Below are 57671 nucleotides of genomic sequence, written 5' to 3' on the forward strand. Positions count from 1 at the left end.
GTATCAGCAAGGGCGCCGGCATGATCCGTCCGAACATGGCGACCATCCTCGGCTACATCGCCACCGCCGCCACGCTGCTCGGCATGCTCGGGCTCGCCGGTTGCCAGATGGGTGTGCAACAGGACAGCGTCCCCCCCACCACCGGGGTACAACCGCTCAAGGGCCTGGCGCAGAACGTGTCGGTGCGCCGCAATGCCATGGGCGCGCCGTTGATCGAGAGCAGCAGCTTCCACGACGCCCTGTTCAGCCTCGGCTACGTGCACGCCGGCGACCGCCTGGAGCAGATGCTGGCCATGCGCTTGCTGGCCCAGGGCCGCCTGGCCGAGCTGGCCGGCCCCGACGCGCTGGACATCGACCGCCTGATGCGCGCGGCCAACCTCAAGCAGAGCGCGGCGCGGCAATATGCCGATGCCTCGCCACGGCTCAAGCGCTTCTTCGAAGTGTACGCCCGGGGCGTCAACGCCTACCTGTTCCGCTATCGCGACAAGCTCCCAGGCGAGTTGGCCAACAGTGGCTACCGCCCCGAGTACTGGAAGCCGGAAGACTGCGCCCTGGTGTTCAGCCTGTATGCCTTCAGCCAGTCGGTGAACCTGCAGGAAGAGCTTGGCGCCCTGGCGCTGGCGCAACAGGTCGGCCTCGACAAGCTGGCCTGGTTGCTGCCCGGTGCCCCTGACGAACCGCTGGCCGAAGCGGAGCTGGACAAGCTCAAGGGCCTGTCCCTGGCCGGCCAGTTGCCAGGCCTGCCGGCCCTGGCCGCTGCCAGCCAGAAGCTCGCCGACCTCGACCTGCTCGGCAGCCCTGGCTCGGCCAACCTGGCCCTGGCGCCGCAGCGCAGCCGCAGCGGCAAGAGCCTGCTGGCCAGCGAGACCCGTGCCGCCTGGGCCCTCAGCCCGGTGCAGATCAACACCCGCAAGTACCAGGTGGCCGGCCTGTCGCTGCCTGGCCTGCCGATCGTGCTGGCCGGTTACAATGGCAAGCTGGCCTGGAGCAGCAGCGCGGTGATGGCCGACAACCAGGACCTGTACTTGGAGCAGTTGCGCCACCAGGGCAGCCAGATCAGCTACCTGGCCGACGGCAAGTGGCTGCCGGCTCGCTCGCGCAGCGAGACCTTCTTCGTGCGCGGCCAACGCCCGCTGCGCGAGGTGATGTACGACACCCGCCACGGCACGCTGCTGGCCCAGCCTGGCAATGCCGGCCTGGGCCTGGCCTTGAACCTGCCACAGTTGCAGGGTGATCGTAGCCTCGATGCACTGTTCGACCTCACCCGCGCGCAAAACGTCGAGCGCGCCTTCGACAGTACCCGCGAAGTGGCCAGCGCCGCCCTGAACTTTGTCTTTGCCGAGCCCGAACACATCGGCTGGCAGGTCAGTGGCCGCTACCCCAACCGCCGCGAAGGCCAGGGCCTGCTGCCCTCGCCGGGCTGGGACGGGCGCTATGACTGGGATGGCTACGCCGACCCGATGCTCCACCCCTACGACCAGGACCCGCCGGCCGGCTGGATCGCCCACGCCAACCAGCGCAGTCTGCCGCGTGGCTACGGCATGCAGCTGTCGAGCACCTGGTATTACCCCGAGCGTGCCGAGCGCCTGGCCCAGCTGGCCGGCAACGGCCGGCATGACAGCCGCAGCCTGATGGCGCTGCAGAACGACCAGACCACGTTGATGGCAGGCAAGCTCAAGCAGATGTTCGAGGCCCCAGGCATGGCCCAGCCATTGGAGCAGGCCATCGCCAAGCTGCCTGCGGTCGAACGCGACCGGGCGCGCAGTGCCCTGGCACGGCTCAAGGCATTCGATGGCCGCCTGAGCCCGGTCTCGGCCGATGCCGCGTTGTATGAGCTGTTCCTCCAGGAGGTGGCCAGGCAGACCTTCCTCGACGAACTCGGCCCGGAATCCAGCCCGGTCTGGCAGGCCTTCGCCAGCAATGCGCGGTTGTCCTACTCGGCCCAGGCCGACCATCTGCTCGGCCGCGACGACAGCCCGTTCTGGGATGACCGCGGCACTGCGCAGAAAGAAGACAAGCCGACCATCCTCGCCCGCAGCCTGGCCGCAGCGGTGGATACCGGCATGTCCCGCCTGGGCAGCGACATGCGCACTTGGCAGTGGGGCAAGCTGCATCAATACCGCTGGCCTGCACCGGCCTACCATGGCCTGGGCGACGCCATTGGCCACGCACCGCTGGCCGCCGGCGGCGATTTCAGCACCCTGGCACTGACGCCATACGCCTGGGGCCGCGACTTCGACACTTACCTGCCGGCCTCGGCGCGGATGATCGTCGACTTCGGCCAGGTCGAGCCATTGCAGGTGATGACCAGCAGCGGCCAGTCCGGCAACCCGGCCAGCAAACACTATGCCGACGGCCTGGGGGCGTGGTTCCAGGGGCGCTTCAGTAGCCTGCCGTTGCAGCCGCAGAACTTCGACCGGGCGTATGGCAGCCAGCGGTTGACGTTGGTGCCGGGGCGCTGACCCGAGATACGAAAGCCGCTATCGGTAGCGGCTCTTGTTTATCTCACGCGGCAACTACTGCAAGCTCTATGCGTTGGCCGAGCAAGTGAAGCGCGTGCTCGACCTGCTCGATCTTGGAGCGGTGCAAGAGATCGACGAGACGATCGACCTGGGGCCTGTTGGCCCCGAGGCGACGCGCCATCTCGGTCTTGCTGATCCTTTGCTCGATCATGGTATTCCAGAGCGCCGCCTTCGCCGCTGTCAGCGCAGGCAAACGCACGACAGTTTGCCCGGCCACGGTTCGAGTGGGCAGCGGGATAGCGACCTTGCGGTCCACATACAAGGACAACGCCGACTCCATTGCATCCACGGCATCGAACAAAGCCTCCTCCAGCGTATCGCCGGCACTGGCCATTTCCGGCACGTCCGGACAACTGATCCAGACGCTTCCCTGCTCTGGATGAATGATCACCGGATAGTCGAAAATCATTGAGTACCCTCCTATTATGGTCAGTGCTTGAGCCCCAAGTCCTTCAGAATCTTCATCCGCAGCCCTTCGCCGATTTCTTTAGCGCCATGGTCTGGAAAAATGGTTTGGCGGTTTCCGAGATAGACCTTGAAGTGACTTCCCCTGGCTGGGACAAACGTAGCGCCCTGGGCACGCAACCAACGGCGAAACTCACTGTATTTCATACAAGCCTTTAATCATCACAATGTGCAGCATGCGCAAGAAAAACGCAACAAAATTGTTGCACTCTACGATCCTGCCATCAGTTAACCGCGAAGCTCGCTTCTAGTTTTCTGAATCGCTTGTAGCTTGTTTCGCTTAATGCATCGACTCGAACTTCCCCGCGATCCCACCGCTCCTAACTGGTAACTCCCCCACCCGCAGGCAGCGCTATGGACCTCGTCATCGCCCGCCCCGAAGGCTTGTACTGCCCGCCCGGTGATTTCTACATCGACCCCTGGCGGCCGGTGGACCGCGCAGTGATCACCCATGGCCATGGCGACCATGCCCGCACCGGCAATGGCCACTACCTCACCGCCGCCCCCGGCGCCGGCATCCTGCGCAGCCGCCTGGGCCAGGACATCGACCTGCAGACCCTGCCCTATGGCGAGCGCATCGTGCACCACGGCGTTACCCTCAGCCTGCATCCGGCCGGCCACGTCCTGGGCTCGGCCCAGGTGCGCCTGGAATACCAGGGCGAGGTCTGGGTCGCCTCCGGCGACTACAAGGTCGAGCCGGACGCCACCTGCACGCCGTTCGAGCCAGTGCGCTGCCACACCTTCATCACCGAATCCACCTTCGGCCTGCCGATCTACCGCTGGCCGGCGCAGGCGGAGATCTTCGCCGACATCAACGCCTGGTGGCGTGCCAACCGCGAGCAGGGCAAGGCCTCGGTGCTGTTTTGCTACGCCTTCGGCAAGGCCCAGCGCATCCTCCATGCGCTGGACCCAAGCATCGGCCCGATCCTGGTCCACGGTGCAGTCGAGCCGCTGAACCGGGTCTACCGCGAAGCCGGGGTTCACTTGCCGGACACTCGCCATGCCAGCGACCTACCACGCAACGACCCGCTGATGCGTCAGGCGCTGGTCCTGGCCCCGCCCTCCGCCGGTGGCAGCAGCTGGATGCGCCGTTTCGGCGACTACAGCGATGCCTTCGCCAGTGGCTGGATGCGCCTGCGGGGCACCCGGCGGCGGCGCGGCGTCGACCGCGGCTTCGTGCTGTCCGACCATGCCGACTGGCCCGGCCTGCTGTGGGCCATCGGCCAGACCGGCGCCGAGCGGGTGATGGTCACCCACGGCTCGGTCAACGTGCTGGTGCGTTACCTCAAGGAGCAGGGCCTCGATGCCCGAGGCTTCGTCACCGAATACGGCGAGGAAGACGACGCCACTGCCACGCAGGCCCCGGCATGAAGGCGTTCGCCGACCTTTACCTGCGCCTGGACGCGACCACCTCCAGCAACGCCAAGCTCGAGGCGCTGCGCGACTACTTCGCCAGCGCCCCCGCCGAAGACGCGGCCTGGGCAGTGTACTTCCTGGCTGGCGGGCGCCCACGGCAATTGGTGCCCACGCGCCTGCTACGCGAGTTGGCCATCGGCCTGGCCGGGCTACCGGACTGGCTGTTCGAGGAGAGCTACCAGGCAGTGGGCGACCTTGCCGAAACCATCTCACTGCTGCTGCCGGAACACCCCCAGGCCAGCGGCGAGGGGCTGGCCCATTGGGTGGAGGTCCACCTGCTGCCATTGCGCGGCCTGCCCGCCGAGCAGATCCAGGAGCGCCTGCCGGCACTCTGGGCACAACTGGATCGGCCCAGCCTGATGCTCTGCCTAAAGCTGGTCACCGGCAGTTTCCGCGTGGGCGTGTCGAAGTTGCTGGTCACCCGCGCCCTTGCCCAACTGGCAGGCCTGGACGCCAAGCGGGTGGCCCAGCGTCTGGTGGGCTACACCGACATCAGCCACCGCCCGAGCGCCGCAAGCTACCTGAAACTGGTCGCCGCCGAGAGCGCCGACGAACACAGCCAGCGCGGCGGCCAGCCCTATCCGTTTTTCCTCGCTCACGCGCTGCAAGCGTCTACCGAACAGTTCGACACCCTGCTCGGCCCGCCCAGCGACTGGCAGATCGAGTGGAAGTGGGACGGTATCCGCGCCCAGGTGGTCAAGCGCGATGGCCAGGTGTGGATCTGGTCGCGTGGCGAGGAACTGGTCACCGAGCGCTTTCCCGAGCTGCACGCCCTGGCCCAGGCATTGCCGGACGGTGTCGTGCTCGATGGCGAGATCCTGGTGTGGAAGGTCGGTAGCGGCGCCCAGGTGCCCGCCGTGCAGCCATTCGCTTTGCTGCAACAACGCCTGGGCCGCAAGACCCTGGGCAAGAAACTGCTGGCGGACGCGCCGGTGGTGCTGCAGGCCTATGACCTGCTCGAGTGGCAAGGCGAAGACTGGCGCAACCGCGCGCAGCACGAGCGACGCGCGCAACTGGAGCGTCTGGTCGAAGCCTATCCGCTGGCGCCCTTGTTGTTGTCGCCATTGCTCACCGGCCCGGACTGGGCCGACCTCGCCCGGCAACGCGAGCAGTCACGCAGCCTGGGCGTGGAGGGGCTGATGCTGAAGCAGCGCGATGCCTTGTATGGCGTGGGCCGGACCAAGGACATGGGCCTGTGGTGGAAGTGGAAGATCGATCCGTTCAGCGTCGATGCCGTGCTGATCTACGCACAACGCGGCCATGGCCGCCGCGCCAGCCTCTACAGCGACTACACCTTTGCCGTGTGGGACGCGCCGCCCGGAACCCCAGGCCGCAGCCTGGTACCCTTCGCCAAGGCCTATTCCGGGCTCAGCGACGAAGAAATGCGCAAGGTCGACGCGATCATCCGCAAGACCACGGTGGACACCTTCGGCCCGGTGCGCAGCGTCACCCCGACCCTGGTGTTCGAACTCGGCTTCGAGGGCATCGCCCTGTCCAAGCGCCACAAGAGTGGAATTGCCGTGCGCTTTCCACGCATGCTGCGCTGGCGCCTGGACAAGCCGGTGGACCAAGCCGACGACCTGGCGACCCTGCAGGCTCTGTTGGCCTGAAGACGACGCGGTGCAGCACAATCGCCGAAACTATGCTTCTATCTCTGTGCCGACCCGTGTCGCAGACCGTTTTCGCCACGCAGCCAGGACCACCATGCACCATTCGACCCACGACCTGCTCTCCCCCGTACCCGGCGTAACGCGCCAGCTCCACAGCTTCCACTTCGGCCCCCGGGGTGGCGGCAAGGTGTACATCCAGGCCTCGCTGCACGCCGATGAACTGCCCGGCATGCTGGTGGCCTGGCACCTCAAGCGCAGCCTGGTCGAACTGGAACGCCAGGGCCGCCTGCGCCAGGAAATCGTGCTGGTGCCGGTGGCCAACCCGGTGGGTCTGGAGCAGGTGTTGCTGGACGCGCCACTGGGGCGTTTCGAACTGCAGAGCGGCGAGAATTTCAATCGCAACTTCGTCGACCTGTCCGATAGCATCGGCGACCAGATCGACGGCCATCTGACCCAGGACCCCGCGCACAACGTGGCGCTGATTCGCGAGTACCTGCGCCGCGGCCTGGACGCCCACCCGGCGCACACACCGCTGCAGTCCCAGCGCCTGACCCTGCAGCGGCTGGCCTGCGACGCCGACATGGTGCTCGACCTGCACTGCGACTTCGAGGCCGTCGAACACCTCTACACCACCCCCGAGGCATGGCCGCAGGTCGAGCCGCTGGCCCGCTATCTCGGTGCCCAGGCCAGCCTGCTGGCCACCGATTCGGGCGGGCAGTCGTTCGACGAATGCTTCAGCCTGGTCTGGTGGCAGTTGCAGCAACGCTTCGGTAAACGCCATCCGATCCCCCTAGGCAGTTTCTCGGTGACTGTCGAGCTGCGCGGCCAGGCCGACGTCAGCCACGAACTGGCGGGCAAGGACTGCCAGGCCATCGTCGACTTCCTCACCCATGCCGGCGTGATCGAGGGCCCAGTTGCCCCCCTGCCAGCCCTGTTACGCCCGGCCACGCCGTTAGCGGCGGTCGAGCCGGTGGTGGCGCCGCTCGGCGGCTTGCTGGTGTATCACGCCCGTCCCGGCCAGTGGCTCGAAGCAGGCCAACTGATCGCCGAAGTCATCGACCCGCTCAACGACCGGGTCACTACGGTCCGCAACGGCCAGGCCGGGCTGCTGTACGCCCGCAGTGTAAGGCGCATGGCCACGACCGGCATGGTCATCGCCCATGTCGCCGGTGCAGAGGTGTGCCGCAGCGGCTACCTGCTGGCCAACTGATCCGGTAAAACCAAAGCGCCCGGAGTGCGGTCACTAGAAGCACACCCTGCCAAGGACGCCGTGTTCGATGCCCGCCTCCACCGACCTCGCCAACGCCTGGTTCGCTTCCCGTGGCTGGACGCCCTTCGCCTTCCAGCGCCGGGTCTGGGCGGCGGTCGAACGTGGCGAATCGGGGCTGCTGCATGCCAGCACCGGCGCCGGCAAGACCTACGCGGTGTGGCTCGCCGCGCTGCGTGCCTTCGCCAACCGGGCGCAAGGACGCCAGCCAGCGCCCCTGCAGGTGCTGTGGATCACCCCCATGCGCGCCCTGGCCGCCGACACCGCCCGTGCGCTGCAGGCCCCGCTGGATGAACTCGGCCTGAACTGGAGCGTGGGCGTGCGCAGCGGCGATACGGGCAGCGCCGAGCGCGCGCGCCAGGCACGGCGCCTGCCCAGCGCGCTGATCACCACCCCAGAAAGCCTGACCCTGCTGCTGACCCGCGCCCAGGCCCGCGAAGACTTCGCCGGCCTGCGCCTGGTGGTGGTGGACGAATGGCACGAACTGCTCGGCAACAAGCGCGGCGTACAACTGCAGCTGGCCCTGGCGCGTCTGCGCCGCTGGCAACCTGGGTTGGTGGTGTGGGGGCTGTCGGCGACCCTGGGCAACCTGGAACATGCGCTCGAGGTGCTGGTGCCGACTGCCGGGCTGCTGGTGCAAGGCCGCCAGGACAAGCGCCTGCTGGTCGATACCCTGCTGCCAGGCGCCATCGAACGCTTCCCCTGGGCCGGGCACATGGGGCTGAAGATGCTCGCCCAGGTCGCGAGCGAAATCGATGGCAGCACCAGCACACTGGTGTTCACCAATACCCGTGCCCAGGCCGAACTCTGGTACCAGGCGCTGCTCGATGCCCGGCCCGACTGGGCGGGTCTGATCGCCCTGCACCACGCCTCGTTGGCCCGCGAGACCCGCGACTGGGTCGAACGCAGCCTCAAGCAGGGGACGTTGAAGGCGGTGGTGTGCACCTCCAGCCTCGACCTGGGAGTGGATTTCCTGCCGGTCGAACGCGTGCTGCAAATCGGCTCGGCCAAGGGCATCGCCCGCCTCATGCAACGTGCCGGCCGCTCTGGGCATGCGCCTGGGCGGCCATCGCGGATCACCCTGGTGCCCACCCACAGCCTGGAGTTGGTCGAGGCTGCCGCTGCGCGCAGTGCCCTGGCCGCCGGCCATATCGAGGCGCGCCGCTCGCCCAGGCTAAGCATGGATGTACTGGTCCAGCATCTGGTCAGCATGGCCCTGGGCAGCGGCTTTCGCCCCTCCGAACTACTGCAGGAAGTGCGCAGCACCTGGGCCTTCCGCGAGTTGCGCGACAGCCAGTGGCAATGGGCTCTGGACTTCGTCCGCCATGGCGGCGACTCGCTCACCGCCTACCCCGATTACCAGCGCGTCGAGGCTCACCCGGACGGCGTCTGGCGGGTCGCCAGCGAGCGCCTGGCACGGCGCCACCGGATGGGCATCGGCACCATCGTCAGCGACGCCAGCCTGCAGCTCAAGTACTGGAGCAAGGGCGGTGGCGGCAAGCACCTGGGCAGCGTCGAAGAGGCTTTCATCGCCCGCTTGCGCCCTGGTGATACCCTGTTGTTCGCCGGGCGCGTGCTGGAGTTGGTGCGGGTGGAGAACATGACCGCCTACGTGCGCCGCAGTACCTCGCGCAAGGCCGCCGTGGCGCGCTGGAACGGCGGGCGCATGCCACTTTCCAGCGAACTGGCCGATGCCCTGGTGGCGCAACTCGACGGCGCGGCCCACGGCCGCTTCGACAGCCCGGAGATGCGCGCCGTACGACCACTGCTGGCGCTGCAGGCGCAATGGTCGGCGCTGCCCACCCAGGACACCCTGCTGGCCGAGACCCTGGCCACGCGCCAGGGCTCGCACCTGTTCCTCTACCCATTCGCCGGGCGCATGGCCAACCTCGGCCTGGCCAACCTGATCGCCTGGCGGGTCAGCCGGGTGCAGCCGCTGTCGGTCTCGATTGCCGTGAGCGACTACGGCTTCGAATTGCTCAGCCCCAGCGACATCGATTGGGCTCGCTATCTGCCGGATGCCCTGGCGACCGAAAACCTCCTGGAGGATGTGTTGGCCAGCCTCAATGCTGGCGAAATGGCCTTGCGGCGCTTTCGCGAGATCGCGCAGATTTCCGGCCTGGTGTTCGGTGGCTATCCCGCCGCACAGAAGAGCACCCGGCAGATACAGGCTTCGAGCGGGTTGTTCTACGAGGTGTTCCGCAAGCACGATGCCGATAACCTGCTGCTCGGCCAGGCCCGTGACGAAGTGCTGCGCGAGGAGCTGGAGATCGAGCGACTGCAGCGCCACCTGCTGCAAATGAGTGCGTTGCGCCTGGACCTGCGCCCCTTGTCGCGCCCTGGGCCACTGGCCTTCGCCTTGCTGGTCGAGGGCATGCGCGAAACCTTGAGCACCGAGAAGCTGGCAGACCGCATTGCGCGCATGGTCGCGGACCTGGAGAAAGTTGCGGGATGAGTCATCTGACGATCGACCACTGCGGCGAGACCCTCTGGCTGTTGCCGGACAAGGCCATCTACTGGCCGGCCCGCAGGGCCTTGCTGGTGGCCGACGTGCACATCGGCAAGGCCGCCAGCTACCGCGCCTTGCATCAACCCGTGCCGCGAGGCACTACCAGCGCCACGCTTGCGCGCCTGGATGCACTGCTGACCGCGTTCGACTGCGAGCAATTGTTCATACTGGGTGATTTCCTGCACGCCCGCCATGCCCACGCCCCGGCGACGCTGGCGCGGCTACGGGCTTGGCGGGCGCAGCACAGCGCCTTGCACATCGTGCTGGTGCGCGGCAACCATGACCGCCATGCCGGAGATCCACCTTCCGACCTGGGTATCGAATTGGCCAATGAACCTTGCCTGGTCGGGCCGTTCGCCCTCTGCCACGAGCCTGAACCGCACCCCTCTCACGCGGTGCTGGCCGGGCATGTGCACCCGGTCTTCGTCTTGCGCGGGCGCGCCAGGCAGCGGCTGCGGTTGCCGTGCTTCGTGATCGACGCACGGGTCAGCCTGCTGCCCGCGTTTGGTGAGTTCACCGGAGGGTGGACGGTCGAGCCACTACCGGGCAACCGCGTGTTCCTGGCAGGCGCCGATCAGGTATGGCCCCTGCAGGGCTGATCACACGTCAGGCGACCGGCGCGGGTGGTGGCTCGTCGGGCAAGGTCGGCTCGCCAGGCTCCTGGGGGGGCGATTCGCCAGGCGGCGAGGTGGGCGCTGGGTCGGGATCGGGTTGTCCCGGGATACCGCCCAACTGCATTGGCATCGGATGTGCCAGCAGGGTCCAGGCCAACAAGCCGACCTGGTTGGGCTGCAACACAGCCAGCTTTGCACTGATTGCGGGATCTAGTTTCATTGGCGACTCCTCACAGGGGCCGATGCGCGTCATGCGCATTCGGCACTGTTCAACTTCTTGGAGTGCCTGCGCGGTAACTAATTCCCCGCGCTCGTCGGCTCAGGTGCGTGGCAGGGTGACGCCGCGCTGGCCCTGGTACTTGCCGCCGCGATCCTTATAGGACACTTCGCACTCTTCGTCGGATTCGAGGAAGAGCATCTGCGCCACGCCTTCGTTGGCGTAGATTTTCGCCGGCAACGTGGTGGTGTTGGAGAACTCCAGGGTCACATGGCCTTCCCACTCGGGCTCGAGCGGGGTGACGTTGACGATGATGCCACAACGCGCGTAGGTGCTCTTGCCCAGGCAGATGGTCAGCACGTTGCGCGGGATGCGGAAGTACTCGACGGTGCGCGCCAGGGCGAAGGAGTTGGGCGGGATGATGCAGACGTCGCTCTTGACGTCGACGAAGCTGCCGGCATCGAAGTTCTTCGGGTCGACGGTGGCCGAGTTGATGTTGGTGAACACCTTGAATTCGTCGGCGCAGCGCACATCGTAGCCGTAGCTGGAAACGCCGAAGGAGATGACCCGGCTGTCGTGCTCGCCGCGCACCTGGCGCTCGACGAACGGTTCGATCATGCCGTGTTCCTGCGCCATGCGGCGAATCCACTTGTCCGATTTGATGCTCATGGCGGGGGAGTCCTGAAGAGTTGCGAGGGAAAAACAAAGGCGCATCTTACCGGTCCCGGCGCCTGGGTTAAAGTTCCATGCCGCATCCCGCGCCGGACGGGGGCTGCGACGGCCGCCGATCCGAATTTCGGTAAAGCGCCTTCTGGCCATTGGCAGGTCGCGGAAAGTGGGTTAAGGTGGCGCCACTGTGCTGCACGTGACACCGAGAATCTCTAGTTTGATGCACGATCCTGATCGGCCCATCGCTGAATTTTCTGCTCTCTTTGCGCTCAGTCCCGGGCAGGGTTTTTCCTGACCGTTATCAACTTTGTCCAAGGAGACAGAAACATGTCCAACCGTCAATCCGGTACCGTCAAGTGGTTCAACGATGAGAAGGGCTACGGCTTCATCACCCCTCAGTCGGGCGACGACCTGTTCGTGCACTTCAAAGCCATCCAAGCTGACGGCTTCAAGACCCTGAAAGAAGGCCAGGCTGTTACTTTCGTCGCTACCCGCGGCCAGAAAGGCATGCAGGCTGAAGAAGTTCAGATCGCCTAAGTCGATCTCGCTTCCTCGCTTTCAAAAAAACCCGCCTTCTGGCGGGTTTTTTCATGCCCTGTGGGAGCGCTTCAGTCCTCGCTGATGGTGATGCTCGGCATCGCTGGCGCTGCGGCTTCCTGCAGCACGATCCGCGCCCCGACCTGGCGCGCCAGCTCCTGGTAGACCATGGCGATCTGGCTCTCCGGCTCGGCGATGGCCGTGGGCTTGCCGCTGTCGGCCTGTTCGCGGATCAGCATCGACAGCGGCAGCGAAGCCAACAGCTCGACGCCATACTGGGCCGCCAGCTTCTCGCCGCCGCCCTCGCCGAACAGGTGCTCGGCATGGCCGCAGTTCGAGCAGATGTGCACGGCCATATTCTCGACCACGCCCAGCACCGGGATGTTGACCTTGCGGAACATCTCCACGCCCTTCTTGGCGTCCAGCAATGCCAGGTCCTGCGGGGTGGTGACGATCACCGAACCGGCCACCGGTACCTTCTGCGCCAGGGTCAGCTGGATATCGCCGGTACCCGGTGGCATGTCGATGACCAGGTAGTCGAGGTCGTCCCAGGCGGTCTGGGTCACCAGTTGCAGCAGCGCTCCGGAAACCATAGGGCCACGCCAGACCATCGGCGTGTTGTCATCGGTGAGAAATGCCATCGACATGACTTCGACACCGTGGGCCTTGATCGGCACGAACCATTTCTGTTCGCGCACCTGGGGCCGCGTGCCCTCGGCGATACCGAACATCACGCCCTGGCTGGGGCCGTAGATATCGGCATCGAGAATGCCCACGCGAGCGCCCTCGCGGGCCAGCGCCAGGGCCAGGTTGGCCGCTGTGGTCGACTTGCCCACCCCGCCCTTGCCCGAGGCGACCGCGACGATGTTCTTCACGTTGGCCAGCGCCGGCACCTGGGCCTGGGCCTTGTGCGCGGCGATCACGCAGTCGATCGATACCTCGGCGCTGGCGACGCCGTCGAGGTTCTCGAGGGCGGTACGCAGTACCTGCGCCCAACCCGCCTTGAACAGGCCGGCGGCGTAGCCCAGTTGCAACTGGACCGCGACCTGCCCGCCCTGGATCTCGATGGCGCGCACGCACCCGGCGCTGACCGGGTCCTGGTTCAGGTAGGGGTCGGTGTACTGGCGAAGCACACCTTCGACGGCGGCACGGGTGACGGCACTCATGGAGACTCCCATTGGCAAACGATTGAGTGAAACAGGCGCCTATCCTAACCCGTCAATCGTCAGCAGATGCGTCCTTGGGGTGAAATATCTTCGCCAGCCCTTTATAGTGGCCGATCAACCTCATTTTTACCCCGTCGCCAGATAAGTAGCCGAGCCACCATGTCCGAGCCACGTCAGATTCTCGTCACCAGCGCCCTGCCCTATGCCAATGGATCCATCCACCTTGGCCATATGCTCGAGTACATCCAGACGGACATGTGGGTGCGCTTCCAGAAGCTGCGCGGCAACCAGTGCATCTATGTCTGCGCCGACGACGCCCACGGCTCGGCCATCATGCTGCGTGCGGAAAAGGAAGGCATCACCCCCGAGCAGCTGATCGCCAACGTCCAGGCCGAGCACAGCGGTGACTTCGCCGATTTCCTGGTCGACTTCGACAACTTCCACTCGACCCACTGCGAAGAAAACCGCGAGCTGTCCAACCTCATCTACACCCGCCTGAAGGATGCCGGGTACATCGCCACCCGTTCGGTCACCCAGTACTACGACCCGGAAAAAGGCATGTTCCTGGCCGACCGTTTCATCAAGGGCACCTGCCCCAAGTGCGCGGCCGAGGACCAGTACGGCGACAACTGCGAGAAGTGCGGCGCCACCTATGCCCCGACCGAGCTGAAGAACCCTAAGTCGGCGATCTCCGGGGCTACCCCGGTGTTGCGCGACTCCCAGCACTTCTTCTTCAAGCTGCCCGAGTTCCAGAGCATGCTGCAGCAGTGGACTCGCAGCGGCACCCTGCAGGATGCGGTGGCCAACAAGCTGGCCGAATGGCTCGACTCGGGCCTGCAGGAATGGGACATCTCGCGCGACGCGCCTTACTTCGGCTTCGAGATCCCAGGCGAGCCTGGCAAGTTCTTCTACGTCTGGCTGGACGCGCCGATCGGCTACATGGCCAGCTTCAAGAACCTCTGCGCACGCCGTCCGGAGCTGGACTTCGATGCGTTCTGGAATGCCGACTCCAAGGCCGAGCTGTACCACTTCATCGGCAAGGACATCGTCAACTTCCATGCCCTGTTCTGGCCAGCCATGCTCGAAGGCGCAGGCTACCGCAAGCCGACCGGCATCAACGTGCACGGCTACCTGACCGTCAACGGCGCGAAGATGTCCAAGTCGCGCGGCACCTTCATCAAGGCGCGCACCTATCTCGACCACCTGCAGCCCGAATACCTGCGCTACTACTACGCCGCCAAGCTGGGCCGTGGTGTCGACGACCTCGACCTGAACCTCGAGGACTTCGTGCAGAAGGTCAACTCCGACCTGGTCGGCAAGGTCGTCAACATCGCCAGCCGCTGCGCCGGCTTCGTGCACAAGGGGAATGACGGCGTGCTGGTGGCCGGTGATGCCGCGCCTGAACTGACCGACGCCTTCCTGGCCGCCGCTCCATCCATTGCCGAAGCCTACGAAGGCCGCGACTTCGCCCGTGCCATGCGCGAGATCATGGCCCTGGCCGACCGCGCCAACGCCTGGATCGCCGACAAGGCCCCGTGGTCGCTGGCCAAGCAGGAAGGCAAGCAGGCCGAGGTGCAGGCGATCTGCGCCCAGGGCATCAACCTGTTCCGTCAGCTGGTGATCTTCCTCAAGCCGGTACTGCCATTGCTGGCTGCAGACGCCGAGGCCTTCCTCAATGTCGCGCCATTGACCTGGAACGACCACGTGTCGCGCCTGGAAAACCACACGCTGAACGCCTTCAAGCCGTTGATGAACCGCATCGAGCCTGCCAAGGTCGAGGCCATGGTCACCGCCAGCAAGGAAGACCTGGCCGCCACCCAGACCGCCGCCCCCGCGGGCAACGGCGAACTGGCCAAGGATCCGCTGTCGGCCGAGATCGAGTTCGACACCTTCGCCGCCGTCGACCTGCGCGTGGCGCTGATCGTCAAGGCCGAGGCGGTAGCCGGTGCCGACAAGCTGCTGCAACTGACCCTGGACATCGGTGACGAGCGTCGCAACGTGTTCTCCGGCATCAAGTCGGCGTACCCGGACCCATCCAAGCTCGAAGGCCGCCTGACCATGATGGTGGCCAACCTCAAGCCGCGCAAAATGCGCTTTGGCATCTCCGAGGGCATGGTCATGGCGGCCGGCCCTGGCGGCGAAGAGATCTACCTGCTCAGCCCTGACAGCGGCGCCAAGCCCGGCCAGCGCATCAAGTAAGCCCCCAAGCCCCGGCCTCAGCGCCGGGGCTTTCGTTTTCCGCCATCGACCCAGGCGAGACGCCGCCCGGATGACAGTGGATAGCACGGGCTTCGCCCACTCTCATAGAAAAAACGTTAACCTATTGATTTTTCTGTGAATCTGTGGGAGCGGGCTTGCCCCGCGAAGCAAGCGACGCGGTGTATGGCCCCGGCTTTGCCGGTGTTCGCAGGGCAAGTCGCAGCGGCGAACCGCCACTCCCACAAGCCCCTTGTTCTCTGGGCGACAGCGTATTGATACTGCTCGGATCACTGCTGGCCTTGTACAATCGATCGAAAGCGAGCAGCGCTCGACCAAGCCGTGAAGGAAAGCCCTGATTCCATGAATGCCGCCAAACGCCTCGAGATCTTTCGCAGGCTGCACGAAGACAACCCGGACCCAAAGACCGAACTGGCCTACACCACTCCTTTCGAATTGCTGGTTGCCGTGACCTTGTCGGCGCAATCCACCGACGTTGGGGTCAACAAGGCGACGGCGCGGTTGTTTCCAGTCGCCAATACCCCCGAGGCCATCTATGCCCTGGGTGTCGAGGGGCTGAGCCAATACATCAAGACCATCGGCCTGTACAACAGCAAGGCCAAGAATGTGATCGAGGCCTGCCGCCTGCTCATCGAGCGCCACGGCAGCCAGGTCCCGCAAACCCGCGAGGCTCTGGAGGCCCTGCCAGGGGTGGGCCGCAAGACCGCCAACGTGGTGCTCAACACGGCCTTCCGGCAGCCGGCCATGGCCGTGGACACGCATATTTTCAGAGTCAGCAACCGCACCGGTATCGCACCCGGCAAGACGGTATTGGAAGTCGAACGCAAGCTGCTCAAGTTCGTCCCCAAGGACTACCTGCTGGACGCGCACCACTGGTTGATCCTTCACGGACGCTATGTCTGCCAGGCACGCAAGCCGCGCTGCGGAAGCTGCCGGATAGAGGATCTGTGCGAATTCAAGCATAAGACCTCGGACGATTGAGCCGATAGTCAAAAAGCAGCAACAGCGATTGAAAAAATCTTTTTTACCAGGCTTCGCTTTCTCGCTATAAGGACGGCCAATGGCCCCTGGCTTGGAGCGACTCATGAGTACCGACAAAGACGACCTGTCGATCGAAGATGACATTGACACCGTGGATGACGATGTAGAGCCTCAGGTGGAAACCGCAAAGACCAACCTGAGCAAGCGCCGCACCATCGACAACCTGTTGGAGGAGCGTCGCCTGCAGAAGCAGCTGGCCGACTTCGACTATGACCTTTAGCTCTGACCTGTAGCTCTGCGGGAGAGCCGCCGGGTGGTGGCTCTCCGCTGCGTGACCGTCAGACCAGGCTGTGGCGCTGGGCCAGCTCGATCAGGTCGACCAGCGAGCGCGCATTGAGCTTCAGCAGCAGGCGTGTCTTGTAGGTACTGACCGTCTTGTTGCTGAGGAACATGCTTTCGGCGATTTCCTTGTTGGACCTGCCCCTGGCCAATTGCTGCAATACGGTCATCTCGCGAGCCGAGAGGCGGTCGACCATTTCCGTTTCGCTCCCGCTTCCCAGCCGGCCTCGCGACTTGTGCAGGGCCTGGTTGGGGAAATAGCTGTAGCCTGACAACACCGCCTTGATCGCACTGAGCAGTTCGGTGAGTTCCTGCTGCTTGCAGACATACCCCGCCGCACCCGCCTGCATGCAGCGCATGGAAAAGTGCCCGGGCGCCTGCGACGTCAGCACCAGCACCCGGCTGCGGGGGCTGATGCCAGTCACCCGGGTGATGACCTCGAGGCCATCGAGCTTGGGGATGCCGATGTCGAGCACGACAATATCCGGCAGATAGTCCCGAACCAGTTGCAACGCGGCTACACCGTTGTCGGTCTCGCCGACGATATCGTACCCATGCCGCTCCATCAGCATGCGTACGGCCAGTCGTATGACTGGATGATCATCCACAATAAGGACTTTGTTCATGCGATATCCATTCAACAATTTTTCTAATCTTGGCGCGCCACAATAACCGAGCAGAACACCTCACAGCACAACCATTCCCTGCTTGAACACACGAATAGATAAAACCTACATTGTTAAGCGAAAATTCCTACGCGCAGTGGTTGGGAAGCGGCCTAATTCGCACTTCGTTCATAAACAACCGAAACGCTAGCAATGAATCCCAACGTTCGAAAAGTTGCCATTGGAGTTGCGGGCCGAGGGATTTTTCGCTTTTTCCTCGAGGGTCGGATTTACCAGGAAAAGATTCAGCAACGGGAAAGCCTTGGCACTTCCGCGCGGCGGGCATAACAGCTATCGATAGCGAAAAGAACTGACCGAGGCTGAACCCGTGGCCCGCTTGCAACCTGTCGCCCCACTGACCATCATTGCCATATTCGCCGGCATCGCCGAGGCTTCGGCGCTGGCCACGCTGCCTTTCCTGAGCGAACACAGCCAAGCGTTGTATACCTGGTTCCTAGTGGGTTTCCCGTTCTTTCTGACGGCGTTGTTCTTCATCACCCTCAACTTCAACTACAAGTCGTTCTACAAGCCCGACCCGCGCCAGGCAGCCGCTCGGCGCGCCAAGGCGACCCGCGAAGCATTAGCCGAACGACCGGTCGACGCCAACGAATCGCCAGGGCTCGACGCAGCGCTCACCGTCACGCTTTCCGGCCCGGCGGCGCAGCAGATGATCGAGAGCCAGATCCTCCACCTCCTGACACAACCCGCATCGCGCGAGAGTCATTGGCTGTTCTGCAACCTCGACAAACGCCAGTGCATACGTTTGTCGCTCAGTGAACTGGCCGACGGAGCAAGCGCGGACCTGCCCTGACAGGTCTGCGAGTAAAAAAAACCCCGGCCTGGGCCGGGGTCGATACAGCGGAGGTGCCTCAGAGCAGCGAACGGCCCTTGTTGGCGGCAATGCGCATGCGCAGTGCGTTGAGCTTGATGAAGCCAGCAGCGTCCGCCTGGTTGTAGGCGCCGCCATCTTCCTCGAAGGTCGCGATGTTGGCGTCGAACAGCGAGTCGTCAGACTTGCGACCAACCACGGTGACGTTGCCCTTGTACAGTTTCAGACGCACGACGCCGTTCACGTTGACCTGCGAAGCGTCGATCATCTGCTGCAGCATGACGCGCTCCGGGCTCCACCAGTAGCCGGTATAGATCAGGCTGGCGTACTTCGGCATCAGCTCGTCTTTCAGGTGAGCGACTTCGCGGTCCAGGGTGATCGACTCGATCGCACGGTGGGCCTTGAGCATGATGGTGCCGCCTGGGGTCTCGTAGCAGCCACGGGACTTCATGCCGACATAGCGGTTCTCGACGATGTCGAGGCGGCCGATGCCGTTGGCGCCGCCGATGCGGTTGAGGTCCGCCAGTACGGTCGCCGGGGTCTTCTCGACGCCATCGATGGCGACGATGTCACCATTGCGGTAGGTCAGCTCGAGGTAGGTCGCCTGGTCGGGGGCGTTCTCTGGGGAGACGCTCCAACGCCACATGTCTTCCTCGTGCTCGGTCCAGGTATCTTCCAGGACACCGCCTTCGTAGGAGATGTGCAGCAGGTTGGCGTCCATCGAGTACGGCGACTTCTTCTTGCCGTGGCGCTCGATCGGGATGCCGTGCTTCTCGGCGTAGTCCATCAGCTTCTCGCGGGACAGCAGGTCCCACTCACGCCAGGGTGCGATGACCTTGACACCTGGCTTGAGCGCGTAGGCACCCAGTTCGAAACGCACCTGGTCGTTGCCTTTGCCGGTGGCGCCATGGGAAATGGCGTCGGCGCCGGTTTCGTTGGCGATTTCGATCAGGCGCTTGGCGATCAGCGGACGGGCGATGGAGGTACCCAGCAGGTACTCGCCTTCGTATACGGTGTTGGCGCGGAACATCGGGAACACGAAGTCACGCACGAATTCTTCGCGCAGGTCATCGATGTAGATCTCTTTGACGCCCATCGCCTGGGCCTTGGCGCGGGCTGGCTCGACCTCTTCGCCCTGCCCCAGGTCAGCGGTGAAGGTCACCACTTCGCAGTCGTAGGTATCTTGCAGCCACTTGAGAATCACCGAAGTATCAAGGCCGCCGGAATACGCCAGTACGACCTTTTTTACGTCCGCCATGCCATCACTCCACGGGGTTGTACGGAAAGGGATCGATTCTACCGGCCTTGCCGACAAATTTACAGTGGGGCGACAGCTTCTGACGACAAAGCGACAGTATCTGTCGACGGCGCGACGTAAAGGTGGTTGCTGGAACATCTTCGGCGCCTGCGGGTGTTCAACACAACATCTCATAGGCGCTGAAAATGTTGTGGCAGGCACCTGGTGGCCCTGATGCAATCCAAAGAACCACCCCAGGCATCCACCTTGAATCAGGGCGCCTTCGCTCCAGGCGCAGCCGCAGCCGGCGCTGCGGTCGCTGCCGGAGCCGTTTTCTGCACCGGCTCCACCACAGGCTTCTCCGCCATTGCCACGCGGTCCAGCTCGATGTTCACCCGGCGGTTGCGCGCGCGGTTGGCGGCGCTGTTGTTCTTCACCAGCGGGTAGCGCTCGCCGTGGAAGCGCACGGTGATCTGCTCTTCCGGTACGCCATGGGCCTTGAGGTACTCGGCCACAGCCAGCGCGCGCCGACGCGAAGTGTCGCGGTTGGTCAGCCGGTTGCCGCTGTAGTCGGAGTGGCCGTTGAGCTCGATGTGGTTCACCGAAGGGTCGGCCTTGAGATAGTCGAGGATCACGTCCAGGCGGCTGCGCGCCGAGGCATCCAGCTCGATGCCACCACCAGGGAAGCCTACCTGGGTCTGGCGGATCTGGTCGAAGTTCATGGGCAGCATCTTGCTGGCACAGGCCTGGTAGTCGCTGTAGGCCTTGGCGAAGCTCACCGGCAGGACGCGAACCTCCATGGCCCGGCCGCCTTCACCGGCAAAGTTGCGCACCACCGTGCTGCGGCCATCGAGCAGGCCGTTGATCAGGCGGCTGGCCTGGCCCTGGGACGAGGTGAACAGCACGCCGGTGCGGGCCATGCGCACCGCGCCCAGGTTGACGTCGCCACGCCCAGGCTGCCAGGGCGCGGCGGCGGCCAGCAAGGTGGCGGAGCCTGCGCCCAGCACGTTGCTGGCCGAACGCAGCTGGAACACCGGCTGTTCGCCCGCCCGCCGTACGAACTCGCCACTGCCGAAGCCGTCGATCGGCTGGATCAGGCGGCATTCGAACTGGTCGCCTTCGACTTTCCAGGCGACATTCTCCATGCGGGTCTGGAAGGTCAGCGCGCCCGCCGGCAGGCTGGCGAACAAGGTGAACAGGGCTAGGTAACGCTGGCGCACGGGCGGCTCCACATAGTTTGACGGCTTACCTGGAGGCTATCGGGCGCTTGCCGGAAAACTTGAAGCCCGTGCTCGGCCCAGGGTTTTCCGGTAGCATTGGGCCTTGAGTTCGACCCGCCTGGAATCCCCAATGTCCGATCGCCTGACCCTTCTGCGTCCCGACGACTGGCACATCCATCTGCGTGATGGTGCCGTCCTGCCTCATACCGTTGGCGATGTGGCGCGTACCTTCGCCCGTGCCATCATCATGCCCAACCTGGTTCCGCCGGTCCGCAATGCCGTCGAGGCCACTGCCTATCGCGAGCGCATCCTCGCCGTCCGCCCGGCCGGCAGCCGCTTCGAGCCGCTGATGGTGCTGTACCTCACCGACCGCACCAGCCCGGACGACGTCCGCGCAGCCAAGGCCAGCGGCATCGTGTACGCGGCCAAGCTGTATCCGGCCGGCGCCACCACCAACTCCGATTCCGGCGTGACCAGCATCGACAACATCTTCCCCGCACTCGAGGCACTGGCCGAAACCGGCATGCCGCTGCTGGTGCATGGCGAAGTGACCCGCAGCGAGATCGACGTGTTCGACCGCGAGAAGCGCTTCATCGACGAACACCTGCGTCGTGTGGTCGAGCGCTTCCCCACGCTGAAAGTGGTATTCGAGCACATCACCACGTCCGATGCTGCCCAGTTCGTCAGCGAGGCCCCGGCCAACGTCGGCGCCACCATCACCGCCCAGCACCTGCTGTACAACCGCAACCACATGCTGGTCGGCGGCATCCGCCCGCACTTCTATTGCCTGCCGATCCTCAAGCGCAACACTCACCAGGTGGCGCTGCTGGACGCGGCCACCAGCGGTAACCCGAAGTTCTTCCTCGGCACCGACTCGGCGCCACACGCGCGTCACGCCAAGGAAAACGCCTGCGGTTGCGCGGGCTGCTACACCGCCTATGCGGCGATCGAGCTGTACGCCGAAGCCTTCGACCAACGCAACGCGCTGGACAAACTGGAAGGCTTCGCCAGCCTTCACGGCCCGGCCTTCTATGGCCTGCCGACGAACACCGACACCATTACCCTGGTCCGCGAGGAGTGGACTGCCCCGGACAGCCTGCCGTTTGGCGAGCAAACGGTCGTGCCGCTGCGCGCAGGTGAAAAACTGCGCTGGCGCCTGCTGGAGGACAACGCGTGAGCGAGGACCTCTACGAAGACGACCAGGACGTCCAATCGGGCAGCGGTTCGCGCCACCCAATGGCCGAACGCTTCCGCGGTTACCTGCCCGTGGTGGTGGACGTCGAGACCGGCGGCTTCAACAGTGCCACCGACGCCCTGCTGGAAATTGCCGCCGTGACCATCGGCATGGACGAAAAAGGCTTCCTGTTCCCGGAACATACCTACTTCTTCCGGGTCGAGCCGTTCGAAGGTGCCAATATCGAGCCGGCAGCGCTGGAGTTCACCGGCATCAAGCTGGACCACCCGCTGCGCATGGCGGTGAGCGAGGAAAGCGCCCTTACCGACATCTTCCGGGGCGTGCGCAAGGCGCTCAAGGCCAACGGCTGCAAGCGGGCGATCCTGGTCGGACACAACAGCAGCTTCGACCTTGGCTTCCTCAATGCCGCCGTGGCGCGCAACGACCTCAAGCGCAACCCGTTCCACCCCTTCTCCAGCTTCGACACGGCCACCCTGGCTGGCCTGGCCTATGGCCAGACCGTACTGGCCCGTGCCTGCCAGAGCGCCGACATCGACTTCGATGGGCGTGAGGCGCACTCGGCACGCTACGACACCGAGAAGACTGCAGAGCTGTTCTGCGGCATCGTCAACCGCTGGAAAGAAATGGGCGGCTGGCGCGACTTCAACGATTGAGCCCTGACGGCAATCGTGAGGCACAAAAAAACCGGCTACCAGAGCCGGTTTTTTTGTGCCTGACAATTACAGCTTGCCAGCGTTCTCGCTCAGGTAGGCAGCGACGCCTTCTGGCGAAGCGGTCATGCCCTGGTCGCCTTTCTTCCAGTTGGCCGGGCAGACTTCGCCGTGCTCTTCGTGGAATTGCAGGGCGTCGACCAGACGCAGCAGCTCGTCCATGTTACGGCCCAGTGGCAGGTCGTTGACGATCTGCGAACGGACAACGCCGTTCTTGTCGATCAGGAAGGCGCCACGGAAGGCTACGCCGCCTTCGGACTCGACGTCGTAGGCCTTGCAGATTTCGTGGGAGATGTCGGCAGCCAGGGTGTACTTGACCTGACCGATGCCGCCATTGTTCACCGGGGTGTTACGCCAGGCGTTGTGGGTGAAGTGCGAGTCGATCGAGACGCCGATCACTTCCACGCCACGGGCAGCGAAGTCAGGGATGCGGTTGTCCAGGGCGATCAGCTCGGACGGGCAGACGAAGGTGAAGTCCAGTGGGTAGAAGAACACCAGGCCGTACTTGCCCTTGATGGCCGAGGCCAGGTTGAAGCTGTCGACGATCTCGCCGTTGCCCAGGACGGCTGGGACGGTGAAGTCGGGGGCTTGTTTGCCAACGAGTACGCTCATTGTAATCTCCTGATGAGGGTGAAGAACCGTTTGCCGGGCCGTGTGTAAGGCCCGACATCCAACAAAGGCCGACCATCATACACGGCTTCTCATGACAGGCCGAATCCAACCGCCGGTCGCTCAAGCACGGTGCCTTGCGAAAGCATTTTGACAAGCATTCTCATTACCATTAAGCTCCACCCCATCGACTCAACCAGCGATGGTCCGACTTTATGTATGTGTGTCTTTGTGTCGGCGTAACCGACAAACAGATCCGCAATGCGATCTATGAAGGATGCTGCAGCTACAAGGAAGTTCGAGCCGCGACCAACGTCGCAAGCCAGTGTGGCAAATGTGCCTGCGTGGCCAAGCAGGTGGTCCGCGAAACCCTGACCGAGCTGCAGGTGAGTCAACAGGCCGCCTTGCCCTACCCCGTGGAATTTACTGCCGCCTGAGCCAATCGTTTTCAAAGAACCGGACCCTGCGTCCGGTTTTTTTATGCCTGTAATTCAATAAGTTAGCGCTCCAACGCGGTTCACAAACATTCTTATTCCTATTAATTTTCACTTATTATTCAAGAACTTAGGTTTGACAGGTGTACATATCGGGATCAAACTTCCCTGTATCGGCATACTTCTACAGGGCAGGAACCCGCAATGAAAGGCGACGTAAGCGTCATCCAGCATCTCAACAAGATCCTCGGAAACGAGCTGGTCGCAATCAACCAGTACTTCCTGCACGCCCGCATGTACGAAGACTGGGGCCTGAACAAACTCGGCAAGCACGAGTACAAGGAATCCATCGACGAGATGAAGCACGCTGACAAACTGATCAAGCGTATTCTGTTCCTCGAAGGCATCCCCAACGTTCAGGACCTGGGCAAGCTGCTGATCGGCGAGCACACCAAGGAAATGCTCGAGTGCGACCTGAAGATCGAGCAAAAAGGCCTGGTCGACCTCAAGGCCGCCATCGCCCACTGCGAGACCCAGGGCGACTTCGGCTCGCGTGACATGCTCGAAGATATTCTCGAGTCCGAGGAAGAACACATCGACTGGCTGGAAACCCAGCTGGGCCTGATCGACAAGATCGGCATCGAGAACTACCTGCAGTCGCAGATGGGCGAAGAGTGATTGCCCTGAGCTGACTTCCCAGGCACAAAAAAACCCGCTCATGGCGGGTTTTTTCATGCCTCGGGATCAGGCTTCGGAAGCCTTGGCCTTGGCGGCGGCTTCTTTGATCAGGGTCTGCAGCTCACCCTTCTCGAACATTTCCAGCATGATGTCGCTGCCACCGACCAGCTCACCGCCGACCCACAGCTGCGGGAAGGTCGGCCAGTTGGCGTACTTGGGCAGGTTGGCGCGGATTTCCGGGTTCTGCAGGATGTCGACGTAGGCGAACTTCTCGCCACAACCCATCACCGCCTGCGATGCGCGCGCGGAGAAGCCGCACTGCGGGGCATTCGGCGAGCCTTTCATGTAAAGCAGAATGGTGTTGTTGGCAATCTGCTCTTTGATCGTTTCGATGATATCCATGTAGCACCTCGGCTGAACTTTCCGACGCAAATGTCGGCACGGTGACGCATTGTATCGGAAACCCGATCAGCGTGCTCGGCCTTGCCGCGCTTCAGGCAGCCTCCACGTGCACGGGCACGCCATTGAGTATCGCGTTGCCCGACCCGGCGTCGCGCAAGCGCTCATCGGTCAGGCCGCAGATCGCTTCGCACAGGTGGCAGGCACGGTGATGCACGGTCTTGGTCATGGCCGCCTCGCCCTCGTTGTGGTCCAGATCCGACTATGCACCCAGCCTCCTGCGCCTGCCAGCGCACTTCGCGCGGTGAATCGGCCGACATCAGGCTGGCCACGGGCGACAGCAATTTGCCAACTCGGCGGCAAGCCGTGTACAACCGCTGTAGCAAATAAAAAACAGCAGCGGTGTTCCGGGCGACGACACCCTTTGCAACAGTGACACTGTTTCTCCCCTTGGTTTCAGGCGACATTTAATTATAGTATTGCGCCTTTCCCTATTTCGTCCGCCCCGTGCGGCTTACGCCGCAGGTCACTCCCGTTGTCAAAAAAAACCACACGGTCGACCTGCATACCGTTGCAGATAAGGTAGTCAAACATGAGCGCTAGGCACTTTCTCTCCCTGATGGATTTCACCGCTGACGAATTGCTCGCCGTGGTCCGTCGAGGCATCGAGCTGAAGGACCTGCGTAACCGCGGCGTGCTGTTCGAGCCGCTGAAAAACCGCGTGCTGGGCATGATCTTCGAGAAGTCCTCGACGCGCACCCGCCTGTCGTTCGAGGCCGGCATGATCCAGCTCGGTGGCCAGGCGATCTTCCTCTCGCCACGCGACACCCAGCTGGGCCGCGGCGAGCCGATCAGCGACAGCGCCATCGTCATGTCGCGCATGCTCGATGCGGTGATGATCCGCACCCACGCTCACAGCACCTTGACCGAATTCGCCGCCAATTCGCGCGTGCCGGTGATCAACGGCCTGTCCGACGAGTCGCACCCCTGCCAGCTGCTGGCCGACATGCAGACCTTCGTCGAACACCGTGGCGCCATCCAGGGCAAGACCGTGGCCTGGGTCGGCGATGGCTTCAACATGTGCAACTCCTACATCGAAGCGGCCGTTCAGTTCGACTTCCAGCTGCGCATCGCCAGCCCGGAAGGCTACGACCCCGATCCACGCTTCCTGGCCCTGGGTGGCGAGCGCGTACAGATCGTCCGCGACCCGCGTGAAGCGGTGAAAGGTGCGCACCTGGTGACCACCGATGTCTGGACTTCCATGGGCCAGGAGGAGGAAACTGCACGGCGCCTGGCGCATTTCGCGCCTTACCAGGTCACCCGCGAACTGCTCGACCTGGCGGCATCCGACGCCCTGTTCATGCATTGCCTGCCCGCCCACCGTGGCGAGGAAATCAGCCAGGACCTGCTCGACGACCCTCGTTCGGTCGCCTGGGACCAGGCTGAAAACCGCCTGCATGCGCAGAAGGCCCTTCTCGAATTCCTTGTCGAACCGGCTTACCACCACGCATGAGTCAACCCCTACTGCTCAACCTGCGCGACCTCGCCTGTGGCTATGGCGACCAGCGCATCGTCCAGAACCTCAACCTGCACCTGAACGCAGGCGACATCGGTTGCCTGCTCGGGTCCTCGGGTTGCGGCAAGACCACCACCTTGCGCGCCATCGCCGGCTTCGAGCCGGTGCACCAGGGTGAAATCCAGCTGGCCGGCGAGGTCATTTCCCGCGCAGGCTTCACCCTCGCGCCGGAAAAGCGCCGTATCGGCATGGTGTTCCAGGACTACGCACTGTTCCCCCACCTTACCGTGGCGCAGAACATCGCCTTCGGCATCGCCAAGCACCCGAACCAGGCAGCGGTGATCGAGGAGATGCTGGAGCTGGTCAAGCTGGGCGGCCTGGGCGGTCGTTACCCCCACGAGCTGTCCGGCGGCCAGCAGCAACGGGTGGCCCTGGCCCGGGCCCTGGCCCCGGAGCCGCAGCTGCTGTTGCTCGACGAGCCGTTTTCCAACCTCGACGTGGAGTTGCGCCGCCGCCTGAGCCATGAGGTCCGCGACATCCTCAAGAGCCGCGGCACCAGCGCGATCCTGGTCACCCATGACCAGGAAGAAGCCTTTGCCGTCAGTGACCATGTGGGCGTGTTCAAGGAAGGCCGCCTGGAGCAATGGGACACCCCCTACAACCTGTACCACGAGCCGCAGACCCCTTTCGTGGCCAGCTTCGTCGGCCAGGGCTACTTCATTCGCGGCCAGATGAGTAGCCACGATGCGGTCACCACTGAACTGGGCGAACTGCGTGGCGACCGGGCCTACGGCATGGCGCCTGGCAGCTCGGTGGATGTGCTGCTGCGCCCCGACGACATCGTCCATGCCCCGGACAGCAGCCTGCGCGCCAGCATCGTTGGCAAGAGCTTCCTTGGCGCCTCGACCTTGTACCGCCTGCAACTGCCGACCGGCAGCCAGCTCGAGGCGATCTTCCCGAGCCATATCGACCACCAGCTCGGTGACGATGTCGGGATCAGCGTGGCAGCCGATCACCTGGTGTTGTTCGCGGTGCCCGGTAGCGTCGCGGCGCAGCTGTCACGCCAGGAGAACGGCGTGCGCCGCTACAGTTCGGCGACCTGATGCACACGCTTGGGGCCGCGCAGCGGCCCTTTCAGCCTCGGCCGATCCCGGCAAAGGCACCTTGGGTATGCTCGGCCAGAACCGCCGCTGCCAGCTCGACCTCCAGCCCGCGCCGCCCGGCACTCACATGAATGGTCGCAAAATTTTGCGCCGAGTCATCGATGAAGGTACGCAGGCGTTTCTTCTGCCCTAACGGGCTGATCCCCCCGACCAGGTAACCGGTGGCACGTTGCGCTGCCATGGGATCAGCCATTTCGCACTTCTTCACCCCTGCAGCCTGCGCCAGCGCCTTGAGGTCCAGGGTGCCGCCCACCGGCACCACCGCCACCAGCAACTCGCCCTTTTCAGTGCTGGCCAGCAGCGTCTTGAACACCTGACGCGGATCGAGGCCGAGCTTTTCCGCTGCCTCCAGCCCATAGGAGGCCGACTTGGGGTCGTGTTCGTAACTGTGCACGCGGTGTTCGGCGCGCGCCTTCTTCAGCAAGTCGAGGGCGGGGGTCATTCGATGCTCCGATCTGGGACAGGTCGGCGGCTACTTTAGGGCAAATTCCCCGCGCCAGCCAATCCACCGCCAAGGGACGCCTCTAGCGTGGGATATGCACCCCGAATGCGGGCCCGAATCGTGACCGACCGTTCACTTTCGACCTTTGACATCAGCGTTTCTTGTCTATATTTTTTCGTTTGTGAATAATCCATGCACTCATAATGTGCATGTTTCAACATCCGCCCGGCGTCAATGGGGATCGACTCCGGGCCTTGCTGTCGAGCGCCCTGCGCCTCACAACAAAAACAACCGAGGTCATACATGACGACTGCTCTTCGCGAACCCACACTGTCCAACCAGTGCCTGGCCGAATTTCTCGGCACCGCGCTGCTCATCTTCTTCGGCACCGGCTGCGTCGCGGCCCTCAAGGTCGCCGGCGCCAGCTTCGGGCTCTGGGAAATCAGCATCATCTGGGGCGTGGGCGTGAGCATGGCGATCTACCTCACCGCCGGCGTTTCCGGCGCGCACCTTAACCCGGCCGTAAGCATCGCCCTGACCCTGTTCGGCACCTTCGACCGGCGCAAATTGCCGTTCTACATGCTCGCCCAGGTCGCCGGTGCCTTCTGCGGCGCGGCAGTGGTCTACGCGCTTTACAGCAGCCTGTTCTTCGATTTCGAACAAAGCCACGCCATGCTGCGCGGCAGCGAGGCCAGCCTCGAACTGGCCTCGGTGTTCTCCACCTACCCTCACCCGGCGCTTTCCACCGGCCAGGCTTTTCTGGTCGAAGTGGTGATTACCGCCATCCTGATGGCCGTGATCATGGCCCTCACCGACGATAACAACGGCTTGCCGCGCGGTGCGCTGGCCCCCTTGCTGATCGGCTTGCTGATCGCCGTGATCGGTAGCGCCATGGGCCCACTGACCGGGTTCGCGATGAACCCCGCCCGGGATTTCGGGCCAAAACTGATGACTTTCCTCGCCGGATGGGGAGAAATCGCCTTCACTGGGGGGCGGAGCATCCCTTATTTCCTGGTACCGGTGTTCGCACCGATCCTCGGCGCATGCCTGGGTGCCGCAGCCTACCGCGGCCTGATCGCCCGCAACCTGCCTGCGCCAACCTGCATGGACGCCGAAACCAACGCCAATCGCCAGGGCGACACGCAAGTCGACTGACACGGACTCGCGCCCCCGCCCCGACCTCCTCCATTTGCAAGGCCTACGACCATGACAGACACCCAGGATAAGAACTACATCATCGCCCTGGACCAGGGCACCACCAGTTCACGGGCGATCATTTTCGACCGCGACGCCAACGTGGTCGGCACCTCCCAGCGCGAGTTCGCCCAGCACTACCCGCAGGCCGGCTGGGTCGAGCACGACCCGATGGAGATCTTCGCCACGCAGAGCGCGACCATGGTCGAGGCACTGGCCCAGGCCGGTATCAGCCACGCCCAGGTGGCCGCCCTGGGCATCACCAACCAACGCGAGACCACGGTGGTGTGGGACAAGGAAACCGGTCGCCCGGTGTACAACGCCGTCGTCTGGCAATGCCGCCGCAGCACCGAGATCTGCGCCCAGCTCAAGCGCGATGGCCATGAAGACTACATTCGCGAAGCCACCGGCCTGGTCACCGACCCGTACTTCTCCGGCACCAAGCTGAAGTGGATCCTCGACAACGTCGAGGGCGTGCGTGAACGCGCCGAGCGTGGCGAACTGCTGTTCGGCACCATCGACACCTGGCTGATCTGGAAATTTTCCGGCGGCAAGGTGCATGTCACCGACTACACCAATGCTTCACGCACCCTGATGTTCAACATCCACAGCCTGCAGTGGGATGACAGACTGCTGGAGATCCTCGGCATCCCGCGGCAGATGCTGCCGCAAGTGCGCCCGTCCTCCGAGGTGTACGGCCATACCAAGAGTGGCATCGCCATCGCCGGTATCGCCGGCGACCAGCAATCGGCGCTGTTCGGCCAGATGTGCGTGGAGCCCGGCCAGGCCAAGAACACCTACGGCACCGGCTGCTTCCTGTTGATGAACACTGGCGACAAGGCGGTCAAGTCGTCCCATGGCCTGCTCACCACCATCGCCTGCGGCCCTCGCGGCGAGGTGGCCTACGCCCTCGAAGGCGCGGTGTTCAACGGCGGCTCCACCGTGCAGTGGCTGCGTGACGAACTGAAGATCGTCAACGATGCCCTGGACACCGAATACTTTGCCAGCAAGGTCAAGGACAGCAATGGCGTGTACCTGGTACCGGCATTCACCGGCCTGGGCGCGCCCTACTGGGACCCATACGCGCGCGGCGCGCTGTTCGGCCTGACCCGCGGGGTGAAGGTCGACCACATCATTCGTGCCGCCCTCGAGTCGATCGCCTACCAGACCCGCGACGTGCTCGACGCCATGCAGCAAGACTGCGGTGAGCGCCTGTCCGAACTGCGCGTGGACGGCGGCGCGGTAGCCAACAACTTCCTCATGCAGTTCCAGGCCGACATCCTCGGTACCTGCGTCGAGCGGCCGAAGATGCGTGAAACCACCGCCCTCGGCGCCGCGTACCTGGCCGGCCTGGCCAGTGGCTTCTGGAGCGGCCTGGACGAGCTGCGCGACAAGGCGATCATCGAGCGCGAGTTCAGCCCGCAGCTCGACGAAGCGCACAAGGAGAAGCTGTACGCCGGCTGGAAGAAGGCGGTCGAGCGCACCCGTGACTGGGAAGATCACGAGGTCTGAGGGCGAGCTACAGCTCCGCTCTTACAGAAAAGGTGACGGCCAGAGGGCTATTCGTCCACTGGCCGTCATCCATTTCCTACGGCATCATTGCAGAATTTGTCCGGCAGCCCCAAAGGACCGCCCATGAATCTGCCCCCTCGCCAACAACAAATCCTCGAACTGGTGCGTGACCGCGGTTACGTCAGTATCGAGGAAATGGCGCAGTTGTTCGTCGTGACCCCGCAGACCATCCGTCGCGATATCAACCAGCTCGCGGAGCTCAACCTGCTACGCCGCTACCACGGTGGCGCCGCCTACGACTCGAGCATCGAGAACACCGCCTATGCCATGCGCGCCGACCAGATGCGCGATGAGAAGCAGCGCATCGCCGAAGCGGTGGCGCGGCAGATTCCCGACCACGCCTCGCTGTTCATCAACATCGGCACCACCACCGAATCGATCGCGCGGGCACTGCTCAACCACAGCCACCTCAAGATCATCACCAACAACCTGCACGTGGCCGCGATCCTGGCCGCCAAGGATGATTTCGAAGTGCTGGTGGCCGGGGGCACGGTCCGCCGCGACGGCGGCGTGGTCGGCCAGGCCAGCGTCGACTTCATCAGCCAGTTCAAGGTCGATTTCGCCTTGGTGGGCATCAGCGGTATCGACGAAGACGGCAGCCTGCTCGACTTCGACTTCCAGGAAGTGCGGGTTTCCCAGGCGATCATCGCCAATGCCCGGCAGGTGATCCTCGCCGCCGACTCGAGCAAGTTCGGGCGCAATGCCATGGTTCGCCTGGGTTCGATCAACCTGGTCGATTGCCTGGTGACCGACCAGGCGCCTGCGCCTGGCCTGAGTCAGTTGCTCACTCAATACAAGATACGGGTCGAGGTGGTTTGAGGGCTGGCGGGCGCCTGGCGTTGGACCTTCGTCGCTTTTGACATCGAGCGCCGCGCGGGCGGCGCTCGATGTCAGCAACACCGCAACTATCAAACCAACCACCTCAGGCCACCCATATTTTCGCTTTTGTTCACTTTCTTGTCATCCGATCAGTTTTTTCTATAGAGACTGACTGGCGACGGCCTTTCTGTTGCGCTAATATTTTCGCAAACGAACATTGATGTTCATATTCGATATGAACAACCCCAGGAGGCTTTCCCGTGTCCCAGCCCGTTTCGTCCCAGCCCACCCTCGTCGACTGCTACGACCTCGCCGTGATCGGCGGTGGCATCAATGGCGTGGGTATCGCGGCCGATGCCGCCGGGCGCGGATTGAAGGTGTTCCTTTGCGAAAAGGACGACCTGGCACAACACACCTCCTCGGCCAGCAGCAAGCTGATCCACGGTGGCCTGCGTTACCTGGAGCACTATGAGTTCCGCCTGGTGCGTGAAGCACTCGCCGAACGCGAAGTGCTCCTCGCCAAGGCCCCGCACATCGTCAGGCCGATGCGCTTCGTGCTGCCGCATCGTCCGCACCTGCGCCCGGCCTGGATGATCCGCGCCGGCCTGTTCCTGTACGACCATCTGGGCAAGCGCAAACGCCTGGGCGCCTCGCGCAGCCTGCAATTCGGCCCTGGCTACCCGCTCAAGCCGCATATCACCCGTGGTTTCGAATATGCCGATTGCGCCGTCGACGACGCGCGCCTGGTAGTGCTCAACGCCATGGCCGCCCGTGAGCACGGCGCACACATCCACACCCGTACCCGTTGCCTGCGCGCCGAGCGCGTCGATGGCGTCTGGCAGGTGGAGTTGCAACTGGCCGACGGCAGCCTGCGCAGCATCCGCGCGCGCGCCCTGGTCAACGCCGCCGGGCCCTGGGTCGCGACCTTCATCAGGGACGACCTCAAGCTCGATGCCCCTTACGGTATCCGCCTCATCCAAGGCAGCCACATCATCGTGCCGCGCCTGTACGAAGGCGAACATGCCTACATCTTGCAGAACGAAGACCAACGTATCGTCTTCTGCATTCCCTACCTCGAACGCTTCACCCTAATCGGCACCACCGACCGTGAATACAGCGGCGACCCGGCCCAGGTGGCCATCACCGAGCAGGAAACCGACTACCTGCTGAACGTGGTCAACACGCACTTCAACCAACCGCTCAGCCGCTCCGACATCCTGCACACCTACTCCGGCGTGCGTCCGCTGTGCAACGATGAATCGGACAACCCCTCGGCGGTGACCCGCGACTACACCTTGGCGCTGTCGGCCAGCACTGGCCAGGCACCGCTGCTGTCGGTGTTCGGCGGCAAGCTGACCACCTACCGCAAGCTGGCGGAATCGGCCATGGCTGAACTCAAGCCGTTCTTCCCCCAAATGCGCGGCAGTTGGACGGCCCAAGCGCCGCTGCCGGGCGGCGAGCAAATGACCACCACGCAGGCGCTGGCGGACCAGTTGCTGGCCAAGCATGGCTGGCTGCCAGCAGCTATCGCCAAGCGCTGGGCGGCCACCTACGGCAGCCGCGTGTGGCAATTGCTCGACGGTGTGAGCGGCCCGGACGAGCTCGGCCAGACGATCGGGGGCGGCCTGTTCGGCCGCGAGGTGGACTACCTGTGCGAGACCGAGTGGGCGGGCAGTGCCGACGATATCCTCTGGCGCCGTACCAAGCTTGGCTTGTTCATCAGCGCAGCGGAACGTCTCATCCTCGAGGACTACCTGCGAAACACCCAAGCCAGGCAAACACGGGGGCGTGCCGCCTGACCGCCAGGCAAAGCGTCCTGATGTTCAGCCGTCCAGCCTGGCACGCAGTTCTTGGGCCAAGGTCCGCAGCAGGTGGCGCTCAACCTGCTCGTATTCGTACTTGAGGGCCTGACAACGCAGTGCGAAGGTCCAGTCGTCGATCTGCCCTGCGGCTACCTGCTCTTCGAGCGTGTCCATGCGCACATGCAGCGGCTGCAGGGCCTCTTCGAACCGTGCCGGGTGATACTCGCGTGCGTGGCTCTCCCAGAATGGCCTTTGCGCCAGGGCCTCAGCCACCAGTTCCGGGGTCTCGCTGGCCAGGACCTGGTCGCGCGCGCGGAGCAGGTCGCTGCTGTTGACGTGGGCGAACCCTGGATAATGCATGTCATCGTATTCAAGGGGCAGGTCGAGCGTGGAAGACAATTTGAGCCGGTAATACAAGCGGACCTCGATCTCATCCACGCCCAACGTCTGCTCGGCACGCAACCGCTCGATGTGCCGCACGGCAATTCGGTCGACTTCATCCAGGCGCCACAACGAACGCCCGAGCCGCCAAAGCCGCGTCTCTAGCGCCGTCCCTGGCTCCGCTGACACGGCCCTCTCCACCAGAACGCCGAGTTCAAGCTGCTCCAAGGTAAGCAGCAACCGGTCCTCACAGGTTCTCTGACCGCCGGCTTCGGCAAAAAGACGTATACGCACGGCCTCATGTCGCTCGCAGAACTCGAGAATTCGCCAGATGCGCGAACGGTAGCGCGCCGGTGCCTGGGCGAAGTCTTCGCCATGCACGAAGTCCGCGACGAAGCGCAACAGATCGGAGGCGCCCTGCTCTTCCTGCAATGCTTGGTACGTCGCCCGCCACCGATCACGCTGCGACTGCTCCGCCGCCCCGGCCAACTGCTCGAACACAGCATCGTCGACGGGTCGGTGACGCCGCGAAGGGCCCGCTTGCGCCTCGCCTCTGACTTGCTCGAGCGCGGCCTCGCTGGCCTCATCCAGGGGGTTGTCGTGCAACGCGTGATCTTCCACCTGCAGGCGTAGCTGTTGCAGATCCTGGCGTAACTGACGGATACGGTTGTCTCGTAAATCGACCCAGGCACGACGGGACACCGGCTCGGGCATCTGCTCCAAACCCGTCGACCTGAGCCGCACATCTCGCAGATGGCGCAGTTGGGTCAACACCGGCGCCCGGCCCAACGGGTTGCGGCTCAAGTCCAGCAGTTGCAGGTTGCGCATCCGCTGCAGCCGCTGCTCACCGGCCACATCGAGTTCGATCTGGTTGCGTGACAGCCGCAAACTCCTGAGCTGACTCATGCCTTCCAAACCCGCGGGGATGGTTGAGAGCCGGTTTCGTGAAAGATCCAGCTCCACCAGGTTGCCGAAGCGTTGCAGGAAGTCTTCGTCGATCTCAGCAAGGTCAAGGTTACGCAAGAACAGGCGCTTGACATGATCGAAGCGCACACCTTGCGGTAGCTGCGGCAGGCGCCCGATGCGCTCGCCATCGAAGTCCAGCACATATTCGCCAGCCACATTGGTGATCTTGCGTCTCCAGCAGCGCCGCAGCGCAGTCTCGAGTCGACGCCGGCGCACACCTTGCAGCGGATTGCCGGCAGCCCGGCGCCAATGCCGCAAGCTGCTGCGTAGTTGTCCCAGGTGCTCTTGAAGCTGCATGTAATGAGCCCACAGACCGGTATGCTGTGCGTCCACCGCCAAGAGGTACGCCTGTAGTTCATCATCGCCCAAGGTCGGGAATATCTGTTGAATACCACGGCGGATTGCCTGCCGTGAACCGCCCCCTCGCCCGCTGAGTGGATACCCGAGGCGCCCATCGCCCAGGCGCAGCGGGGGACGATATGCGCTGTGCAGAGGTTGCATGCCGCACCAGTTGGCGGCCTGCGCTCGGTCATTGGCGCTCATGCGTAACAGCCACTTGCCGAGCGCGTCCTCGCTCAGCCCACCGTCCTCGAGCTGAGCCAACTGAGCGTCCTCCAGGCTCAACCATAATGCCCGTTGCAAGCTATGGGAGCGGCCCGATGCGTGGGAAAGACGGTAACCCTCGGAGCGCCGCAATATGTACCTGGTCTGGTCGGCGTCCTGACGGCCTGCACTGGCCAGCAGTGCGCCTTCCTCCGAGTCGTGGCGAAGCTCGAGCCTGAACGTCGAGGGCCAGGAAATCCGCTCGCCCACCAGCCCCATGGCCAGGCGCTCGCTGTCGGCATTGACCGCGCGAGGCAGACACAGCCCAGCACACGCACGGTCCAGACGACGCTCGCGCAATTGCCAACGCGCCCGCTCGGCCAAGGACAGCGGCATGCGCCCCTGCGCCATCAGTTGCTCGAACTCCTCGCCACTGCACTGGCTCATCAACTCACCCACCTGGCGCCTGGACAACCCGGGGAATGTCTTGACCAGCAGGTTAGTGCCTTGCTCAGGCAACGAATCGGCAATCTGCCGTTCCAATGCGGACCCCGCCAGGTCCGGGAAGCGTTCATGCGTCCGATACAGGTCCAGCGCATCGTATAGCCGCGCCGGTGCGTCGCATTGTTCCAAGTGAAGGCGGCGCAATTGAGCCTCGCTCAAGCCAGTGATCTGCAGCAGATGCTCGGCTGTCTCATCGGCAACTGTCGAGAGCCTGGCGCTCACCCGTCGCACGAGTTGCCCGGCCCCCTGCCACTCACCAGGCTGCTCCAGCTCATGGCGCCAACCATCGCCACCGTTGCTTTCCAGGCGCGGTTGCCACGCCTCGCCGCGCGATGCATGGCGGATACGCGTGCTGCCCTGTGCTGGATCTTCGCTCACCCGGTACATGGCGCCGTCCAAGTGCCACATCCATTCATGCAGGCCATCACCTCGGCTCCAGGAAACCGGGTAACCCGGCAGGTCTGCGGCAGCCAGCCGAATGCGCCCGGCGCTCTTGCATACCGGGTGCAGCTCATCCACGAAGGGCGCGCGCTCCAGGTAATGCCGAACGGCGGTCCCCCCCTTGGCGATCAGCACGCCAGCGACGACGGTTTGCGCCACCGAGAACAAATGGTCCAGCGCGCCTTGGCGATCGCCGATCCGCCAGTCCTGATAGCCTTCGTAGACTTCGCCCGCCAACTCGACAGCGGTCACCGTCAGCAAGGCTTCCCCCAATACAGGGATGAACAGCCCCGCCAGGTTCAAGAGGTTCAGGCCAAGTTCGCGATAGGCTTGCAGGCGCGCATCACGCTCCTGCTGATCGACCTCTTCAGTGGGTGTCGCCAGTACGCGGGCATCATCGTACATCTTGTCTATCTGCAACTGGCGTACATGGGTGAACAACGGCGTATCGATCGCCAAGTGCCTGCCATCGAGTTCGGGCGTCTTTCCGGGCGGGCAAGCTTCCACCCGCTCATCCAGGGTTTGGTGAAAGGCCACGCGATCACGTTCGCTGATGAAACGGCTGAAGAATCTGCGATAAGCCCCTCCCGTCAAGCGTCGAGCCAGCGCCAGGAACAGCTCATCCCAGGACCGATACACGCCAATCGGCGACTCGGGATCACCAGGTATCCAGGCAAATACGCTCTGCAGGGGGTCGCCCACTGCAGGACGAAGCTCCAGCGTCACCACACCTCGCACGCACTTACCCAACAGATACAACTGCCGCGAGGCGACGCTTCCGTTAACGGCGGGTACCGTGGGAACCGCGCTGACAAGAGGCAAGAGCATCCAATAGCTCTGCTCGTCCAAGTCGCCCTTGAGTACCGCGCAGCGCACGGCGACCTCCAGATCGGCTTGGACACTTTCCTCGAAACACTGGTGCACGGCCGCCTTCGCCGAGCCTGCAGAGGCTCCAGGCTCATCTTCCGGCTCAAGGCAGTGGCGAAGCATGGCCTGATAGCTGCCCCCCACATCGACCTCGCGACAGCGTCCGGCAAAAACCTCGAAGCCGACGGGCAAGCGCCGGCCCTGGGGGTCGACCAGCCAGCCACGCCGACCGGGTGAAGGGCGCGTTTCAGCGATGTGGAAATTGTGCATTCCCGCTGCCAGCAAGGGCGTGGACGACCGCATCACATGACGACGAATGGGCCACCCCGGCGCCATCGGCGGCAGGGTGATGGTGCGCTCGACGCCAACACGGCAGCGCCGTAGGTCCGCGACCGTCACGCCGGCACGGCTCAATGCCTGGTTCAATCGGGTGAGCGCGAACTCATCCAATGCGGGGATGGCCCGCAAGATCCGCTCAAGGGCAAGCGTTGCCTGTTCCTGGCGCTGCAGCGCTCGATGCAAGCCAATCAGCCAGTCGATGTTTCCATGTTCTACCAACCAGCCCGGCAACTGCCGGGCAATCAAGGTGTCGACTGAATCAGCGGGGAAAAACGTGTCGGTCATAGGCTTCGCTCCTGAGAATGCAGCGACCAGTTAACCAACCCCAAGGCAGGGCGCAGCGGTATTGACGTAGGCCCACGTGTAGGCGGCAATCGGCAATCGTTCGGTTTTCCGACCCAATACGCGAGAAAGATTCGAAAAACCGAACACGAAACCGCGAAAGGTGCCCCCCAGACGCTGCCCCACACCCGCACGATCAGGAGATTTCGCATCTCATATCAGCTTGGCACGACTCATGCTCTACACTCTTCACTCGAATGCACCGCTTCATGCTGTATTCGTTGAACGAAGAGCCCCGCCAACGGCTCCATAAGAAAAACAAACACGTCGAGGAAAATTTGATGCGTATCGTTCGTCAATTGTTGGGCGCCGCCATCGCGGCTGCGGTTATCGCTTCGCCGGCCATGGCCGAAGAGCTGAACGGCACCCTGAAGAAGATCAAGGATTCGGGCACCATCACCCTGGGGCACCGCGACTCCTCCATTCCATTTTCCTACCTGGCCGGCAGTCAAACGCCAGTGGGCTACTCCCATGACATCCAGCTGGCCGTGGTCGATGCCTTGAAGAAGCAGCTGGGGATCGACATCAAGGTCAAGTACAACCTGGTCACCTCCCAGACCCGCATCCCGCTGGTGCAGAACGGCACCGTCGACCTGGAGTGCGGCTCCACCACCAACAACGTCGAGCGCCAACAGCAGGTCGGCTTCTCGGTCGGCATCTTCGAAGTCGGCACCCGCCTGCTGACCAAGGTCAAGGACGGTCAGCCTTCCTACAAGGACTTCCCGGACCTGGCCGGCAAGAACGTCGTGACCACTGCAGGCACCACTTCCGAGCGCCTGCTCAAGGCGATGAACGCCGACAAGCAGATGAAGATGAACGTGATTTCCGCCAAGGACCACGGCGAAGCCTTCAACATGCTCGAAAGCGGCCGCGCCGTGGCCTTCATGATGGACGATGCCCTGCTCGCCGGCGAAATGGCCAAGGCCCGCAAGCCTGCGGACTGGGTCATCACCGGTACCCCACAGTCGTACGAAATCTACGGCTGCATGGTGCGCAAGGATGATCCGGCGTTCAAGAAAGCGGTCGATGACGCCATCGTTGCTTACTTCAAGTCGGGCGAAGTCAACAAGAGCTACGACAAGTGGTTCACCCAGCCGATTCCACCAAAAGGCCTGAACCTGAACTTCCAGATGAGCGACGAGCTGAAAAAGCTGATCGCCGAGCCGACCGACAAGGCTGCGGACGAGAAGAAGTCCTGATCCTCTGATTGTGGCCTGGCGCCCACGGGCGCCAATCAATCCTGCAGGCCACGCATTAGTGTCTAACCTTTCATCCGAGGGCGCTCGCGCCCCCGGATGTTCGAAGGTGCCCGTGAAACAACCGTCTGAGGGGAAATCCCGATGAATTACAACTGGGACTGGGGCGTGTTCTTCAAGTCCACCGGCGTGGGCAGCGAAACCTACCTGGACTGGTATGTCACCGGCCTGGGATGGACCATCGCCATCGCCATTTCCGCCTGGATCATCGCATTGCTGCTGGGGTCGGTCCTCGGTGTCATGCGTACCGTGCCCAACCGCCTGGTTGCCGGCATCGCCACCGCCTATGTGGAGCTGTTCCGCAACGTGCCGCTGCTGGTGCAGCTGTTCATCTGGTACTTCCTGGTGCCCGACCTGCTGCCCGAGGGCCTGCAGGAATGGTTCAAGCAAGACCTCAACCCGACCACCTCGGCGCTGATCAGCGTGGTCATCTGCCTGGGCCTGTTCACCGCCGCGCGGGTCTGCGAACAGGTGCGTACCGGCATCCAGGCCCTGCCCCGCGGGCAGGAAGCCGCCGCCCGGGCGATGGGTTTCAGCCTCTCGCAGATCTACACCAACGTGCTGCTGCCGCAGGCCTACCGGATCATCATCCCGCCGCTCACCTCCGAGTTCCTCAACGTGTTCAAGAACTCCTCGGTGGCCTCGCTGATCGGCCTGATGGAACTGCTGGCGCAGACCAAGCAGACCGCCGAGTTCTCGGCCAACCTGTTCGAGGCGTTCACCCTGGCGACGTTGATCTACTTCACCCTGAACATGGGCCTGATGCTGCTCATGCGCCTGGTCGAGAAGAAGGTCGCGGTACCTGGCCTGATCTCCGTGGGAGGTAAGTAATGGACATGGATTTCAGCGAAATCATCCCCGCCCTGCCCGCCCTCTGGGACGGCATGATCATGACCCTGCAACTGATGGCCATGGGCGTGGTCGGCGGTATCGTGCTGGGTACCATCCTGGCGCTGATGCGCCTGTCGTCGAGCAAGCTGCTGTCGCGTGTGGCCGGTGCCTACGTCAACTACTTCCGCTCGATCCCGCTGCTGCTGGTGATCACCTGGTTCTACCTGGCAGTGCCGTTCGTGCTGCGCTGGATCACCGGGCAGGACACACCGGTAGGCGCCTTCACCTCCTGCGTGGTGGCGTTCATGATGTTCGAGGCCGCGTACTTCTGCGAGATCGTCCGCGCCGGCGTGCAGTCGATCTCCAAGGGCCAGATGGGCGCTGCCCAGGCTCTGGGCATGACCTACGGCCAGACCATGCGCCTGATCATCCTGCCCCAGGCATTTCGCAAGATGACCCCGCTGCTGCTGCAGCAAAGCATCATCCTGTTCCAGGACACCTCGCTGGTCTACACCGTGGGCCTGGTGGACTTCCTCAACTCGGCACGTTCCAACGGCGACATCATCGGGCGCTCCCATGAGTTCCTGATCTTCGCCGGGGTCGTGTACTTCGTCATCAGCTTCTCCGCATCGTGGCTGGTCAAGCGCCTGCAAAAAAGGATCACCGTATGATTTCCATCAAGAACGTCAACAAGTGGTACGGCGACTTCCAGGTGCTGACCGACTGCAGCACCGAGGTCAAGAAAGGTGAGGTGGTGGTGGTCTGCGGTCCGTCGGGCTCGGGCAAGTCCACCCTGATCAAGTGCGTCAACGCCCTGGAGCCGTTCCAGAAAGGCGACATCGTGGTCGACGGTACGTCGATCGCCGACCCCAAGACCAACCTGCCCAAGCTGCGTTCGCGGGTGGGCATGGTGTTCCAGCACTTCGAGCTGTTTCCGCACCTGAGCATCACCGAGAACCTGACCATCGCCCAGCGCAAGGTGCTCGGCCGCAGCGAAGCGGAAGCCACCAAGAAGGGCCTGGCCCTGCTCGACCGCGTCGGCCTGGGTGCCCATGCCAAGAAACATCCCGGCCAGCTCTCCGGCGGCCAGCAACAGCGCGTTGCCATCGCCCGCGCCCTGTCGATGGACCCGATCGTCATGCTGTTCGACGAACCGACCTCGGCCCTGGACCCGGAAATGGTCAATGAAGTACTGGACGTGATGGTCGAGCTGGCCCACGAAGGCATGACCATGATGTGCGTGACCCACGAGATGGGCTTCGCGCGCAAGGTGGCCAACCGCGTGATCTTCATGGACAAGGGCAACATCATCGAGGACTGCCAGAAGGAAGCCTTCTTCGGCGACCCGAGCGCGCGCCATGAACGTACCCAGCATTTCCTGAGCAAGATCCTGCAACACTGAGCAAGATCCTGCAACACTGAGCCGGCCTGCGTCGCTGCCCGACCTTCGGGCAGCGGGCGCTGGTCGTGACAAGGCCACTGTGATGAAATGCGACCCCTCGCTCCTTCTCCCTGCCAAGCCTGTCGTGAAATCCCGCCTGATCCGCCAATTGCTGCTGCCGCCCTTGATCATCCTGTTGATGGTCGGGCTGGGCCTCGCTGGCTACCTGATCAGCGAGAGCAACGGCATCCGCGCCCTGAGCGAAAACGGCGAGCGCCAGCTCGAGCTGCATGCGCGCACGGTCGAGAGCGAAATCAGCAAGTACACCTACCTGCCGAGCCTGCTGGAGCTCGAAGACAGCGTCTCGCAATTGCTCACCAACCCCGACGGCGGCAACCGCCAGGCCGTCAACGAATACCTCGAAGGGTTGAACCGGCGCAGCCGCAGCCGGGCGATCTTCGTCCTCGACACCAATGGCCGGGTGCAGGCCAGCAGCAACTGGCGCGATACCGATTCGTTCCTCGGCGAGGACCTGTCGTTCCGCGCCTACTTCCAGACCGCCGTGCGCGGTGAGCCGGGTCGTTTCTACGGGATCGGCAGCACCACCGGCGAAGCCGGCTACTACCTGGCCCATGGCCTGGAGGAGCATGGCAAGATCATCGGCGTGGCGGTGATCAAGGTACGCCTCGACACCCTGGAGGAGCGCTGGCAGCGGGCGCGCCTGGAAGCCTTCGTCAGCGACGAGAACGGCATCATCATCCTCTCCAGCGACCCGGCACGGCGCTTGAAGTCGGTGCGTCCACTGACCCCGCAGATCAAGGAGCGCCTCGCGCGCAGCCTGCAGTACTACTGGTGGCCGCTCAATGAGCTGCAACCACTGGACCGCGAGATCCTCGCCGACGGCGTGGAGAAACTCACCTTCCCCGCCAACAGCGAGACCGCCCAGGGCAAACCCCATGAAGTGGCCTACCTGGCCCAGACTCGACGCCTGGTCGATACGCCCTGGCACTTCACCCTGCTGACCCCCTTGCAGGACCTGCGTCGCGAGTCGATGGTGCAGGGCATCCTGGTGGGCGTGGCCTTCGCCCTGCTGGCGATCCTCGGCATCGCCTGGAACGAACGGCGCAAGGTGATCGCCACCCGGCTGGCCGCGCGCGAGGCGCTGGAAGAAGCCAACAGCCAGCTGGAGCGGCGCATCACCGAACGCACCGCCGACCTGCGCGCCAGCAACGAACGGCTCAAGGGCCAGATCCGCGAGCGCCGGCATGCCGAGCAGACCCTGCGCCATGCCCAGGACGAGCTGGTGCAGGCCGGAAAGCTGGCCGCCATCGGGCAGATGTCCACCAGCATCGCCCATGAACTGAACCAGCCGCTGGCTGCCCTGCGCACGCTGTCGGGCAACACCGTGCGGTTTCTCGAGCGCGGCGCGCTGGATACCGCCAGCACCAACCTGCGCACCATGAACGACCTGATCGACCGCATGGGGCGCATCACCGCCAGTCTGCGTTCGTTCGCCCGGCGCGCCGACGACAGCGGCCAGGCCTCGCTGGCCAAGGCCGTGGAGGCCAGCCTGCAGGTACTGGGCAATCGCGTCAGTGCCTGCCAGCTGCACGTGCACGATCAGTTCGAAGACCTGCAACTGGCCATCGACCAGACCCGCCTCGAACAGATCCTGGTCAATCTGATCGGCAACGCCCTCGACGCCATGACCCACCAGGCGCAGCCACAACTGTGGCTCGAAGGCGAGCTGCAGGGCGACAAGTACCGCCTGCGCGTGCGCGACAACGGCCACGGCATCGACTTCGAGGCGCGCAAGCACTTGTTCGAACCCTTCTTCACCACCAAGCCAGGCGAACATGGCCTGGGCCTGGGCCTGACCCTCTCGGCGAGCCTCGCCGCCGCCGCCAGGGGCAGCCTCAACGTCGAGCATCCCGCCAGCGGCGGCACTGCCTTCGTGCTCGCCCTGCCCCTGGCCAACCCCATTCAGGAACCTGCGGAGCATCCATGAAGCCAACGCCTCTCACCGTCCTGATCGTCGAAGACGACCCGCATGTGCTGCTTGGCTGCCAACAGGCGTTGGCCCTGGAGGACATCGCCTGCGAAGGTGTCGCCAGCGCGGAGCAGGCGTTGGAGCGCATCGGCGACGACTTCGCCGGTATCGTCGTCAGCGATATCCGCCTGCCCGGCATCGACGGCCTGGAACTTCTCAACCGCCTCAAGGCCCGCGACCGCAGCCTGCCGGTAGTACTGATCACCGGCCACGGCGACATCGACATGGCGGTCGGCGCCATGCGCAACGGCGCCTACGACTTCATGGAAAAACCGTTCTCCCCCGAGCGCCTGGTCGACGTGGTGCGCCGCGCCCTGGAGCAACGCGGGCTGTCACGCGAGGTGTCGGCGCTGCGCCGGCAACTGGCCGAACAGGGTAGCCTCGAAGGGCGCATCATCGGGCGCTCGCCGGCCATGCAGCAGCTGCGCGAGCTGATCGCCAATGTCGCCGATACCTCGGCCAACGTGCTGATCGAAGGCGAAACCGGCACCGGCAAGGAGCTTGTCGCCCGTTGCCTGCACGATTCCAGCCGGCGTCATGGCCAGCCTTTCGTCGCCTTGAACTGCGGTGGCCTGCCGGAGAACCTGTTCGAAAGCGAGATATTCGGTCACGAGGCCAACGCGTTCACCGGTGCCGGCAAGCGTCGCATCGGCAAGATCGAGCACGCCAACGGTGGCACGTTGTTCCTCGACGAGGTCGAGAGCATGCCGCTCAACCTGCAGATCAAGCTGCTGCGTGTGTTGCAGGAGCGCACCCTGGAGCGCCTGGGCTCGAACCAGAGTATCCCGGTGGACTGCCGGGTGATCGCCGCGACCAAGGCCGACCTCGATGCCCTGGGCCAGAGCGGCCAGTTCCGTAGCGACCTGTATTACCGGCTGAATGTGGTGACCCTGGAGCTCCCGCCGCTGCGCGAGCGTCGCGAAGACATCCTGCAACTGTTCGAACACTTCCTGCAGCAGTCGGCGCTGCGCTTCGACCGCGAGGTACCGACCCTCGACAGCCAGACCCTGTCGCGCCTGATGGCCCACGACTGGCCAGGCAACGTGCGCGAACTGCGCAATGTCGCCGAGCGCTACGCCCTCGGTCTGCCGGCCTTCAAGAAAGGCCCCAGCGGCGGTGCCAACCAGGGCCTGGGGTTTGCCGAGGCGGTGGAGGCCTTCGAACGCAATCTGCTCGGCGATGCCCTGCAGCGCACCGGCGGCAACCTCAGCCAAGCCAGCCAGGAGCTGGGCATGGCCAAGACCACATTGTTCGACAAAGTAAAAAAATACGGCCTCGGCTGACACTTCAACCCTGCTCTGGAAAACAACGTGGACCTGGTATTCAAAGCGGCCCTGGGCGCTGGCGTGGTGGTACTCCTGGCGATCCTGTCGAAGACACGCAACTACTACATCGCGGGCCTGGTCCCGCTGTTCCCGACCTTTGCCCTGATCGCCCACTACATCGTCGGCAAGGGGCGCGGCGTGGACGACCTGAAGACCACCATCGCCTTCGGCATGTGGTCGATCATTCCGTACTTCGTGTACCTGGCGACGCTGTACGTGCTGGTCGACCGCCTGCGCCTGGAGGCATCGCTGGCCCTGGCCACCGTCGCCTGGCTGATGGCGGCGACGCTGCTGGTGACTGCCTGGGTGCGCCTGCACTGAAGCGCTTGCCGGGCTAGAGCCCGGCGAGGTGGGTCAGGTCCTGCCGATGCGCTTGCAGGTAGGGCAGTACGGCGCCCAGCAAAGGCGCCTTGAACGGCTCCTGGAAGCGATGCGCCAAGCCAGGTATCAGGCGCAACTGGCTGCCCTGGATGTGCGCCGCCAGGTGCACCCCATGCATCACCGGCAGCAACGGGTCGGCGGTGCCATGCACCACCAGGGTCGGCACCCGCAACTGATCGAGCAATTCGACGCGGCTCGGCTCGGCGAGAATGGCCATGATCTGCCGCTTCGCCCCTTCGGGGTCGAACGCCCGGTCGTAGGCAGCGGCCGCCTGCTGCAACAGCGCCTGGCGATCATCGGGCACTTGCGGGCTGCCCAACGCGGCCAGCAAGTCGGCCTGCTGCTCGATGGCCACCTCGCGGCTCGGCGCACTGCGCCTGGCCAGCAGCGCCACCAACGCGGGTGCCGGGGCCGGCAGCCCAGCAGCGCCCGAGCTCGACATGACCAGGGTGAGGCTGCGCACCCGGTCTGGCGCCATGGCCGCCATGTGCTGGGCGATCATTCCACCCATGCTCACCCCCAGCACATGAAACTGGCGAATCTGCAGGGCATCCATCAGGCCCAGGCCGTCACCTGCCATGTCGGTCAGGGTGTAGGGCGCAGCCACCGCCAGGCCCAGCTTGTAGCGCAGCATTTCGACGGTCAGGTTGGCCGCAGGCGGTTGCTGGCTCCAGCGCGACAGGCCGACATCGCGGTTGTCGTAGCGGATCACCCGGAAGCCTTGGCGGCACAGCGCCTCGACCACGTCGTCGGGCCAGTGGATCAACTGCCCGCCCAGGCCCATGACCAGCAGCAGGGCCGGGTCGCGGGGCGCACCGACGCTCTGGTAGACCAGGCTGACCTCGCCCAGCTCGGCGCGTTGTACCGGCACATGGGTGTCGCAGCGCGGCTGGGCGAAGCCCGCCGGCACACTCAGCAGAAAGAAGAAAAGAACAAGTAAAGCCCGCATGAAAGAAACACCAGAATGCAGATCCCCAGTAGATCGCGAGTCTGATGAATTCCTTGCGTTCGCGCTGCCACAGTTCAGTGACAGTTTGATGACCGCTGCCGAGCGGTCATTGAGATACACCTGTCGACAGCCTCCTCAACATGAGGGAAACTCAACTCCTGCCTATCGTTTTCCTGAATTGTTCCCGGAGTCAGCCGTGCTGGAGATGCGTCACCTGAAAACCCTTCATGCCTTGCGCGAAGCCGACAGCCTGGTTGAGGCTGCCGAGCGCCTGCACCTGACCCAATCGGCGCTGTCGCACCAGTTCAAGGAACTTGAAGAGCGCCTGGGCCTGCCGCTGTTCGTGCGCAAGACCAAGCCCATCCGCTTCACCAGCGCCGGCTTGCGCCTCTTGCAACTGGCCGACGCCACCCTGCCGCTGCTGCGTGGCGCCGAGCGCGACATCGCCCGGCTGGCTGGCGGCACCGCCGGGCGCCTGCACATGGCCATCGAATGCCACAGCTGCTTCCAGTGGTTGATGCCGACCATCGACCAGTTCCGCGATGCCTGGCCGGAGGTCGAGCTGGACCTGGCCTCGGGCTTCGCCTTCGCTCCGCTGCCAGCCCTGGCCCGAGGCGACCTGGACCTGGTGGTGACCTCCGACCCACTGGACCTGGCCGGTATCACCTATGTGCCGCTGTTCACCTACGAGGCCATGCTGGCGGTGGCCAACCAGCACCCGCTGGCCAGCAAACCGTACATCGTGCCCCAGGACCTGATCGACCAGACGCTGATCACCTACCCGGTAGAGCGCGATCGCCTGGACATCTTCACCCGCTTCCTCGAACCGGCCGACATCGAGCCCGCCGCCGTGCGCACCTCGGAGCTGACGGTGATGATGATGCAATTGGTGGCCAGCGGCCGAGGGGTATGCGGCATGCCACACTGGGCACTGCACGAGTACAGCTCGCGCGGTTATGTGAAGGGCAAGCGCCTGGGCGAAAAAGGCCTGTTTGCCACGCTCTACGCGGCAGTGCGCACCGACATGCTCGATGCGCCCTACATGCGTGACTTCCTGTTGACCGCCAAAGACACCTCGTTCGCCACCCTCGATGGGGTCAGCGCGGTGCGTTGAGCGCCTGGCGGTAGAGAGGCAGGATCAGGTCGCGGGTCAGGGGTGCCAGCTCCAGGGCTGGCATCTGGTCCGGGGCCAGCCAGAACACTTCCTCGATTTCCGCGGCAGGCATGACATCGGCGTCGGTATCGACGCGAAACAACTGGGCCTGCACCTCGAAACCCGGCTCGTTGGCCGCCGGCGCACTGAACTGGCCCAAGGGGCTGGCCTGGGCCGGGTCGATACGCAGGCCCAGTTCCTCGTGCAGCTCGCGCACCAAGGCCTGCACCGCCGTCTCGCCAGCGTCGATCTTGCCGCCAGGTTGCATGAAAGCCTGGGTACCGCGCTTGCGCACCAACAGGGTACGGCCTTGTGGGTCGATCAGCAGGGCGGCGGCGATGCGGATGATGTTGGGCATGGGGTCTCGCACAAAAATAGGGGGTCGTATCGCCGCGACATTCTACAGTGATCCACGACGAACGGCCCCTTGCCAAAGCTCCCCTTCCCCACCATAACCACTACATGAACCTGCCAGCCCTGCAACACCCCGTGCTCGAGCTGTTCCACCCTGCCGTCGGCGCCTGGTTCCGTCGCCACTTCGCCACGGTCACCGACGCCCAGGCCCGCGCCTGGCCGCTGATCCATGCCGGCCAGTCGATGCTGCTCGCCGCCCCGACCGGCTCGGGCAAGACCCTCAGCGCCTTTCTCGCGGTGCTCGATGAGCTGTTCCGCGAGGGCCTGGCCCACGGTGGCGCGCTGCCCGCGCAAACCCAGGTGGTCTACGTCTCGCCACTCAAGGCGCTGTCCAACGACATCCGCCTGAACCTGCAGGCGCCGCTCGAAGGCATCGGCCAGGAGCTTGCCGAGCAGGGCCTGCCGGCGCCACGCATCACCACTGCGGTGCGCACCGGCGATACGCCGCAAAAGGAACGCGCGGCGATGCGCAAGCTGGCCCCGCATATCCTGGTGACCACCCCCGAGTCGCTGTACGTGCTGATGGGCTCGGCTTCCGGGCGTCAGGGCCTGGCCAACGTGCACACGGTGATCGTCGACGAGATCCATGCCCTGGCCGGCAACAAGCGCGGCTGCCACCTGGCGTTGACCCTGGAACGCCTGCAGCACCTGTGCGGCCGACCGCTGCGGCGCATCGGCCTGTCCGCCACCCAGCGCCCGGTCGAACGGGTGGCGCAGTTCCTGGTCGGCCAGCAACGCCCGTGCGCGATCGTCGACGTCGGCCATGCCCGCCAGCGCGACCTGGCCATCGAGGTGCCCCCCGTGCCGCTCGGCGCGGTGATGGCCACCGATGTCTGGAACCTGGTGTACGACCGCCTGGCCAGCCTGGCCCGCGCGCATCGTACGACGCTGGTGTTCGTCAACACCCGGCGCCTGGCCGAGCGCCTGACCCGCCATCTCAGCGACCGCCTGGGCAAGGATGCGGTAGCCGCGCATCACGGCAGCCTGGCCAAGGAGCTGCGCCTGGATGCCGAGCAACGCTTGAAGAACGGCCAGTTGCAGGTGCTGGTGGCCACCGCCTCGCTGGAGCTGGGCATCGACATCGGCGATGTCGATCTGGTCTGCCAGATCGCCTCGCCAGGCTCGATTGCCGCGTTCCTGCAACGTGTGGGCCGCTCCGGGCACCAGGTCGAAGGCGTTCCCAAGGGCCGCCTGTTCCCGACCTCGCGCGACGACCTGATCGAATGCGTGGCCCTGCTCGACTGCATCCGCCTGGGCGAACTCGACCAGTTGCACATCCCCAAGGCGCCACTGGACGTGCTGGCCCAGCAGATCGTCGCCGAAGCCAGCAACCAGGACTGGCCGGAGCAGGCGCTGTTCGATTGTCTGCGCCAGGCCACGCCCTACGCCGACCTCGACATCGGCCACTACCAGGCCCTGTTACGCATGCTCGCCGAAGGCTACAACGGCCGCCAGGGCGTGCGCAGTGCCTACCTGCACCGCGATGCGGTCAGCGGCATGCTCCGTGGGCGGCGGGGCAGCCAGCTGACGGCACTGACCAGCGGCGGGACCATTCCCGAAACCGCCGACTACGCCGTACTGCTCGAACCCCAGGCGCTGAACATCGGCAGTGTCAACGAGGACTTCGCCGTGGAAAGCATCGCTGGCGACATCTTTCAGCTGGGCAATGCTTCGTACCGCATCCTGCGCGTCGAGCCGGGCCGCGTGCGGGTCGAGGACGCCCACGGACTGCCGCCGACCATACCGTTCTGGCTCGGCGAGGCGCCGGGGCGCAGCGACGAACTGTCGGCGGCCGTGGCACGGCTGCAGGCCCGTATCGACGAGCAGCTGACACTCAGCGGCGGCGATTTCGCCCCGGTGCTGGCCTGGCTGCAGGCCACCTTCGAGCTGGGCGAGGACAGCGCCAGCCAGTTGCTCGACTACCTGGGGCGCACCCGCGAAGTGCTCGGCGCCCTGCCCTCGCAGCAGACGCTGGTGATGGAGCGCTTCTTCGACGAGTCCGGCGGCACCCAGCTGATCATCCACTCGCCCTACGGCAGCCGGATCAACCGCGCCTGGGGCCTGGCCCTGCGCAAGCGCTTCTGCCGCACGTTCAACTTCGAATTGCAGGCCGCCGCCAGCGAAGACGCGATCGTGCTGTCGCTCTCTACCAGCCACAGCTTCGAGCTCGACGAGGTGTGGCGCTACCTGAACAGCCGCAGCGCCGAGCCGATCCTCGTCCAGGCGCTGCTCGACGCACCGCTGTTCGGTGTGCGCTGGCGCTGGAACGCCGCCGTGGCCATGGCCCTGCCGCGCTACGCGGGCGGGCGCAAGGTGGCGCCGCAGATCCAGCGGATGAAGAGCGAGGACCTGATCGCCGCGGTATTCCCCGACCAGATCGCCTGCCTGGAAAACCTCGCAGGCGAACGTGAAATCCCCGAGCACCCGCTGGTGGAGCAAACGCTCGACGATTGCCTGCATGAGGCCATGGACAGCGAAGGCTGGCTGGCCCTGCTGCGGCGCATGGAAAACGGCGAAGTACGCCTGCTGAGCCGCGACTTGCCGGCGCCGTCGCCACTGGCCTCGGCCATCCTCAACGCGCGGCCCTATGCCTTCCTCGACGATGCCCCGCTGGAAGAGCGGCGCACCCAGGCGGTGTTGAACCGGCGCTGGAACGAGGTGCACAGCGGCGACGACCTCGGCGCGCTGGACGCCGATGCGATCGCTGCCGTGGCCCAGGAAGCCTGGCCACAGCCGACCCGGGCCGACGAGATGCACGAAGCCTTGATGAACCTGGGCGCGATCAGCCAGGACGAAGTCCAGGCCAACCCCAGTTGGGCCCTGCTGCTCAGGCAACTGGCAAAGAACGGGCGTGCCTTGCGCCTGCCGGCACACAAGCTCTGGCTGGCCCGCGAGCGGCAGAACCTGCTGCAGGCGCTGTACCCTGGCGCCGCCCTGGAACCCGACCTGCAGGTGCTGCCCGGCTTCGACCAGGTGATCGACCGGGACAGTGCCTTGAGCGAGCTGCTGCGTGCTCGCTTGAGCGGGCATGGCCCCTCGTCCCTGGTGCAGATCGCCGCGCCGCTGGGCCTGCCCGGCTCGGCGGTAGAGCAGGCACTGGCTCGGCTGGAGGCCGAAGGCTACGTGCTGCGCGGTCATTTCAGCCCCGGCCAGGCCGAGCGGCAATGGTGCGAGCGACACCTGCTGGCGCGCATCCATCGCTACACGGTCAAGCGCCTGCGCCGGGAAATCGAGCCGGTCAGCCTGCAGGATTACCTGCGCTTCCTGTTCGACTGGCAGCACCTGGCCCCTGGCGAGCGCTTGCGCGGGCCGCAGGCGGTGGCCGAGGTGCTGGGCCAGCTGCAGGGCTTTCCCAGCGCCGCCGGAGCCTGGGAGGCCGAGCTGCTGCCGGCGCGCATCGTCGACTACAGCCCGCAGTGGCTCGACGACGCCTGCCGCAGCGGGCAATTCAGTTGGTGCCGGCTGGCGGCGACGGTGTCCAGCAACACCCTGTCGAGCACACCACTGGTACTGCTGCCCCGCGAGCACCTGGCGCAGTGGCGAAGCCTTGCCCCTGCGCCGGGCGAGGACGTGCTTGGCGCACGTGCGCAGCGGGTGCATGACGTATTGCAGGCGCAAGGGGCTCTGTTTTTCGATGAGTTGGCGCAAGAGGCCCGCCTGCTGCCCAGCGAGCTGGAAACCGCCCTGCAGGCGCTGGTGGGCGCCGGGCTGGTCGGTGCCGACAGCTTCACCGGCCTGCGCAGCCTGATCACCCCGGCGGCAAAACGCTCATCGCGTAATAGCCGGCGTGGCCATCCGCCGATCTCCAGCAGCATGGCCCATGCCGGACGCTGGGCCCTGCTGCGCCGGGGCGCGGCCACCCTGGACGAACACCAGCGCCTGGAACACATCGCCCACGCCCTGCTGCGCCGCTACGGGGTGATCTGCTGGCGCCTGCTGGAGCGCGAAAGCGACGTACTGCCGCCCTGGCGCGAGTTGCTGCGCTGCTATCACCGCCTGGAGGCACGCGGCGAGATACGTGGCGGGCGCTTCATCGCCGGGCTGGCCGGCGAGCAGTTCGCCCTGCCGGAAGCCGTCGGCCTGCTCAGGCAGGTGCGCCGGCGTGAGGCCGATGGCACGCTCACGGTGGTCAGCGCCAGCGACCCACTGAACCTGATCGGCTCGCTGTTGCCCGGGGCGAAGGTGCCGGCCGTCAGCGGTAATCGCTTGCTGTATCGGGACGGGGTACCGGTGGCTACGCGGGTCGCCGGGCGTTACAGCTACCTGGTCGAAGCTTCGCCAGAAGAGCAGGAAAGCTGGCGGCAGAAGTTGCTGCGCCATCCATGAAGCCGGAAAGCCCCTACATTTTTTAATGTTCAGCGCGGCGCAACTTGGCTATGTTCGATGTTTGCCCAGGCCCTGAGCCTGACCGAGCCATCGCAAGGACCCCGTATGAGCCTGTCACTTCTCAGCCGCTATGCCGTCTTCGCTGTCTGCGTACTGTTCACCTTGGCGAGCCTGCCCCTGCTGCACCACGAATGGCTGTGGCCGTTCACCCTGACCACCGGTGTGCTCAGCCTGATCGGCCTGTTCGACCTGCTGCAGACCCGCCACGCGGTGCGCCGCAACTACCCGATCCTCGGCAATATTCGCTACCTGGTCGAAGGCATCCGCCCGGAAATCCGCCAGTACCTGCTGGAGGCCGACAGCGATGCCCTGCCATTCTCGCGCGCGCAGCGCTCGCTGGTGTATGCACGGGCCAAGAACGAAGGTGCGGACAAACCCTTCGGTACCCTGATCGACGTGTACCAGTCGGGGTTCGAGTTCATCGGCCACTCCATGCGCCCCGCCCCACTGGCCGACCCGGCAAGCTTTCGCATCATCATCGGCGGGCCGCAGTGCACCCAGCCCTACTCGGCCTCGATCTTCAACATCTCGGCGATGAGCTTCGGGGCACTGAGTGCCAACGCGATCCGCGCCCTCAACGAAGGTGCCAAGCTCGGCAACTTCGCCCACGACACCGGTGAAGGCAGCATCAGCCCCTACCACCGCGAGCACGGCGGCGACCTGGTCTGGGAGCTGGGCAGCGGCTACTTCGGCTGCCGTACCGCCGACGGTCGTTTCGACCCACAGCGCTTCGCCGAACAGGCGCGCAACCCGCAGGTGCGGATGATCGAGATCAAGATGAGCCAGGGCGCCAAGCCCGGCCACGGCGGCATCCTGCCCAAGCACAAGGTGACCCAGGAGATCGCCGAGACCCGTGGTGTGTTGATGGGCGAGGACTGTATCTCACCGTCTCGCCACAGCGCGTTCTCCACCCCGGTGGAGATGATGCACTTCGTCGCCCAGTTGCGTGAGCTGTCCGCAGGCAAGCCGGTGGGCTTCAAGCTCTGCCTGGGCCACCCCTGGGAGTTCATGGGCATCGCCAAGGCCATGCTCGAGACCGGCATCCTGCCCGACTTCATCGTCATCGACGGCAAGGAAGGCGGCACTGGCGCGGCACCGGTGGAATTCACCGACCACATCGGTGTGCCGCTGCGCGAGGGCCTGCTGTTCGTGCACAACACCCTGGTTGGCCTCAACCTGCGCGACAAGATCAAGCTCGGCGCCAGCGGCAAGATCGTCAGCGCCTTCGACATCGCCAGCGTGCTGGCCATCGGCGCCGACTGGGCCAACTCGGCGCGTGGCTTCATGTTCGCCATCGGCTGCATCCAGTCGCAAAGCTGCCACACCAACAAATGCCCGACCGGCGTGGCCACCCAGGACCCGCTGCGCCAGCGCGCCCTGGTGGTGCCGGACAAGGCCCAGCGGGTGCTGAACTTCCACCACAACACCCTGCGCGCCCTGGCCGAGATGCTTGCCGCCGCCGGCCTCGAGCATCCCGCACAACTGGAAGCCAAGCATCTGGTACGGCGGGTGTCAGCCACCGAGATCAAGCTGTTCTCGCAGATGCATGTGTTCCTCAAGCCGGGCGAGTTGCTCACGGGCGAGATCAGCGGCGAGTTCTATTCGCGCATGTGGCGGATGGCTCGGGCCGATAGCTTCGAGCCCCAGTCCGCTTGACAGCCCACTTGACCCTGCCGATGGCCCAGACCGCCTGGGCCAGCACAATTTTTTCACCTCATCCGGCTAACGTCTAAGCTTCAGGCAAAGCAAGACGAAAAAACCTGGCCGGATTGAAGACTATGGGCGCACTGTGGCAATCGGAACCAAGCAGAACGGAAGCACCCACGACACCTCAGGCCGAAGCGCCACAGCCAAAGTCCCCACGTCAGCGCCGGCTGTGGTGGCGGTTGATCATTCTCATCCTGCTGGTGGCGATCATCGCCATCGGTTTTGCCGCGTATGACGAGTTCCGCACCTCCAACCTGCAATCACGCGAGTTCAGCCGCCTGGCCGGCACCCTCACTTATTCGCTGCAACGGGGGCCCAGCGATGCCATCGTCTACCCAGGCGAGGGCCCCTTCGACAAACGCCTGGGCTACAGCGCACTGGGTGAGTTCCTGCCGCGCCTGCTCAAGCGCGACTACCTGATCAGCGAACAGGTGCAGTTCTCGCCCGCGCTGATGCGCTATGTCGATCACGGCCTGTTCGCGCCCTACATCGAGAAGATCCAGGCTGGCCTGTCGATCACCGACTGCCGCGGCGACACCCTCTACCAATACAACTACCCGCAACATCTGTACCCCGACTTCGCCGCGATTCCGCCGGTGATGGTCAACAGCCTGCTGTTCATCGAGAACCGCGACCTGCTTGACACCCAGGACCCGCGCAACAACCCGGCAGTGGACTGGCCGCGCTTCGCCAAGGCCGCCTACAGCCAGGTGGCCAAGTACCTGGCCCTGCCGGGCCAGTCCGCCGGCGGCAGCACCCTGGCCACCCAGTTGGAGAAGTACCGCCACTCACCCGACGGCCTGACCGTGTCGGGCGCCGAGAAGATCCGCCAGATGATTTCCGCCAGCGTGCGCGCCTACCAGGGCGGCCCGGACACCACCGAGGCGCGCCAGCGCATCGTGCGCGACTACCTCAACAGCGTGCCGCTGTCGGCGGTGCCTGGGCATGGCGAGGTGCATGGCATGGCCGAAGGCTTGCGGGTCTGGTATGGCGCCGACTTCGACAAGGTCAACCAAGCCCTGACCTCCACCGCCACTGATGCCGAGAGCCTGGCGGCCCGTGGCCTGGCCCTGCGCCAGGTGCTGTCGCTGATGATCGCCCAGCGCCGGCCTTCGCATTATCTGTCCAAGGGGCGGGTCGAGCTGGCCGAGCTGACCGACTCGCACATCCGCGTGCTGGCCGCCAACAACGTGATCGACCGCCCCCTGGCCGACGCGGCGCTGGCCAGCAAGGCGGTCTACCGCGACTGGGTGGCGCAGCCGACCATCGTGCCGATCATCACCAACAAGGGCATCAGCCTGGCGCGCAACCGCCTGGCGGGCATGCTCAATCGCCCCCTCTACGACCTCGACCGCCTCGACCTGTCGGCCACCAGCACCTTGCAGGCCGACCTGCAGGTGCAGGTCAGCCAATACCTGAAGAACCTCGCCGACCCCGAGTTCGCCGCACAGATGGGGCTGATCGGTGAGCGCCTGCTGACCGCCAAGACCACCGACCAGGTGAGCTACAGCTTCACCCTGTTCGAGCGCACCGCCGATGGTTCGCGGGTGCGGGTGCAGACCGACAGCACCGACCAGCCGTTCGACATCAATGAAGGCAGCAAGCTGGAGCTCGGCTCCACCGCCAAGTTGCGGGTGCTCACCACTTACCTGGAAATCATCGCCGAGCTGCACGACAAGTACGCCGGCAAGCCGGTGGCCGACCTGAAGAAGGTCGAGGTCGCCGAGCTCGACCGCATCACCCAGTGGTCGCTGGAATGGTTGATGCTGAACAGCAAGAACCAGAGCCTGGACGCCATGCTCGACGCCGCGCTGGAACGCAAGTACTCGGCCAACACCGGCGAGGCGTTCTTCACCGGTGGCGGCATGCATGTGTTCAACAACTTCCGCAAGGAAGACAACGGCCGCAACCCGACCCTCAAGGATGCCCTGCGCGAATCGATCAACCTGCCGTTCATCCGCCTGATGCGTGACATCGTGCGCTACGTCACCTACCAGCAGCCCTACAATCGCGTACCGCTGCTCAAGGACGACTCCGACCCGCGGCGCCAGGAATACCTCGCTCGCTTCGCCGACAAGGAAGGCAGCAACTACCTGATGCGCTTCTGGAAGAAGTACCAGCGCAAGACCTCGCAGCAACGCCTGGACACCTTCCTCGATAGCATGCGAGTGACGCCGCAGCGCCTGGCCGCGGTGCACCGCTACCTGTTCCCCGAGGCCGGCCAGGAGACCTTCAACGCGTTCGTGCGGGCGCACAGCAAGGACGACAAGGCGGCGCTGGCCAAGCTCACCGACAGCCGCCTGGTGGAGATGTACGATGCCTATGGCCCCGGCAAGTACGACCTGCCGGACCAAGGCTTCATCGCCAAGGTCCACCCGCTGGACCTGTGGCTGCTCGGGTATCTGCTGAAGAACCCCAGCGCCACCTTGACGCAAATGCTCAACGCCAGCCATTTCGAGCGCCAGGAAGTCTATGGTTGGTTGTTCAAGAGCCGTCACCAGGGCGCCCGCGACAGCCGCATCCGCACCATGGTCGAGATCGAGGCATTCACCGAGATCCACCAACGCTGGAAGCGCGTTGGCTACCCCTTCGACCACCTGGTGCCGTCGCTGGCCACCGCCATCGGCAGCTCCGGCGACCGCCCGGCGGCGTTGTCCGAGCTGGTCGGCATCATCCAGAACGATGGCGTACGCCTGCCGACCTTGCGCATCGACACCCTGCACTTCGCCGCCAACACGCCGTACGAGACCAAACTGATCAGCGACCCGGATCGCGGCCAACGGATCCTGCCGGTGGAAGTGGCACGGGCGCTCAAGGGCGCCATGTCGCAAGTGGTCGATGCCGGTACTGCGCGGCGGATCTCCGGCAGCTTCAAGTTGCAGGACGGCACCCCGCTGGTGATGGGCGGCAAGACCGGCACCGGCGACAACCGCATCGAGAGCTTCGGCGCCGGCGGCCGGTTGATCGGCTCACGCTCGCTCAACCGCACCGCCACGTTCGTGTTCTACCTGGGCGACAACCACTTCGGCACCCTCACCGCGTTCGTCCCGGGCCGGACCGCCGAGGCCTTCAAGTTCACCTCGGCGCTGCCGGTCCAGGTGCTCAAGGGCATGGCGCCGATCCTCATGCCGTACCTACAGCCAGGCAACCCGAATGAATGCAAGCCGCCGCAGATGGCCATGCATTCGAGCAACCCATCGAATAGCTAGATGAGAATCATCGGCATTTAGAGGCTTGTGTTTAGATATATCTTGAGTAATATCTTGCGATATATCTAAACACACACGGAGCCTCACCTCATGCGCGATGCTTATGCCCATGATCCACTGGAGCGCCGCCCCGGCCGGGGTGAGCGCGGCCCCCGGGTATTCGCCCCTGGCGACCTGAAGCTGTTGATCCTGTCGATGCTCGCCGAGCAGCCGGGCCACGGCTACGACCTGATCCGCCAGATCGAGAAACTGTTCGATGGCAGCTACAGCCCGAGCCCAGGGGTCATCTACCCCACCCTCAACTTCCTCGAGGAAGCCGAGCTGATCAGCGGCCAGCCCCAAGGCAGCAAGCGCCTATACGCCATCACCGACGCGGGGCGCCAGGCCCTGGGCGAACAAGCCGTCGCCCTCGACGGCGTGCGCATGCGCATCGATGTCAGCAAACGCGCCCTGCGCGGCCATGACCGCCCGCCGGAAATCCACGAGGCCGTCGGCAACCTGCGCCACGCCCTGCACATGCACAGTGGCCGCTGGACCCCGGAAGAAATCGAACGGGTCCGCAGCCTGCTCAATGAAACCGCCAAGGCCATCGCCTCCGGGCCGGCCGCCTCTGTCACGGAGAACCCCCATGAGTGACACCATTCACCGCGTCAACCACGAAATCCGCCGCCGGCGCCTGGAAGTGCTGCGCGTCACCGAGCTGACCCCGCGCATGCGCCGCATCACCCTGGGCGGCCCGGAACTGCAAGGCTTCACCAGCCTGGGCACGGATGACCACATCAAGTTGCTGTTCGCTGAAACCCCCGAGCAACAGCAGGCCCTGGACGCTGGTGGCCTCGGCCGCGACGGCGGCGTCCGCCCGACCATGCGCGAATACACGCCACGGCGCATCGACCTGGTGGCAAACGAACTGGACATTGATTTCGTCCTGCATGGCGATGGCCCCGCCTCGACCTGGGCCGCCCAGGCAGCCCCCGGGCAGGTGCTGAACATCGCCGGGCCACGGGCCTCGATGGTGGTACCGGACATCTTCGACAGCTACCTGCTGATTGGTGACGAGACGGCGATCCCGGCCATTGGCCGACGCCTCGAGGAACTGCCGGCAGGCCGCCAGGTGCTGGCGGTGATCCAGATCGAAGACGACCAGGAGCGCCAGCCGCTGCCGAGCCAGGCACAGGTCGAAGTGATCTGGGTAAAGCGTGAGGAAAACCTGCTGGCCCTGGTCGAAGGGCT

At 64.5% G+C, this 57671-nt stretch carries 49 protein-coding genes and 1 pseudogene (1 of these 50 running past the window's edge); 35 read left to right on the plus strand and 15 right to left on the minus strand.

Annotated features, from left to right (window positions below; all coding sequences use genetic code 11):
* Both IAE37_RS28790 and IAE37_RS11815 read left to right on the plus strand, forming a co-directional pair.
* Nucleotides 1–71 (plus strand): annotated as a pseudogene (locus IAE37_RS28790) (bifunctional ornithine acetyltransferase/N-acetylglutamate synthase); the annotation flags it as partial.
* Nucleotides 72–83: 12 nt separating this feature from the next.
* Nucleotides 84–2462, plus strand: a complete 2379-nt coding sequence (locus IAE37_RS11815) for a penicillin acylase family protein (RefSeq protein WP_236409923.1) — start codon at nt 84–86, stop codon at nt 2460–2462.
* Nucleotides 2463–2505: 43 nt separating this feature from the next.
* Here the strand turns inward: IAE37_RS11815 and IAE37_RS11820 are convergent, their stop codons facing one another.
* Complete coding sequence (locus IAE37_RS11820; protein WP_236409919.1) at nt 2506–2931, minus strand: type II toxin-antitoxin system HicB family antitoxin; 426 nt, start codon at nt 2929–2931, stop codon at nt 2506–2508.
* Between the two features lie 20 nt (nt 2932–2951).
* Nucleotides 2952–3134, minus strand: a complete 183-nt coding sequence (locus tag IAE37_RS11825; protein ID WP_201173699.1) for a type II toxin-antitoxin system HicA family toxin — start codon at nt 3132–3134, stop codon at nt 2952–2954.
* A 207-nt stretch (nt 3135–3341) separates the two neighbouring features.
* Here IAE37_RS11825 and IAE37_RS11830 point away from each other — a divergent pair, with 207 nt between their 5' ends.
* The 5 genes from IAE37_RS11830 to pdeM all read left to right on the plus strand — a co-directional run bounded on the left by IAE37_RS11830 (nt 3342) and on the right by pdeM (nt 10388).
* On the plus strand, nt 3342–4358 hold the full coding sequence (locus tag IAE37_RS11830; RefSeq protein ID WP_201173701.1) for a ligase-associated DNA damage response exonuclease: 1017 nt from the start codon (nt 3342–3344) through the stop codon (nt 4356–4358).
* Nucleotides 4355–6013, plus strand: a complete 1659-nt coding sequence (locus IAE37_RS11835) for an ATP-dependent DNA ligase (RefSeq protein WP_201173703.1) — start codon at nt 4355–4357, stop codon at nt 6011–6013. The genes IAE37_RS11830 and IAE37_RS11835 overlap by 4 nt, the downstream gene beginning before the upstream one ends.
* Nucleotides 6014–6107: 94 nt before the next feature.
* Nucleotides 6108–7223 carry a succinylglutamate desuccinylase/aspartoacylase family protein gene (locus IAE37_RS11840; RefSeq protein ID WP_201173705.1) on the plus strand — a complete coding sequence of 372 codons (1116 nt, stop codon included), beginning with the start codon at nt 6108–6110 and terminating at the stop codon, nt 7221–7223.
* 67 nt (nt 7224–7290) lie between these two features.
* Nucleotides 7291–9735: a ligase-associated DNA damage response DEXH box helicase gene (locus IAE37_RS11845; protein ID WP_201173709.1), complete on the plus strand. Its 2445-nt coding sequence runs from the start codon at nt 7291–7293 to the stop codon at nt 9733–9735.
* Nucleotides 9732–10388 carry a ligase-associated DNA damage response endonuclease PdeM gene (gene pdeM, locus IAE37_RS11850; protein ID WP_201173711.1) on the plus strand — a complete coding sequence of 219 codons (657 nt, stop codon included), beginning with the start codon at nt 9732–9734 and terminating at the stop codon, nt 10386–10388. Before IAE37_RS11845 ends, pdeM begins: the two co-directional genes overlap by 4 nt.
* 7 nt (nt 10389–10395) lie before the next feature.
* Here pdeM and IAE37_RS11855 read toward each other — a convergent pair whose 3' ends face one another.
* Together IAE37_RS11855 and dcd are read right to left on the minus strand one after the other, a co-directional pair.
* The gene (locus IAE37_RS11855; protein ID WP_201173713.1) at nt 10396–10623 is read right to left on the minus strand and encodes a hypothetical protein; all 228 of its coding nucleotides are present in this window, start codon (nt 10621–10623) and stop codon (nt 10396–10398) included.
* A 99-nt stretch (nt 10624–10722) separates the two neighbouring features.
* Complete coding sequence (gene dcd / locus IAE37_RS11860; RefSeq protein WP_012313046.1) at nt 10723–11289, minus strand: dCTP deaminase; 567 nt, start codon at nt 11287–11289, stop codon at nt 10723–10725.
* 327 nt (nt 11290–11616) lie between these two features.
* On the opposite strand from dcd, the gene IAE37_RS11865 reads away from it, so the two are divergent.
* Complete coding sequence (locus IAE37_RS11865) at nt 11617–11826, plus strand: cold-shock protein (protein ID WP_016488765.1); 210 nt, start codon at nt 11617–11619, stop codon at nt 11824–11826.
* Between the two features lie 71 nt (nt 11827–11897).
* Here IAE37_RS11865 and apbC read toward each other — a convergent pair whose 3' ends face one another.
* Complete coding sequence (apbC, locus tag IAE37_RS11870; protein WP_201173714.1) at nt 11898–12992, minus strand: iron-sulfur cluster carrier protein ApbC; 1095 nt, start codon at nt 12990–12992, stop codon at nt 11898–11900.
* 159 nt (nt 12993–13151) lie between these two features.
* On the opposite strand from apbC, the gene metG reads away from it, so the two are divergent.
* The 3 genes from metG (at nt 13152) to IAE37_RS11885 (ending at nt 16470) form a co-directional block, all read left to right on the plus strand.
* Nucleotides 13152–15191, plus strand: a complete 2040-nt coding sequence (metG, locus tag IAE37_RS11875) for a methionine--tRNA ligase (protein ID WP_201173725.1) — start codon at nt 13152–13154, stop codon at nt 15189–15191.
* 360 nt (nt 15192–15551) lie between these two features.
* Complete coding sequence (gene nth, locus IAE37_RS11880; RefSeq protein ID WP_201173728.1) at nt 15552–16190, plus strand: endonuclease III; 639 nt, start codon at nt 15552–15554, stop codon at nt 16188–16190.
* 103 nt (nt 16191–16293) lie between these two features.
* Nucleotides 16294–16470: a PA3496 family putative envelope integrity protein gene (locus IAE37_RS11885; RefSeq protein ID WP_201173731.1), complete on the plus strand. Its 177-nt coding sequence runs from the start codon at nt 16294–16296 to the stop codon at nt 16468–16470.
* Nucleotides 16471–16528: 58 nt separating this feature from the next.
* Here IAE37_RS11885 and IAE37_RS11890 read toward each other — a convergent pair whose 3' ends face one another.
* Nucleotides 16529–17155, minus strand: coding sequence for a response regulator transcription factor (locus IAE37_RS11890; RefSeq protein WP_201173734.1), 627 nt, complete (start codon nt 17153–17155; stop codon nt 16529–16531).
* 367 nt (nt 17156–17522) lie between these two features.
* Between IAE37_RS11890 and IAE37_RS11895 the strand changes: the two genes are divergently transcribed.
* Complete coding sequence (locus IAE37_RS11895; protein WP_201173738.1) at nt 17523–18005, plus strand: hypothetical protein; 483 nt, start codon at nt 17523–17525, stop codon at nt 18003–18005.
* 58 nt (nt 18006–18063) lie between these two features.
* Here the strand turns inward: IAE37_RS11895 and IAE37_RS11900 are convergent, their stop codons facing one another.
* Together IAE37_RS11900 and IAE37_RS11905 are read right to left on the minus strand one after the other, a co-directional pair.
* On the minus strand, nt 18064–19281 hold the full coding sequence (locus IAE37_RS11900) for an argininosuccinate synthase (protein WP_201173741.1): 1218 nt from the start codon (nt 19279–19281) through the stop codon (nt 18064–18066).
* Between the two features lie 251 nt (nt 19282–19532).
* Complete coding sequence (locus IAE37_RS11905; RefSeq protein ID WP_201173743.1) at nt 19533–20480, minus strand: flagellar protein MotY; 948 nt, start codon at nt 20478–20480, stop codon at nt 19533–19535.
* 130 nt (nt 20481–20610) lie between these two features.
* Here IAE37_RS11905 and pyrC point away from each other — a divergent pair, with 130 nt between their 5' ends.
* Together pyrC and rnt are read left to right on the plus strand one after the other, a co-directional pair.
* Nucleotides 20611–21657, plus strand: a complete 1047-nt coding sequence (gene pyrC, locus IAE37_RS11910; RefSeq protein ID WP_201173746.1) for a dihydroorotase — start codon at nt 20611–20613, stop codon at nt 21655–21657.
* 59 nt (nt 21658–21716) lie between these two features.
* Nucleotides 21717–22328, plus strand: coding sequence for a ribonuclease T (gene rnt / locus IAE37_RS11915; protein ID WP_236409926.1), 612 nt, complete (start codon nt 21717–21719; stop codon nt 22326–22328).
* Nucleotides 22329–22394: 66 nt separating this feature from the next.
* Here rnt and IAE37_RS11920 read toward each other — a convergent pair whose 3' ends face one another.
* On the minus strand, nt 22395–22997 hold the full coding sequence (locus IAE37_RS11920; RefSeq protein ID WP_133331835.1) for a peroxiredoxin: 603 nt from the start codon (nt 22995–22997) through the stop codon (nt 22395–22397).
* Nucleotides 22998–23209: 212 nt separating this feature from the next.
* Here IAE37_RS11920 and IAE37_RS11925 point away from each other — a divergent pair, with 212 nt between their 5' ends.
* Both IAE37_RS11925 and bfr read left to right on the plus strand, forming a co-directional pair.
* Complete coding sequence (locus tag IAE37_RS11925) at nt 23210–23431, plus strand: bacterioferritin-associated ferredoxin (protein WP_201173752.1); 222 nt, start codon at nt 23210–23212, stop codon at nt 23429–23431.
* A gap of 201 nt (nt 23432–23632) precedes the next feature.
* Nucleotides 23633–24106, plus strand: a complete 474-nt coding sequence (gene bfr / locus IAE37_RS11930; RefSeq protein WP_201173754.1) for a bacterioferritin — start codon at nt 23633–23635, stop codon at nt 24104–24106.
* Between the two features lie 66 nt (nt 24107–24172).
* Here the strand turns inward: bfr and grxD are convergent, their stop codons facing one another.
* Together grxD and IAE37_RS29005 are read right to left on the minus strand one after the other, a co-directional pair.
* The gene (gene grxD / locus IAE37_RS11935; RefSeq protein ID WP_136913238.1) at nt 24173–24508 is read right to left on the minus strand and encodes a Grx4 family monothiol glutaredoxin; all 336 of its coding nucleotides are present in this window, start codon (nt 24506–24508) and stop codon (nt 24173–24175) included.
* Nucleotides 24509–24599: 91 nt separating this feature from the next.
* Complete coding sequence (locus IAE37_RS29005) at nt 24600–24734, minus strand: hypothetical protein (RefSeq protein ID WP_268933318.1); 135 nt, start codon at nt 24732–24734, stop codon at nt 24600–24602.
* Nucleotides 24735–25097: 363 nt separating this feature from the next.
* Between IAE37_RS29005 and argF the strand changes: the two genes are divergently transcribed.
* Complete coding sequence (argF, locus tag IAE37_RS11940; RefSeq protein WP_201173756.1) at nt 25098–26018, plus strand: ornithine carbamoyltransferase; 921 nt, start codon at nt 25098–25100, stop codon at nt 26016–26018.
* Complete coding sequence (locus IAE37_RS11945) at nt 26015–27124, plus strand: ABC transporter ATP-binding protein (protein ID WP_201173758.1); 1110 nt, start codon at nt 26015–26017, stop codon at nt 27122–27124. Before argF ends, IAE37_RS11945 begins: the two co-directional genes overlap by 4 nt.
* A gap of 31 nt (nt 27125–27155) precedes the next feature.
* Here IAE37_RS11945 and ybaK read toward each other — a convergent pair whose 3' ends face one another.
* The gene (gene ybaK, locus IAE37_RS11950; protein WP_201173761.1) at nt 27156–27626 is read right to left on the minus strand and encodes a Cys-tRNA(Pro) deacylase; all 471 of its coding nucleotides are present in this window, start codon (nt 27624–27626) and stop codon (nt 27156–27158) included.
* A 303-nt stretch (nt 27627–27929) separates the two neighbouring features.
* Between ybaK and IAE37_RS11955 the strand changes: the two genes are divergently transcribed.
* The 4 genes from IAE37_RS11955 (at nt 27930) to glpD (ending at nt 33010) form a co-directional block, all read left to right on the plus strand.
* The gene (locus tag IAE37_RS11955) at nt 27930–28781 is read left to right on the plus strand and encodes an MIP/aquaporin family protein (RefSeq protein WP_201173763.1); all 852 of its coding nucleotides are present in this window, start codon (nt 27930–27932) and stop codon (nt 28779–28781) included.
* 51 nt (nt 28782–28832) lie between these two features.
* The gene (glpK, locus tag IAE37_RS11960) at nt 28833–30332 is read left to right on the plus strand and encodes a glycerol kinase GlpK (protein WP_201173766.1); all 1500 of its coding nucleotides are present in this window, start codon (nt 28833–28835) and stop codon (nt 30330–30332) included.
* 123 nt (nt 30333–30455) lie between these two features.
* Nucleotides 30456–31211, plus strand: a complete 756-nt coding sequence (gene glpR / locus IAE37_RS11965; RefSeq protein WP_201173768.1) for a DNA-binding transcriptional repressor GlpR — start codon at nt 30456–30458, stop codon at nt 31209–31211.
* 260 nt (nt 31212–31471) lie between these two features.
* Entirely contained in the window at nt 31472–33010 is a 1539-nt protein-coding gene (glpD, locus tag IAE37_RS11970) for a glycerol-3-phosphate dehydrogenase (protein WP_201173770.1), read from the plus strand.
* Nucleotides 33011–33034: 24 nt separating this feature from the next.
* Here the strand turns inward: glpD and IAE37_RS11975 are convergent, their stop codons facing one another.
* On the minus strand, nt 33035–37339 hold the full coding sequence (locus IAE37_RS11975) for an NEL-type E3 ubiquitin ligase domain-containing protein (protein ID WP_201173773.1): 4305 nt from the start codon (nt 37337–37339) through the stop codon (nt 33035–33037).
* A 338-nt stretch (nt 37340–37677) separates the two neighbouring features.
* On the opposite strand from IAE37_RS11975, the gene IAE37_RS11980 reads away from it, so the two are divergent.
* The 7 genes from IAE37_RS11980 to IAE37_RS12010 all read left to right on the plus strand — a co-directional run bounded on the left by IAE37_RS11980 (nt 37678) and on the right by IAE37_RS12010 (nt 44560).
* A complete protein-coding gene (locus IAE37_RS11980) occupies nt 37678–38595 on the plus strand; it encodes a glutamate/aspartate ABC transporter substrate-binding protein (RefSeq protein WP_201173775.1) in 918 nt (305 codons plus the stop codon).
* 141 nt (nt 38596–38736) lie between these two features.
* Nucleotides 38737–39483, plus strand: a complete 747-nt coding sequence (locus IAE37_RS11985) for an amino acid ABC transporter permease (protein ID WP_201173777.1) — start codon at nt 38737–38739, stop codon at nt 39481–39483.
* Entirely contained in the window at nt 39483–40154 is a 672-nt protein-coding gene (locus IAE37_RS11990) for an amino acid ABC transporter permease (protein WP_201173780.1), read from the plus strand. The genes IAE37_RS11985 and IAE37_RS11990 overlap by 1 nt, the downstream gene beginning before the upstream one ends.
* Nucleotides 40151–40885 (plus strand): amino acid ABC transporter ATP-binding protein, encoded by a 735-nt coding sequence (locus IAE37_RS11995; protein WP_201173783.1) that lies wholly within the window; start codon nt 40151–40153, stop codon nt 40883–40885. The genes IAE37_RS11990 and IAE37_RS11995 overlap by 4 nt, the downstream gene beginning before the upstream one ends.
* 82 nt (nt 40886–40967) lie before the next feature.
* Nucleotides 40968–42872 (plus strand): sensor histidine kinase, encoded by a 1905-nt coding sequence (locus IAE37_RS12000; protein ID WP_201173785.1) that lies wholly within the window; start codon nt 40968–40970, stop codon nt 42870–42872.
* Nucleotides 42869–44197 (plus strand): sigma-54-dependent transcriptional regulator, encoded by a 1329-nt coding sequence (locus IAE37_RS12005; RefSeq protein WP_201173787.1) that lies wholly within the window; start codon nt 42869–42871, stop codon nt 44195–44197. The genes IAE37_RS12000 and IAE37_RS12005 overlap by 4 nt, the downstream gene beginning before the upstream one ends.
* Nucleotides 44198–44224: 27 nt before the next feature.
* Nucleotides 44225–44560 (plus strand): GlpM family protein, encoded by a 336-nt coding sequence (locus IAE37_RS12010; protein WP_201173789.1) that lies wholly within the window; start codon nt 44225–44227, stop codon nt 44558–44560.
* 13 nt (nt 44561–44573) lie between these two features.
* Here the strand turns inward: IAE37_RS12010 and IAE37_RS12015 are convergent, their stop codons facing one another.
* Complete coding sequence (locus IAE37_RS12015) at nt 44574–45569, minus strand: alpha/beta fold hydrolase (protein WP_201173790.1); 996 nt, start codon at nt 45567–45569, stop codon at nt 44574–44576.
* A gap of 196 nt (nt 45570–45765) precedes the next feature.
* Between IAE37_RS12015 and metR the strand changes: the two genes are divergently transcribed.
* On the plus strand, nt 45766–46683 hold the full coding sequence (gene metR / locus IAE37_RS12020) for a transcriptional regulator MetR (RefSeq protein WP_136913219.1): 918 nt from the start codon (nt 45766–45768) through the stop codon (nt 46681–46683).
* Here metR and IAE37_RS12025 read toward each other — a convergent pair.
* Nucleotides 46667–47080, minus strand: coding sequence for an NUDIX hydrolase (locus IAE37_RS12025; protein ID WP_201173792.1), 414 nt, complete (start codon nt 47078–47080; stop codon nt 46667–46669). The two genes, metR and IAE37_RS12025, sit on opposite strands and share 17 nt — an antisense overlap.
* Nucleotides 47081–47184: 104 nt before the next feature.
* On the opposite strand from IAE37_RS12025, the gene IAE37_RS12030 reads away from it, so the two are divergent.
* The 5 genes from IAE37_RS12030 to IAE37_RS12050 form a co-directional block, all read left to right on the plus strand.
* Nucleotides 47185–51462 (plus strand): DEAD/DEAH box helicase, encoded by a 4278-nt coding sequence (locus IAE37_RS12030; protein ID WP_201173794.1) that lies wholly within the window; start codon nt 47185–47187, stop codon nt 51460–51462.
* Nucleotides 51463–51567: 105 nt separating this feature from the next.
* Entirely contained in the window at nt 51568–53178 is a 1611-nt protein-coding gene (locus tag IAE37_RS12035; RefSeq protein ID WP_201173795.1) for an FMN-binding glutamate synthase family protein, read from the plus strand.
* Between the two features lie 122 nt (nt 53179–53300).
* Nucleotides 53301–56438 (plus strand): transglycosylase domain-containing protein, encoded by a 3138-nt coding sequence (locus tag IAE37_RS12040; RefSeq protein ID WP_201173796.1) that lies wholly within the window; start codon nt 53301–53303, stop codon nt 56436–56438.
* Between the two features lie 90 nt (nt 56439–56528).
* Nucleotides 56529–57074, plus strand: a complete 546-nt coding sequence (locus IAE37_RS12045; RefSeq protein WP_201173797.1) for a PadR family transcriptional regulator — start codon at nt 56529–56531, stop codon at nt 57072–57074.
* Nucleotides 57067–57671, plus strand: the 5' portion of a protein-coding gene (locus IAE37_RS12050; RefSeq protein WP_201173798.1) for a siderophore-interacting protein. It continues 154 nt past the right edge of the window; the window shows 605 of its 759 coding nt (coding positions 1–605); the start codon lies at nt 57067–57069; the stop codon falls past the right edge of the window. Before IAE37_RS12045 ends, IAE37_RS12050 begins: the two co-directional genes overlap by 8 nt.

Origin of the sequence: Pseudomonas sp. S31, assembly GCF_016648105.1 — a bacterium.
In the GTDB taxonomy this organism is placed as follows: Bacteria; Pseudomonadota; Gammaproteobacteria; order Pseudomonadales; family Pseudomonadaceae; genus Aquipseudomonas.

What these genes read in the sequence shown, in the direction of transcription:
- IAE37_RS11815 (WP_236409923.1), top strand. Translation starts at nt 84, where the DNA reads ATGCTCGGGCTCGCCGGTTGCCAGATGGGTGTGCAACAGGACAGCGTC.
- IAE37_RS11820 (WP_236409919.1), bottom strand. Translation starts at nt 2,931, where the DNA reads ATGATTTTCGACTATCCGGTGATCATTCATCCAGAGCAGGGAAGCGTC.
- IAE37_RS11825 (WP_201173699.1), bottom strand. Translation starts at nt 3,134, where the DNA reads ATGAAATACAGTGAGTTTCGCCGTTGGTTGCGTGCCCAGGGCGCTACG.
- IAE37_RS11830 (WP_201173701.1), top strand. Translation starts at nt 3,342, where the DNA reads ATGGACCTCGTCATCGCCCGCCCCGAAGGCTTGTACTGCCCGCCCGGT.
- IAE37_RS11835 (WP_201173703.1), top strand. Translation starts at nt 4,355, where the DNA reads ATGAAGGCGTTCGCCGACCTTTACCTGCGCCTGGACGCGACCACCTCC.
- IAE37_RS11840 (WP_201173705.1), top strand. Translation starts at nt 6,108, where the DNA reads ATGCACCATTCGACCCACGACCTGCTCTCCCCCGTACCCGGCGTAACG.
- IAE37_RS11845 (WP_201173709.1), top strand. Translation starts at nt 7,291, where the DNA reads ATGCCCGCCTCCACCGACCTCGCCAACGCCTGGTTCGCTTCCCGTGGC.
- pdeM (WP_201173711.1), top strand. Translation starts at nt 9,732, where the DNA reads ATGAGTCATCTGACGATCGACCACTGCGGCGAGACCCTCTGGCTGTTG.
- IAE37_RS11855 (WP_201173713.1), bottom strand. Translation starts at nt 10,623, where the DNA reads ATGAAACTAGATCCCGCAATCAGTGCAAAGCTGGCTGTGTTGCAGCCC.
- dcd (WP_012313046.1), bottom strand. Translation starts at nt 11,289, where the DNA reads ATGAGCATCAAATCGGACAAGTGGATTCGCCGCATGGCGCAGGAACAC.
- IAE37_RS11865 (WP_016488765.1), top strand. Translation starts at nt 11,617, where the DNA reads ATGTCCAACCGTCAATCCGGTACCGTCAAGTGGTTCAACGATGAGAAG.
- apbC (WP_201173714.1), bottom strand. Translation starts at nt 12,992, where the DNA reads ATGAGTGCCGTCACCCGTGCCGCCGTCGAAGGTGTGCTTCGCCAGTAC.
- metG (WP_201173725.1), top strand. Translation starts at nt 13,152, where the DNA reads ATGTCCGAGCCACGTCAGATTCTCGTCACCAGCGCCCTGCCCTATGCC.
- nth (WP_201173728.1), top strand. Translation starts at nt 15,552, where the DNA reads ATGAATGCCGCCAAACGCCTCGAGATCTTTCGCAGGCTGCACGAAGAC.
- IAE37_RS11885 (WP_201173731.1), top strand. Translation starts at nt 16,294, where the DNA reads ATGAGTACCGACAAAGACGACCTGTCGATCGAAGATGACATTGACACC.
- IAE37_RS11890 (WP_201173734.1), bottom strand. Translation starts at nt 17,155, where the DNA reads ATGAACAAAGTCCTTATTGTGGATGATCATCCAGTCATACGACTGGCC.
- IAE37_RS11900 (WP_201173741.1), bottom strand. Translation starts at nt 19,281, where the DNA reads ATGGCGGACGTAAAAAAGGTCGTACTGGCGTATTCCGGCGGCCTTGAT.
- pyrC (WP_201173746.1), top strand. Translation starts at nt 20,611, where the DNA reads ATGTCCGATCGCCTGACCCTTCTGCGTCCCGACGACTGGCACATCCAT.
- rnt (WP_236409926.1), top strand. Translation starts at nt 21,717, where the DNA reads ATGGCCGAACGCTTCCGCGGTTACCTGCCCGTGGTGGTGGACGTCGAG.
- IAE37_RS11920 (WP_133331835.1), bottom strand. Translation starts at nt 22,997, where the DNA reads ATGAGCGTACTCGTTGGCAAACAAGCCCCCGACTTCACCGTCCCAGCC.
- IAE37_RS11925 (WP_201173752.1), top strand. Translation starts at nt 23,210, where the DNA reads ATGTATGTGTGTCTTTGTGTCGGCGTAACCGACAAACAGATCCGCAAT.
- bfr (WP_201173754.1), top strand. Translation starts at nt 23,633, where the DNA reads ATGAAAGGCGACGTAAGCGTCATCCAGCATCTCAACAAGATCCTCGGA.
- grxD (WP_136913238.1), bottom strand. Translation starts at nt 24,508, where the DNA reads ATGGATATCATCGAAACGATCAAAGAGCAGATTGCCAACAACACCATT.
- IAE37_RS29005 (WP_268933318.1), bottom strand. Translation starts at nt 24,734, where the DNA reads ATGACCAAGACCGTGCATCACCGTGCCTGCCACCTGTGCGAAGCGATC.
- argF (WP_201173756.1), top strand. Translation starts at nt 25,098, where the DNA reads ATGAGCGCTAGGCACTTTCTCTCCCTGATGGATTTCACCGCTGACGAA.
- IAE37_RS11945 (WP_201173758.1), top strand. Translation starts at nt 26,015, where the DNA reads ATGAGTCAACCCCTACTGCTCAACCTGCGCGACCTCGCCTGTGGCTAT.
- ybaK (WP_201173761.1), bottom strand. Translation starts at nt 27,626, where the DNA reads ATGACCCCCGCCCTCGACTTGCTGAAGAAGGCGCGCGCCGAACACCGC.
- IAE37_RS11955 (WP_201173763.1), top strand. Translation starts at nt 27,930, where the DNA reads ATGACGACTGCTCTTCGCGAACCCACACTGTCCAACCAGTGCCTGGCC.
- glpK (WP_201173766.1), top strand. Translation starts at nt 28,833, where the DNA reads ATGACAGACACCCAGGATAAGAACTACATCATCGCCCTGGACCAGGGC.
- glpR (WP_201173768.1), top strand. Translation starts at nt 30,456, where the DNA reads ATGAATCTGCCCCCTCGCCAACAACAAATCCTCGAACTGGTGCGTGAC.
- IAE37_RS11975 (WP_201173773.1), bottom strand. Translation starts at nt 37,339, where the DNA reads ATGACCGACACGTTTTTCCCCGCTGATTCAGTCGACACCTTGATTGCC.
- IAE37_RS11980 (WP_201173775.1), top strand. Translation starts at nt 37,678, where the DNA reads ATGCGTATCGTTCGTCAATTGTTGGGCGCCGCCATCGCGGCTGCGGTT.
- IAE37_RS11985 (WP_201173777.1), top strand. Translation starts at nt 38,737, where the DNA reads ATGAATTACAACTGGGACTGGGGCGTGTTCTTCAAGTCCACCGGCGTG.
- IAE37_RS11990 (WP_201173780.1), top strand. Translation starts at nt 39,483, where the DNA reads ATGGACATGGATTTCAGCGAAATCATCCCCGCCCTGCCCGCCCTCTGG.
- IAE37_RS11995 (WP_201173783.1), top strand. Translation starts at nt 40,151, where the DNA reads ATGATTTCCATCAAGAACGTCAACAAGTGGTACGGCGACTTCCAGGTG.
- IAE37_RS12000 (WP_201173785.1), top strand. Translation starts at nt 40,968, where the DNA reads ATGAAATGCGACCCCTCGCTCCTTCTCCCTGCCAAGCCTGTCGTGAAA.
- IAE37_RS12005 (WP_201173787.1), top strand. Translation starts at nt 42,869, where the DNA reads ATGAAGCCAACGCCTCTCACCGTCCTGATCGTCGAAGACGACCCGCAT.
- IAE37_RS12015 (WP_201173790.1), bottom strand. Translation starts at nt 45,569, where the DNA reads ATGCGGGCTTTACTTGTTCTTTTCTTCTTTCTGCTGAGTGTGCCGGCG.
- IAE37_RS12025 (WP_201173792.1), bottom strand. Translation starts at nt 47,080, where the DNA reads ATGCCCAACATCATCCGCATCGCCGCCGCCCTGCTGATCGACCCACAA.
- IAE37_RS12030 (WP_201173794.1), top strand. Translation starts at nt 47,185, where the DNA reads ATGAACCTGCCAGCCCTGCAACACCCCGTGCTCGAGCTGTTCCACCCT.
- IAE37_RS12035 (WP_201173795.1), top strand. Translation starts at nt 51,568, where the DNA reads ATGAGCCTGTCACTTCTCAGCCGCTATGCCGTCTTCGCTGTCTGCGTA.
- IAE37_RS12040 (WP_201173796.1), top strand. Translation starts at nt 53,301, where the DNA reads ATGGGCGCACTGTGGCAATCGGAACCAAGCAGAACGGAAGCACCCACG.
- IAE37_RS12045 (WP_201173797.1), top strand. Translation starts at nt 56,529, where the DNA reads ATGCGCGATGCTTATGCCCATGATCCACTGGAGCGCCGCCCCGGCCGG.